This is a genomic window from Alkalihalobacillus alcalophilus ATCC 27647 = CGMCC 1.3604 (assembly GCF_000292245.2).
GTDB lineage: Bacteria > Bacillota > Bacilli > Bacillales > Bacillaceae_D > Alkalihalobacillus > Alkalihalobacillus alcalophilus.
In genome coordinates this window covers 1-46639 of the sequence record NZ_ALPT02000035.1, presented here as the reverse complement: position 1 = coordinate 46639, position 46639 = coordinate 1, and the positions used below count along the sequence as shown (strand labels likewise).

General features: G+C 36.3%; 48 protein-coding genes. 36 read left to right on the top strand and 12 right to left on the bottom strand.

Features of this window, described 5'->3' with window-relative positions; all coding sequences use genetic code 11:
- Window positions 1-238: 238 nt before the first annotated feature.
- A complete protein-coding gene (locus tag BALCAV_RS11105) occupies window positions 239-676 on the top strand; it encodes a MarR family winged helix-turn-helix transcriptional regulator (protein WP_081939263.1) in 438 nt (145 codons plus the stop codon).
- Between the two features lie 20 nt (window positions 677-696).
- Window positions 697-1944 (top strand): tyrosine--tRNA ligase, encoded by a 1248-nt coding sequence (gene tyrS / locus BALCAV_RS11100; protein ID WP_003324069.1) that lies wholly within the window; start codon window positions 697-699, stop codon window positions 1942-1944.
- Window positions 1945-2021: 77 nt separating this feature from the next.
- Here tyrS and BALCAV_RS11095 read toward each other — a convergent pair whose 3' ends face one another.
- Window positions 2022-2936: a D-alanyl-D-alanine carboxypeptidase family protein gene (locus tag BALCAV_RS11095; RefSeq protein ID WP_003324068.1), complete on the bottom strand. Its 915-nt coding sequence runs from the start codon at window positions 2934-2936 to the stop codon at window positions 2022-2024.
- Between the two features lie 288 nt (window positions 2937-3224).
- Between BALCAV_RS11095 and BALCAV_RS11090 the strand changes: the two genes are divergently transcribed.
- The 5 genes from BALCAV_RS11090 to BALCAV_RS11070 all read left to right on the top strand — a co-directional run bounded on the left by BALCAV_RS11090 (window position 3225) and on the right by BALCAV_RS11070 (window position 7263).
- Window positions 3225-3698, top strand: a complete 474-nt coding sequence (locus BALCAV_RS11090; RefSeq protein ID WP_003324067.1) for an ArsR/SmtB family transcription factor — start codon at window positions 3225-3227, stop codon at window positions 3696-3698.
- Entirely contained in the window at window positions 3695-4945 is a 1251-nt protein-coding gene (locus BALCAV_RS11085) for an MFS transporter (RefSeq protein ID WP_003324066.1), read from the top strand. Before BALCAV_RS11090 ends, BALCAV_RS11085 begins: the two co-directional genes overlap by 4 nt.
- 442 nt (window positions 4946-5387) lie before the next feature.
- On the top strand, window positions 5388-6089 hold the full coding sequence (locus tag BALCAV_RS11080) for a class I SAM-dependent methyltransferase (RefSeq protein ID WP_003324065.1): 702 nt from the start codon (window positions 5388-5390) through the stop codon (window positions 6087-6089).
- A 204-nt stretch (window positions 6090-6293) separates the two neighbouring features.
- Entirely contained in the window at window positions 6294-6542 is a 249-nt protein-coding gene (locus tag BALCAV_RS11075) for a hypothetical protein (protein WP_003324064.1), read from the top strand.
- A gap of 67 nt (window positions 6543-6609) precedes the next feature.
- Window positions 6610-7263 carry an HAD family hydrolase gene (locus BALCAV_RS11070; RefSeq protein ID WP_003324062.1) on the top strand — a complete coding sequence of 218 codons (654 nt, stop codon included), beginning with the start codon at window positions 6610-6612 and terminating at the stop codon, window positions 7261-7263.
- Window positions 7264-7597: 334 nt separating this feature from the next.
- On the opposite strand, the gene BALCAV_RS11065 is transcribed toward BALCAV_RS11070, so the two are convergent.
- Window positions 7598-7909, bottom strand: a complete 312-nt coding sequence (locus BALCAV_RS11065) for a hypothetical protein (protein ID WP_004428144.1) — start codon at window positions 7907-7909, stop codon at window positions 7598-7600.
- A gap of 21 nt (window positions 7910-7930) precedes the next feature.
- On the bottom strand, window positions 7931-8494 hold the full coding sequence (locus BALCAV_RS11060; protein ID WP_004428133.1) for a hypothetical protein: 564 nt from the start codon (window positions 8492-8494) through the stop codon (window positions 7931-7933).
- A 224-nt stretch (window positions 8495-8718) separates the two neighbouring features.
- Between BALCAV_RS11060 and BALCAV_RS11055 the strand changes: the two genes are divergently transcribed.
- The 11 genes from BALCAV_RS11055 to BALCAV_RS11005 all read left to right on the top strand — a co-directional run bounded on the left by BALCAV_RS11055 (window position 8719) and on the right by BALCAV_RS11005 (window position 15636).
- Window positions 8719-9864, top strand: a complete 1146-nt coding sequence (locus BALCAV_RS11055; RefSeq protein ID WP_040323908.1) for a hypothetical protein — start codon at window positions 8719-8721, stop codon at window positions 9862-9864.
- Window positions 9865-10016: 152 nt separating this feature from the next.
- Entirely contained in the window at window positions 10017-11048 is a 1032-nt protein-coding gene (locus tag BALCAV_RS11050) for a hypothetical protein (protein ID WP_152563044.1), read from the top strand.
- A gap of 21 nt (window positions 11049-11069) precedes the next feature.
- Window positions 11070-11969, top strand: a complete 900-nt coding sequence (locus tag BALCAV_RS11045; protein WP_004428128.1) for an ATP-binding cassette domain-containing protein — start codon at window positions 11070-11072, stop codon at window positions 11967-11969.
- The gene (locus BALCAV_RS11040) at window positions 11962-12666 is read left to right on the top strand and encodes a hypothetical protein (protein ID WP_136445988.1); all 705 of its coding nucleotides are present in this window, start codon (window positions 11962-11964) and stop codon (window positions 12664-12666) included. The genes BALCAV_RS11045 and BALCAV_RS11040 overlap by 8 nt, the downstream gene beginning before the upstream one ends.
- 1 nt (window position 12667) lies before the next feature.
- On the top strand, window positions 12668-12871 hold the full coding sequence (locus BALCAV_RS11035) for a hypothetical protein (RefSeq protein ID WP_004428123.1): 204 nt from the start codon (window positions 12668-12670) through the stop codon (window positions 12869-12871).
- A 60-nt stretch (window positions 12872-12931) separates the two neighbouring features.
- A complete protein-coding gene (locus BALCAV_RS11030; RefSeq protein ID WP_004428118.1) occupies window positions 12932-13249 on the top strand; it encodes a PadR family transcriptional regulator in 318 nt (105 codons plus the stop codon).
- Complete coding sequence (locus BALCAV_RS11025) at window positions 13249-13791, top strand: HAAS signaling domain-containing protein (RefSeq protein ID WP_004428116.1); 543 nt, start codon at window positions 13249-13251, stop codon at window positions 13789-13791. Before BALCAV_RS11030 ends, BALCAV_RS11025 begins: the two co-directional genes overlap by 1 nt.
- 2 nt (window positions 13792-13793) lie before the next feature.
- Window positions 13794-14162: a hypothetical protein gene (locus tag BALCAV_RS11020; RefSeq protein ID WP_040323906.1), complete on the top strand. Its 369-nt coding sequence runs from the start codon at window positions 13794-13796 to the stop codon at window positions 14160-14162.
- Window positions 14159-14566: a DUF4097 family beta strand repeat-containing protein gene (locus tag BALCAV_RS11015; RefSeq protein ID WP_040323905.1), complete on the top strand. Its 408-nt coding sequence runs from the start codon at window positions 14159-14161 to the stop codon at window positions 14564-14566. Before BALCAV_RS11020 ends, BALCAV_RS11015 begins: the two co-directional genes overlap by 4 nt.
- 364 nt (window positions 14567-14930) lie before the next feature.
- A complete protein-coding gene (locus tag BALCAV_RS11010) occupies window positions 14931-15383 on the top strand; it encodes an NUDIX domain-containing protein (RefSeq protein ID WP_003324646.1) in 453 nt (150 codons plus the stop codon).
- Window positions 15384-15405: 22 nt separating this feature from the next.
- A complete protein-coding gene (locus BALCAV_RS11005) occupies window positions 15406-15636 on the top strand; it encodes a hypothetical protein (RefSeq protein ID WP_003324645.1) in 231 nt (76 codons plus the stop codon).
- Between the two features lie 111 nt (window positions 15637-15747).
- Here BALCAV_RS11005 and pepT read toward each other — a convergent pair whose 3' ends face one another.
- Window positions 15748-16983 (bottom strand): peptidase T, encoded by a 1236-nt coding sequence (gene pepT, locus BALCAV_RS11000; protein WP_003324644.1) that lies wholly within the window; start codon window positions 16981-16983, stop codon window positions 15748-15750.
- Window positions 16984-17167: 184 nt separating this feature from the next.
- Between pepT and BALCAV_RS10995 the strand changes: the two genes are divergently transcribed.
- Together BALCAV_RS10995 and BALCAV_RS10990 are read left to right on the top strand one after the other, a co-directional pair.
- A complete protein-coding gene (locus BALCAV_RS10995) occupies window positions 17168-17572 on the top strand; it encodes a hypothetical protein (RefSeq protein ID WP_003324643.1) in 405 nt (134 codons plus the stop codon).
- Between the two features lie 514 nt (window positions 17573-18086).
- On the top strand, window positions 18087-18581 hold the full coding sequence (locus BALCAV_RS10990; RefSeq protein WP_003324642.1) for a FixH family protein: 495 nt from the start codon (window positions 18087-18089) through the stop codon (window positions 18579-18581).
- Between the two features lie 81 nt (window positions 18582-18662).
- Here the strand turns inward: BALCAV_RS10990 and mgrA are convergent, their stop codons facing one another.
- The gene (gene mgrA, locus BALCAV_RS10985) at window positions 18663-19658 is read right to left on the bottom strand and encodes an L-glyceraldehyde 3-phosphate reductase (RefSeq protein ID WP_040323904.1); all 996 of its coding nucleotides are present in this window, start codon (window positions 19656-19658) and stop codon (window positions 18663-18665) included.
- Between the two features lie 619 nt (window positions 19659-20277).
- Window positions 20278-20406 carry a hypothetical protein gene (locus BALCAV_RS23100; protein WP_268746805.1) on the bottom strand — a complete coding sequence of 43 codons (129 nt, stop codon included), beginning with the start codon at window positions 20404-20406 and terminating at the stop codon, window positions 20278-20280.
- Window positions 20407-20882: 476 nt separating this feature from the next.
- Here BALCAV_RS23100 and BALCAV_RS10975 point away from each other — a divergent pair, with 476 nt between their 5' ends.
- The 10 genes from BALCAV_RS10975 (at window position 20883) to srtB (ending at window position 31440) form a co-directional block, all read left to right on the top strand.
- Window positions 20883-21329 (top strand): MarR family winged helix-turn-helix transcriptional regulator, encoded by a 447-nt coding sequence (locus BALCAV_RS10975; RefSeq protein WP_003323626.1) that lies wholly within the window; start codon window positions 20883-20885, stop codon window positions 21327-21329.
- A 137-nt stretch (window positions 21330-21466) separates the two neighbouring features.
- The gene (locus BALCAV_RS10970; RefSeq protein ID WP_040323911.1) at window positions 21467-22402 is read left to right on the top strand and encodes a ring-cleaving dioxygenase; all 936 of its coding nucleotides are present in this window, start codon (window positions 21467-21469) and stop codon (window positions 22400-22402) included.
- Between the two features lie 18 nt (window positions 22403-22420).
- The gene (locus tag BALCAV_RS10965; RefSeq protein WP_003323623.1) at window positions 22421-23032 is read left to right on the top strand and encodes a flavin reductase family protein; all 612 of its coding nucleotides are present in this window, start codon (window positions 22421-22423) and stop codon (window positions 23030-23032) included.
- A 133-nt stretch (window positions 23033-23165) separates the two neighbouring features.
- A complete protein-coding gene (locus BALCAV_RS10960) occupies window positions 23166-24110 on the top strand; it encodes a ComEC/Rec2 family competence protein (protein WP_003323622.1) in 945 nt (314 codons plus the stop codon).
- 326 nt (window positions 24111-24436) lie between these two features.
- The gene (isdC, locus tag BALCAV_RS10955; RefSeq protein ID WP_003323621.1) at window positions 24437-25105 is read left to right on the top strand and encodes a heme uptake protein IsdC; all 669 of its coding nucleotides are present in this window, start codon (window positions 24437-24439) and stop codon (window positions 25103-25105) included.
- 17 nt (window positions 25106-25122) lie between these two features.
- Window positions 25123-27792 carry an NEAT domain-containing protein gene (locus BALCAV_RS10950; RefSeq protein WP_040323903.1) on the top strand — a complete coding sequence of 890 codons (2670 nt, stop codon included), beginning with the start codon at window positions 25123-25125 and terminating at the stop codon, window positions 27790-27792.
- A gap of 203 nt (window positions 27793-27995) precedes the next feature.
- Complete coding sequence (gene isdE, locus BALCAV_RS10945) at window positions 27996-28889, top strand: heme ABC transporter substrate-binding protein IsdE (protein WP_003323619.1); 894 nt, start codon at window positions 27996-27998, stop codon at window positions 28887-28889.
- A gap of 29 nt (window positions 28890-28918) precedes the next feature.
- Window positions 28919-29902 (top strand): FecCD family ABC transporter permease, encoded by a 984-nt coding sequence (locus BALCAV_RS10940; RefSeq protein ID WP_003323618.1) that lies wholly within the window; start codon window positions 28919-28921, stop codon window positions 29900-29902.
- Window positions 29892-30662 (top strand): ABC transporter ATP-binding protein, encoded by a 771-nt coding sequence (locus BALCAV_RS10935; RefSeq protein ID WP_040323902.1) that lies wholly within the window; start codon window positions 29892-29894, stop codon window positions 30660-30662. Before BALCAV_RS10940 ends, BALCAV_RS10935 begins: the two co-directional genes overlap by 11 nt.
- A complete protein-coding gene (gene srtB / locus BALCAV_RS10930) occupies window positions 30622-31440 on the top strand; it encodes a class B sortase (RefSeq protein WP_052044369.1) in 819 nt (272 codons plus the stop codon). Before BALCAV_RS10935 ends, srtB begins: the two co-directional genes overlap by 41 nt.
- 72 nt (window positions 31441-31512) lie before the next feature.
- On the opposite strand, the gene BALCAV_RS10925 is transcribed toward srtB, so the two are convergent.
- The 5 genes from BALCAV_RS10925 to BALCAV_RS10905 all read right to left on the bottom strand — a co-directional run bounded on the left by BALCAV_RS10925 (window position 31513) and on the right by BALCAV_RS10905 (window position 35191).
- Window positions 31513-31977: a hypothetical protein gene (locus BALCAV_RS10925; RefSeq protein WP_152563043.1), complete on the bottom strand. Its 465-nt coding sequence runs from the start codon at window positions 31975-31977 to the stop codon at window positions 31513-31515.
- A gap of 100 nt (window positions 31978-32077) precedes the next feature.
- Window positions 32078-32419, bottom strand: a complete 342-nt coding sequence (gene isdG, locus BALCAV_RS10920) for a heme oxygenase (RefSeq protein ID WP_003320722.1) — start codon at window positions 32417-32419, stop codon at window positions 32078-32080.
- Between the two features lie 47 nt (window positions 32420-32466).
- A complete protein-coding gene (locus tag BALCAV_RS10915; protein ID WP_003320723.1) occupies window positions 32467-33276 on the bottom strand; it encodes an ABC transporter ATP-binding protein in 810 nt (269 codons plus the stop codon).
- The gene (locus BALCAV_RS10910; protein ID WP_003320724.1) at window positions 33276-34265 is read right to left on the bottom strand and encodes a FecCD family ABC transporter permease; all 990 of its coding nucleotides are present in this window, start codon (window positions 34263-34265) and stop codon (window positions 33276-33278) included. Before BALCAV_RS10910 ends, BALCAV_RS10915 begins: the two co-directional genes overlap by 1 nt.
- Window positions 34262-35191, bottom strand: a complete 930-nt coding sequence (locus tag BALCAV_RS10905; protein WP_235213109.1) for an ABC transporter substrate-binding protein — start codon at window positions 35189-35191, stop codon at window positions 34262-34264. The genes BALCAV_RS10910 and BALCAV_RS10905 overlap by 4 nt, the downstream gene beginning before the upstream one ends.
- Before the next feature lie 302 nt (window positions 35192-35493).
- On the opposite strand from BALCAV_RS10905, the gene BALCAV_RS10900 reads away from it, so the two are divergent.
- From BALCAV_RS10900 to BALCAV_RS10875, 6 genes are all read left to right on the top strand, one after another.
- The gene (locus BALCAV_RS10900; RefSeq protein WP_040323899.1) at window positions 35494-36357 is read left to right on the top strand and encodes an AraC family transcriptional regulator; all 864 of its coding nucleotides are present in this window, start codon (window positions 35494-35496) and stop codon (window positions 36355-36357) included.
- 78 nt (window positions 36358-36435) lie between these two features.
- Window positions 36436-36768 (top strand): chaperone CsaA, encoded by a 333-nt coding sequence (gene csaA / locus BALCAV_RS10895; protein ID WP_003320728.1) that lies wholly within the window; start codon window positions 36436-36438, stop codon window positions 36766-36768.
- A 237-nt stretch (window positions 36769-37005) separates the two neighbouring features.
- A complete protein-coding gene (locus BALCAV_RS10890) occupies window positions 37006-38160 on the top strand; it encodes a CapA family protein (protein ID WP_003320729.1) in 1155 nt (384 codons plus the stop codon).
- A 306-nt stretch (window positions 38161-38466) separates the two neighbouring features.
- A complete protein-coding gene (locus tag BALCAV_RS10885) occupies window positions 38467-39846 on the top strand; it encodes a dipeptidase (protein ID WP_003320730.1) in 1380 nt (459 codons plus the stop codon).
- Between the two features lie 251 nt (window positions 39847-40097).
- A complete protein-coding gene (locus BALCAV_RS10880; protein WP_003320731.1) occupies window positions 40098-40766 on the top strand; it encodes a response regulator in 669 nt (222 codons plus the stop codon).
- Window positions 40767-40794: 28 nt separating this feature from the next.
- On the top strand, window positions 40795-45879 hold the full coding sequence (locus tag BALCAV_RS10875) for an AAA family ATPase (RefSeq protein WP_003320732.1): 5085 nt from the start codon (window positions 40795-40797) through the stop codon (window positions 45877-45879).
- A 132-nt stretch (window positions 45880-46011) separates the two neighbouring features.
- On the opposite strand, the gene BALCAV_RS21630 is transcribed toward BALCAV_RS10875, so the two are convergent.
- On the bottom strand, window positions 46012-46170 hold the full coding sequence (locus BALCAV_RS21630; RefSeq protein ID WP_003320733.1) for an anti-repressor SinI family protein: 159 nt from the start codon (window positions 46168-46170) through the stop codon (window positions 46012-46014).
- Window positions 46171-46639: the final 469 nt, after the last annotated feature.

Sequence of the window (46639 nt, the reverse complement as noted above, 5' to 3'; positions counted from 1 at the left end):
AACGAACAGGCTCCGCTTTTTATTAATCTAGCTGCGTCCGTTAGAAGCTTGAGAAAAATCGGTTCGTCTGAGTGAAGACAAAGAGCGTCTTCATCAGCCGCCCCTAATTTTTTCTCGCTTCTGGGCAAACGGACTCCGCTTTTTAAACAAAGGAGGTTCTATTATTTATACTTTTAATAAAGAAGGCTATTTACTCGAGGAAGAGGTAAATACATTAAATCGTCTTTCCAAATTATCTATGAACTCTTTAAATATGGAGGCTATCTCGGCAGTAACAATGATTTATCGAGCTGCTCAAGGACTACGAAACAAAATGGAGAAAGAGGTGCTGGCTCCGTATAAGTTATCATGGACTTCTTTTTCGATTTTATACGATTTATGGATACATGACTCGGTTGAAACAAAAAGCCTAGCGGAACTATCGGGAGTTACTAAAGCAACGGTTAGTAATGTGACCAATACATTAGAGCGAAAAGATCTTTGTTATCGAAAATCAGATCGGCATGACAGAAGGTTGACAAATGTGTTGATAACTGAAAAAGGGAAATTGGTTATGGAGGAGTTATATCCGCATTTTCATCAGCAAGAAGTGGAAATTGTTTCTGGTTTAGAGAAAGAAGAACAAAAACAACTTTCAAGCTTATTGAGAAAAGTGATTAAGGATCAAAATTTTTAAATAAAAGAGGAGGCATCTAGATGGGAACAACAGTGAACCAATTAACAATAGAACAACAACATGAAGTAAAAAGGCAGCTAGCCATTTATCAAGAAGGAACACATGATATCATTCCATCTGATGAGTTAGAGAAGAAGATAGTAAATTCTATTATGGAAAATCGACCTTTAAAGGTAAAGCTTGGACTTGATCCATCAGCACCAGATGTCCATTTAGGTCATACGGTTGTGTTAAAAAAGCTGAAACAATTTCAAGATAATGGACATACGATTCAATTATTAATCGGTGATTTTACTGGAAAAATCGGTGATCCAACTGGGAAGACTGTTGCTAGAAAACAATTAACAGATGAACAAGTAAAATTAAATGCCCAAACTTACTTTGAGCAGTTTGGAAAAGTCATTGATATGGATAAAGTGGAGCTTCATTATAACTCAGAGTGGTTATCTAATTTAAGTTTTGAAGAAGTTATTCAACTTGCTGGAAAAATAACGGTTGCTAGGTTAATGGAACGAGATGATTTTGAAGAACGGATTGCTTTAGGTAAACCAATTTCCTTACATGAATTTTTCTACCCACTTATGCAAGGCTATGATTCGGTTGTTTTAGAAAGTGACATTGAGCTAGGAGGTACTGATCAACATTTTAACGTCTTAATGGGACGTCATTTCCAGGAGAGATTTGGAAAGGAAAAGCAAATCGCGATTTTAATGCCTTTATTAGAAGGGTTAGACGGTTTGGAGAAAATGTCAAAGTCGAAAAACAATTACATCGGCATTGATGAAAAACCTGAGGATATGTATGGAAAGGCGATGTCGATACCTGATTCCTTAATGGTCAAATATTTTGAGTTAATTTCTGATTACACAATAGAGCAAAATGAAGCTATAAAAAGGGATTTAGCATTAGGTGAACTGCATCCAAGAGATGCAAAAATGAAATTAGCCCGTAGTATTGTCCGGATGTACCATAGTGAAGAACTTGCTGAAGTCGCTGAACAACATTTTATCACTGTTTTTCAAAAAGGGATTTTACCTGATGAGATTCCTTCTGTTGAATGGAAGGGAGCTAGTGATGTCGAGGTTCTGGACTTACTTGTAGATTTGAAACTAATGCCATCCAAAAGTGAAGCGAGAAAAATGATCACTAATGGAGGCGTCAAAGTCAATTCCGAAAAGGTCAGCGATTTTTATAAAACGGTCCAAATAGAAGATGGAATGGTTGTACAAATAGGCAAACGAAAGATCGTGCAACTGCAATATAAGTAATAGAAAGACCAGCATTTCTTCGGAATGCTGGTCTTTTGATTGGGGAAGGGGGATTTCTGTTTATATAGAAGGAATGTTTATTGGTTAGCTAACACATTTTCATAAATATAAAGGGCATCGATTGTATGGAAGGGGGCGGTTTGACTTGAGCCCTCGGCCCCTGCTGTGACTAAAATATATTCCACTCCATCAACAATTGCATAACTTGCTAAACAAAGGCCAGCTTGTCTCGTATACCCCGTTTTCCCCCCTAAAATCTTGACATTAGGCATCATCGGTTCTCCTGCCATCATTTGAAACATTGTACTGTGAAACGTTATGCCCTCTGAACGAAGATTTGTACCTCCTGTTGTGTAACGCTCACTCGTAAAAATCTCTTTAAATGTTGGGTTTTTTAAGGCTTCTTTTAATAAAAGAGCCATATCGTACACGGTAGAGTAATGGTTTTCTTGATCAACTCCTGTTACGTTAGCAAATGTCGTATCGTTCATATGGAGCTCATTAGCCTTTTGGTTCATTAGCTCCACAAAGTTCATTTCTGACCCCGCTATATGATTAGCTAAGGCAACGGATGCTTCAGCTCCTGAAGGCAGTAAGGTGCCATAAAGCAAATCAATCGCCTGGACTTCTTCATTAGGAAGGAATCCAGCTAAAACAAGGTTCTTTTCATTTAAAATCGGAAAGATATCCGCGTCAATTTTGATTGGCTCCTCTTTTCGCTCAAGTTGTTCTATCGCCACTAATGTTGTCATCATTTTGGTTAGTGAAGCAACTGAGATTTCTTGCTGATGTTGCTTTTGGTAAATCGCTTTTTCATCGTCTAACCGCAGCAAATAAAGCTGCTCGCTATATAAATTTTCTTCTAATTCTTTGGAGCTTTCAAAAAGGTGATTTATCTGTTTATCAGGCCAAAATGGCAAAGGCTGTTCTGAATTCATTAGTAAAAATAAGGCGACTAGACCCGTGCCACTTAAAACGACGACTTTATTCATTTCAACTAGATTCTCCTCTGCATTATGTTTATTAATAACTAACTAACTTTTAGGGACTATTCCTCATCTGTTTAATTGCTGTAAAGTACAAAACGTAATGTCTTTATTAACCTCACCTTATTTTAACAAAGTTAAACTAGGGCTAGATGATTTGTTTCTTAATCTAGATTTATTTACGATCTAATTTTTTAGATTATTTTAAAAATATAGTTGTGATCTATAAAGTTAGATCATATAATGATATTAGATTAAGAATAGTCAGAAAATAATAACTTGGAGGTTGAAGAGATGGAATTTAAACGAATGAATATAAATCTTAAACAACAAAAACTGATTTCAAATCCGTTAAGAGTAAAAATCATCTATTTATTAGCGGAGGAGCCAATGACTTCAAAACAGGTGGCAGAAGCGTTAGAGATGTCACCTGGTAACATTCATTATCACATTCAACAGCTTTATAAAAATGATATTTTGGAGCTTACAGAGGTAAGAGAGAATAAAGGTATCAATGAAAAGTATTACCAATCAAAAGCAACGCACTTTGACTTAGAAGAGGGAGTTGAAAAGGCGAAAGCAGAAAAAGTAGACAGTTCACAAACATTTATTGATTTTTCTGAAAGTGATTTAAAAGCATTTAATAATGAGTTTAGTCAGTTGTTACTTAAGTACTTAAAGAAATCGGTCACAAAATCAGAAGAAAAGCGTCAGAGTTACAAGTTGTATTTAGAAATCAAACAAACAAAAGAGGAGGAGGTGGAATGAAATTATTTAATCGAAATTTTAGTATTTTATTTTCGGGAGCATTTGTCAAAGGGCTTGGCAGTGGGATATACGCTGTAGCAGCGATGCTCCTCGTGCTTCACTTAACAGGGAATGTCTTTTATTCCGGTGTCACTTTTTTTGTGATTAGCATTCCGAGTATTATTGGTTTTCTGATTGCTCCACTAGCCAATTATGTTTCATTTAAAAAAGGCCTCATCAGTGCTGAATTTCTCAAATCAATCCTACTCATGTCGATACCACTTCTTTACTCCTTAGATCTTCTTCATGTCTTCTATGTTATTGCTATTATGTTCTTCACAGCTTTAATTTCACAATTTACGTATCCGATCGAAACAACCTTAATCCCAACCTTTGTTGGAGAAAAAAATATCGTCAAAGCGAATTCCTTAATGCAAACGCTTCGTGAAGGTTTAGACGTTGTTTTTTTAGCTGTAGCCGGTATCTTAATTGCGTTTGTTGGCAATGCTGAAGCTGTTTTTATTACCGCGATTTGTCACTTCATCACAGGTATTCTTTATTGCTTCTTCCGTTTTCAAGTCCAAGATTCATCTGGGTATAAAAAATCATCGACATCAGCATGGAAAACGTATAAAAAAGATTTAAATGAAGGAATTCAATTTATACGGGGTTCAGTTATTTTTAAAAAGATACTAGGGCCAGCGATCGTGATAAACTTCTTTTTCGGAGGCGCGAATGCTGTATTGCCAGCTTTTGCACTCTTTCATGGTGGCGGTGACGAATATTATGGTTATTTATTATCATCGATTACCGTAGGGAGCTTAATTGGCGCCATCATAACACCTAAATTTAAAAACATTTCATTCGGTAAGCTGTATATTGGCGGATTTTTAGTTGCTGGGTTAGCTATTATTGCTGTTGCCTATGTCCCGTTTTGGGTCAGCCTTATGTTAATGCCAATTGCTTTTGTATGTATAACAATTACGAATATTATTTTTTTCTCTATAATCCAACAAAAGGTCAAAAGAGCATTGCTTGGTCGAATAATTACTGTAGTTACAAGCTTTGCTGGCCTGGCTATGCCACTTGGCGGATTAATTGGGGGAGCATTTGGAAATATAAATGTCATTTATCCAATTGTTTTAGCTGGACTATCTATGTTATGTATTAGCTTCTACTTTTTAATTCAACCGTTATTAAGAAAATTACCTAAAGCCGATGAAGTCAGCTTTAATGCTGATTTTGAAAATGATGAAGTAGCATTATAACCAATCGATGCTGTGAACAACTAAAATATGGCTATTTTTAGTAAATGGATTTTGCTGTGAATAAACGAGTTTAAAAGGTCAATATATATTGTCCACAACTGTGGATAAAATAATTAGTATTTTCAAAATAGTTAAATTTGAAATGAGAAATGACTGTAAAAATATGTTTGAGAGAAGCATGAGAATAGGCTTTTCTCAGTTTTTTTTGTTTGAAAAGTCAGAATGGGTGGATAATAAATGGTCTGTGGAAAAGCTGTTAGTAAGTGCTTACATCTTAATGGAGCCCATATATTAAATGAATGTATTTTAATCATTAGACTTATAATTGGTGATGAAATTATTGTGATTAAAAGTGAACATTCAGAAAATAATTGTGCTTTTTGCTCATTTTTTCTTGTTTTGTGATATAGTAGGATCAATTTATTAATTGAGGTGAGTGTAGATGAGTCAAGTTGAGCAGAGTGTAGCATTAGATTTAGAGCGAATTGTCTTTATTGGTCGATCATATGAAGAGTATATGAGAATGTTTACCTTAACAGAAGAAGAGCTTATCGGTAAACAGATTCTTGATTGTCCTGCTGGAGCGTGCTCTTTTACGGCGGTTGCGGGTAAAAAGGGGTTAAATGTGACCGCCATTGACCAAGTATATCAATTTACACCAGAACAAATCAGAAAAAAAGGTGTATTAGATATTGAACATGTTATCGAAAATATGCATATGACGAAAACGAAGTATCAATGGGAGTTTTTTAAAAATATACCTCATTTAAAAGAACATCGTTTAGCAGCTTTACAGACATTTCTAGAAGACTATACACAATGTCATCATAACTATATTACGGCGACAATGCCTAATTTGCCGTTTGCAGATGGTGAATATGATCTGCTTTTATCGGCGCATTTTCTATTTATGTATGGAGACCGATTAGACGTATCTTTTCATTTAGAGGCGATTGATGAAATGATTCGAGTGACGAATAAGGAGATTCGTATTTTTCCGGTTGTCGACTTATATGGGAAACGTTATGAACACCTTGATATTGTAATTAGTCATATCCGTGGATTAGGCTGTGACGTAGAAATGGAAGAAGTGGAATACGAGTTCCAAAGAGGGGCCAATACGATGTTGAAAATTTTAAAATAAATCAAACATATCTTTAACAGTCATCGATGGCTATTTTCTTCTAAAACTCTTCCTCTCTTATTCGCATTTTCCCAAATAGCAGGTGGATAACTAAAAAAGGATGTGACCCTGATGAACGATATTCACAAACTATCCCCAGTCGAGGCTGCAAAAAAGATTATTGTTAGCGAAAATAATACGGATTAATGGAAAGAAGGATAAGAAATGAAATGGCTTAGTTGGACTGTTTTAATGACGATAGTAGGAGTTGGACTAGTATTGATCAATCCTCTTTTCTCTATCTCAGTAGCATTTGGACTTATTCTCGGAACACTCTTATGGATTGGAATGATGGTGAAAAGTCTACACGATGTTTTGTTGAGTGAAGAACTCAAGCAAACCCCTGCAGATAAAGCCTATCAAGAATATCTAGTGGAAAAAAAGCACAAAGATCAGCAACTGAACAACTCTTAAAATAAGATGCTGATTAGCTATTTTTCTTTTTATTTATATATTGTTTTTTAAATAGAGGGGGATGGAAATGAATGAGGTAAATGTTTTCCTATTTGATTTAGATGGTACATTGACGGATCCGAAAGTGGGGATAACAAAATCAGTTCAATATGCTTTACGAAAATTTGATATTGAAGTAACCGATTTAGATGAGCTTGAATGTTTTATTGGTCCTCCATTAAAGCAATCTTTTTCGGAAGTTTACTCTTTAAGTTCAGAACAAACCGAACAAGCTATCGGGTTTTATCGAGAGAGGTTTATAGAGAAAGGTCTTTTTGAAAACGAATTATATCCAGGTGTTATGGAGTTGTTACAGACATTAAAGGAAAGGAATTATCAAGTCGTATTAGCGACATCCAAACCAACTGTTTTTGCTGAAAAAGTCCTTATTTATTTTAAACTTGATCGTTATTTTGATTTAGTTGTGGGCAGTCATCTTGATGGAGGACGTTCAGCAAAAGCCGAAATTATTGATTTTATCTTACAAAAGTACCCTATGAAAAAGAAATCAGAATTTGTAATGGTTGGCGATCGGAAACACGATCTTATCGGAGCAAACGAAGTAGGTATACAATCGATCGCTGTTCTTTATGGCTACGGATCCTATCAAGAATTACAAGAACAAAATCCAGTTGCGATTTGTGAAAGTGTAGAGCAGCTAAGAAACAGATTGATAAAGTAACAACCGTTACGAAACAGAGCTGCTATCCTAATCTAATGGGTCACTGAAAAAGTCTCATGCTCAATTTTGGCGAGAAAGAACCCTAGGCGAGTAGGTTATTTATTAGAGTGTCAATCCTAGCATCAAACGGTTTCTCATTAACAAAAACGGAGCCAGCGCAATACCCGGAGACTCCTGCGGGAGAAGTGAAACACGGGAGACCCCGCAGCAAGGCGAGGAGGCTCCCGGTTTACCCGCGGAACGCGTAGGGTATGGAGCTGGCGGAGTATAGCTAACTCATGGAACTCTATTTTAATGAGTAGACCGCATTTCAGTAACCGCCGACTTTGTCAAATCAGGAGGCAGCTTTTGGTTTGCTGTTTATCATAGCCCTATTTGAATCGATAAAGAGAATTTTAATCACTTCTGAAAGACCGATTAAATAAAGACCAGACAAAGACAAGTCAGCTTTAGCGTTTATAAAAAAATAATTCAACCTAGGAATGAGAGTACTCAAAAAATCGCTAAAATCAACATAATAATAAACCTTAAGTGGTTGAATGATTTCTATATAAAATAGAGATAGAAAGGCAAGCAGGTTAACAATAACTAAGATGATTCCACCATAAAAAAGTAATTTTACGACCACATGCATAATTGGGTTCATCGCTACCTCCAATCTAATCCCTTATTCCTCTCTATTTTTATACCATTCCATTATCTCCGGGTAATCGTGAAATTTTAAAATCTTGGGCTGAAATTCACCAATTTCAATTAGTTGTGCATCGTCATTAATGAGGACAATGCAGTACCCTTCATAAGGAGGAACAATAATATCATCCACTTTTAAACCGAGTTGATCAAAGAAATGATGAACTTTAAACTGTTCCGCTGCTTTTAATTGATGAATCGGTTCTTCTTTTTCCGCTAATGCTTCGACACCCTCTGTTTTCTCCGCAGGGGGATGGTCCGTATATGTAAGAACTGGTGTATTATTTTGATTATGTAGAACTTGGATTAACTCAGCTGCAGCAATAAGAAAAAAACCAGTAAATCCGATAGAATTTAAAGAATATGTGAAACTAGAAAAAGCCATTCTCCACATTTCCCATTCATTATTATAATAATGATATTCATTGGCACTTTTGATTTCGAAGTAGAAATAAAGCCCTGACATTAGCACTCCAAGAAAAGCAATTAAAACACCAACAACAAATAAAAACTTCGCTACTCTATTACTATATCTTTTCACTAAAATCCTCCTAGTAGTTATTTATAGTAAAATATTACCACATTATTTCGTTGAATAGAAAGAATATTTTACTAATTTAGATTTTTGTAGTATAGTAAAAAATCATTCCAAAATTTATCAAATTAACTCAATTATTGAAACTTAATGACGGAAAAGGAGAAAATAATGAATGTTGCCTTTATGAAGCATGAGTTAAATCTGATGTTAAAAAGTAAAAAAATTTATTGTTTTTACTTTTTTTAGGGATTGCTCTGTTAATCTATTGTTTCATCCTGTTACCGAACAGCCAAACCGATAGTCATTTTGATCGTGAGCAAGTTGAATATACGATTGGGGAAAAGATGGCGATGCAAGAAGACAGGGAAAGAAGAGGATCGACCGGTTATATTCGTTATACAATGGCACCGGTTTATGCCGTCGATCAATTTTATATTGATATACATACAAAAATGTTAACAGCATTAGAGGAAGGAGACTATTATCGATTTCTTCATTTACAAACCTTATATATAAGTACGAATCAAGCTAACTTTTTATTAGAAGACCCTCGTTTCTTTGATTCTCCTTTTCCTATTAAGGATCGTAAGCATGCATATTACCAAACCTTATTAAAACATGAAAGTTTATTAGCAAGTGGTAAGGATGTAACACCTGCATTAATAGAGGAGAAAACAACTTTTCAAGCTCTCTCAAACTTATTGCTTGGATACTTACCTTTCATTCTCCTATTTACAGCTATTTTCTTTAGTAGTGATGTACTTATTCGTGATAAGCACAATAAAACGATTATACAAGGGGTACCAATTCCGTGGTATCGTCTCCTTAATTTAAAATCAGCTATCGCTTTTTTCTATACATTAATCGTTCTGTCTCTCTTATTTCTTTTCGGGGCTCTCTTTATTTCCATTCAGTACGGGTGGGGTTCTTTAACACTTGAACTACCGATTATGCCGCTGCAACAAACCTTTACTTTACAAGATTACGATACGATGACAATTGGGACATTTTTGCTTACAACAATGAGTTTCATTCCAATTTGTGTGTTCTTATTGATCCGGCTGAACGTTTGCTTGAATCTACTCGTGAAAAATCAGTGGGTTGTATTAGTGATTAGTAGTTTGCTTTTATTTTCTGAACATTTTTACTTCAATCGCACTACGAGGGAGTTATTTGGGTATGAGGTAAGTTTTTTTCCACAAACCTATTTTGATTTTGGGAAGGTGATTACGGGTGAAAAGAGTTTTTTAATCAATCTTGAAACGATTACGTACACAAGAGGAATCATGGTTTTGCTCATAACCATTCTTATTGTTGAGATTCTTCTATTTTTTACAGCAAAATATGTGAATAAACGCCGCTTCTATAAGTAAGGTCATAGCTAGAAAGGATAACCAAATATGTATTGGAAGTATTCAAGATTTGAATTGAACTTACAAAGGTACAATAAAAAAAATCTCTGTCTAGGTCTTTTGTTAATTTTGTTTTTTATCATCTTTTTTTCCTTTATAGTTCTTCAAGGCCAATGACAGTATATGAAGAAAAGCGTCAAGAACCCAATATGTATAACTCGATCTTTAATCAAATGCAACCTTTAGATGGGGTATCAGATATTGAATATGAAATTGGCTTGAATTTAAGGGAACAATCTAGTCTCGTAAACTTTCAAGTGTGGTATTTACGAGATAAGGACTGGGAAGGGTATTTAGAAAACGGCCTAGAATTATCACAATTACGTTTACGTGTTCATGAATTAGGCAATCTAGGATTACCACCCAATATGATTATTCCCGTAAATGAAATCCTTAAAGAGAAAGCTTTTTTAACGTATATTGATGAACATCATTTAGAATTTCAAATGGATGCTATTACTTCTAGTCAGTATTTAGTGGAGGCACTAGGCACGATTAGTGGATTTGTCTTTTTATTATTTATATTAATGTTTGCAAGTGAAATACTGATTTTTGAAGCAAGACATAAGAGCGTTTTAAAAGGAATTCCTCTTTCATTTATGAGCAAGGTACATTCCAAAGTAATGGTTTCTTTCATTTGTATCTCTCTCTTTCTATTAGTAGGGTTTGGGCTTGGAGGGTTATTTGCCGCTTGGCAATCGAGTCCTGGTGATTTTGCTGCTCCAGTTGTTATTTATCAGGGGGGCGAATTTATCGCGATATCAACCTTAAAATTTTACTTGTTAGTTATGATAGGTTTTTTCCTTGTCACGGTTTTTCTATTGTATTTAACGGTTTTACTCAATATAGTTTTTAAAAATGCGTATGCCACGATTATGTTTGGACTTGGAGTATTCTTTATCCCGGATATCTTTAGCTCAGTTGGCTTACATGTATCTTGGTTACATACGATCAAGTTAATTGACATTCATGCGATCTTACTTGGAAACTCAACGGTACAATATTCTTTTAGTCAAATCGATTATACGTATGCATTGATCGCGATATTCATTGCAACGCTAATCATTATCTCCGTTATTTACGGAATCAATAAAAAGAATTATTTAGAGAAATTTAAACAAAAAGAGCCAAGCTCACAATCTTAAGTTAGAAATGAGGCATTGATTATGCTTGAATTAAAAAATATAACCGTCGCTTTTGGAGAGCGAAAAGTAATTGATAATTTGTCTTTTACGGCCAAAAAGGGGGAGATTATTGGTCTCGTTGCCCCGAATGGTACTGGGAAAACGACATTGTTTAATGTAATGTCAAATTATTTACGACCGGTTCAAGGGGAAGTTATTTTTGATAATAAACATAAATATGAATCAGAGCAATCGGAAGTATATATTCATAAACATATGTCTACCTTCCCTGAACAAAAAGATTTATTTGAAGATTTAACTGGACTTGAGCATTTACGCTTATTTGCGGATATGTGGAAGGGTTCAAGAAAACATATCCCTGTGGTAATTGAATATTTAAACATGGGGCATTATGTAAAAAGGAAGGTTCGCACTTATTCTTTAGGGATGAGACAGCGACTTTGCTTTGCGATGATGGTCGCAGCTGATACATCTGTCATGATTATGGATGAAGTCATGAATGGTCTAGATATAACAAATGTCGCTTTAATCTCAAAAAAACTGAGCGAAATGAAACAAGAAAATAAATTGATCTTTGTTGCCTCCCATTTGTTAGAGAACTTAGATTTATATGCCGATCGTGTCTGGTATTTAAAAAATGGAACCTTTGTTCACGAACAAATATATAAAGAAGATCAGGATTCGTTTATTAAGGTCGAAATGGATAGGCAGCAATATCATTTTTTAAAACAAAAATATGAGCTACCTGAGGAACATTTATACATCGCTAATCATTTATTATGTTTTCCTTTAAAAGGATTGAACATGAAAGAACAAACAAAATGGCTGGAGCGTTTTCTTGAGCTCTCTGATCAGCAACTAGAAGTTGGCCCATTAGGAACAATGGAGTTTTATGAAAGGTACTACCTTGAAAATGAGTAATAAAAGGTATTCTTTACTCTTTCTAATCGTTGGAATTGTAGTCCTTCTCGTGATAACAGGATGTAGGCAAACTCAATTAGGTGAGACGGAGAAAATAAAGACATTTCAAAATAATTATGAGTTGGTTGGAGAGGAGAAGGCACAGATTGTTGCGGGAATTAGCTCCCATATTTTTGATGAAATCGACCGCAGTAATGAGGAAGCATTAGAAGAGTTCGTCATTAGACCTTCTCGGGAAGTGGGTCAGCTCCATTCATTACCTGAAGGCAGGTATCAACTGCATCCGGAGTATTCGGGGAATGTTTATATACGTGATCAAGATGGTACGTTGATTTATCACAGTATTCTTGGCAGTCGTTATGGAGTCGAAACGATAACGATCGATTTAAAGGAAACATTTACGATTGAAGCTGATGGGGGACTGACGTGGGTGTATATTTACCCTGTTGAAACCGACATTACAAATGAGTTAACGGCAGGTATTTGGAAAGTCGGGTTAGATGTTGCCCCAGGCACGTATCAAGTGACAGAATATAGTGGACTTGGATATTTTGAGGTATGGGAATTAAATGAAGAACCTCGTTTATACGAACTCATTGGCTCAGGTTTTAATCAAACGAACCCTGAGGTAACGCTAGAGGAAGGTCAAGTGATTCGATTAACCGGTGTATCTTCGCTCGTGTTGGATCCGATGTAATATGAATGAAAAAGAATTAAAGAGAAGAGGCTGGTTCAAAGACGAAAGAAACTTTGAGCAGTCTTTTTTTAGGAGGCACAGTCAAAAGGAAGAGCCGACTCTTCAGACTTTAGCCCAAAAAGTCAAAACTAAAAGACAAGTGTACCAACAACAAAATCCAGAGACTATTTTCCAAAAATTACTTGATATTCATAAAATATCATGATAAATTAAGATTTATAAGGTACCTTGCAATATATAGTACCTGTTAAAGAGGTGTTGTACGATGAATATTCAATTTAAAAAAGGTGTTTTGGAATTATGTGTCCTCGTCTTAACAGCTCAGAAGGATAGGTATGGGTATGAATTAGTGGAGGAAATCTCCAAACAGATTGAGATATCAGAGGGAACGATTTATCCCTTGTTAAGAAGATTAACAAAGGATGGTTATTTTTCTACTTATTTACGTGAATCAAAGGAAGGTCCACCACGAAAATATTATTGTCTAACAGAGAGTGGCAGGTTCTATAAAAATGAGCTCGTTAAGGAATGGAGTCATTTCTCAAAAGGAGTACAATCGATGATAGATGGGGAGGGAATGTAATGCTACAAGATCGTTTTATGGAGCAACTGGAACAGGAATTAATGAGTGTTCCAGAAAAAGAGAGAGAAGAAATTCTTGTTGATTATGAGGAGCATTTTTATATCGGTCGTGAAAAAGGTCGGAGTGAAGAAGATATTATTAAGGGACTCGGTTCACCGAAAAAAGTAGCTAAAGAAATCTTATATAATATGAAAGTTTCGAATGCTAATGAGAATCCATCCTTTAAAAATGTTTCGAGGGCTGTCCTCGCCACTTTAGGATTAGGTTTTTTTAATTTAGTTATTGTCCTTGCTCCATATGTGCTCGTTTTAACAGTACCGTTTGTCCTCCTTACAGTGGGAGCGGTTCTTGTATTTTCACCGGTTTTATTATTAATCGAAAGTGGATTTACATTAACCTTTCTAAAAGAAATCTTTTATATGCTTGGGTTGGTAGGAGTCGGGTTGTTGGCATTAGTTGGTGCCTATTATACTCTTCGTCTTATTTATAAGGGAACCCTTCGCTATTTATCATTTAATTTAAAAGTGATTAGGGGGTCATGAAGTTGAATTGGAATTTACCTATCAAAAAAATAGTCGGAATTGCTTTTTTTCTCATTGGGTTATCAATTATTGGCAATGTCGTTCTTTATCAATATGGTCACTCTCCTTTTAATCTTGCTACATTAGATGTAACAAAACAAGTTGAAGCGAACTCTGTAGAAGCGATTGAAGTGGTCACAAGTGTGGGTGATGTCCAATTAAAGAGCTATGATGGCGATGAGATCATCGTCTCATTAGAAGGAGAAACAGAGCAAAAACATTTAGATAATTACGAGCTAGTTGTTCAGCAATCGCAATCAAATCTTTTTATTGAATTAGTAAAAAACCGACTGTTAAACTTTTTTCGATTTTTCCTGACTACGGCAACTTGACCATTCAAATACCGGAAAAAGAGCTTTCAAAACTGAAAGTAAATAATAGTGTCGGGAGCATAAGAGTATCAGAGGTAACAGCAGAGCATTTTGAATTATATGCATCGGTTGGACTGATAGAAGTCGACGAAGTGAAAGGTGAAATTACAGCAAGAAGTGAGGTTGGGGTGATTGATATTAAGGTGACCGAATTAATGGCGAATATTAAAGCCCATTCTTCGGTTGGCGATGTTCAAGTCACTTTAATAGAGGCTCCAGTGGCGTTAAGACATGAACTGCGTAGTCAGCTAGGAGGACAGTCTGTTGATCTTCCCGCGTCTGTTAATTTAAATGATGAAACAGCCCCTTTAGTTGAATTAACGACAGAAATAGGAAATGTCTCATTGAAATCTAATGGAAGATAAAGTAAGGTTAAGGAGGCTGGGACAAAACGACTAAAAAAAGAGTTAGGTGAATAGAAATGACGGTCATCTAATTTTTTTAATGGAAATTATTTATTTTATATTACAAAAGGAATGAGAAGGTTTATCCTCTATCTTAGTGGACGAAAACATGCGGAGACTCCAGTGGGATCTAGTGGCAGGCCGAAATCCACCGGCCAAGCCGGTTAGTTCGGTGCCACCCCATAGGACGCGGAGCATGATTTTCGGGAACGGTGAGTAGAACGCTTTTCAAATCAGAACAGAGTTTTGTCCTATCCTCTTTTTTAACACGATAATAAAGGAATTATTGAGTATAAAGCGAATATAACTGAAGAGGTGGTTCCGGTTGGCTGTTCGAAATTCTATTAAGGCTTTAATCATTCAAAACAATCACATTTTATTAACTAAAAATGAGGATCGAGAAGGCTTCTTTTATATGTGTCCCGGTGGTGGACAGGAGCATGGGGAAACTTTTCATCAAGCATTACAAAGAGAATGTTTAGAAGAGATTGGACAAAAGGTTACGATTCAAGAAATTGCTCATATAAGAGAATATATTGGAAAAAACCATCAATATGCTGAATTTGATTATGACCTTCATCAAGTTGAGTATTATTTTTCTTGTCAGTTGACATCATCGCTAGAAGAGTGTCGTCCTCAAAATCCAGATGAACATCAAGTCGATGTCGTATGGGTGAATTTGAATGAGCTCCACCAGCTCAGGTTTTATCCTTATCAAATGATTAAATATTTGATACATAATGAAGGTAAGAAAATTTACTTAGGTGACACGAATTAGAAAAAGAAAAGGTGGTTACATAATGCCGTTTGAAATTGTGTTAATGATTGCGATTGTCGTCCTTCCTGCAATGGGTGTCGGAGCTTATGCAGTGAAAAAAGATTATGATTTAAAAGAGAGAAGGTTAGAGGTTAAAGAATTGGAGTTAGAATTAGAAATGAAAAAGTTGGAGCAAGAAGAAAGAAAGCAGCTCTCCTCTAGTTCTTATCATTTAGAGTCTGAAGAGAGACCAAGACATAGAGAGCATAGATAATGCTTATGTAGGGGCTGTGCCGATAAGGTCAAAAGTGACTTTATCGGCACAGTTTTTTTCATTTTAGAGTGACTATGTAAGAGATGACACTATAGCCGACTCATGTTGTTTTTATTCTTTTGATTCAAAAAGTTGAACAATTTCAATGATCACTTCTGTTGCTTTAACCATATTGTCGGCAGAAATAAATTCAAATTTACCATGGTAATTTTCCCCACCTGTAAAGAGATTAGGAGTAGGCAATCCCATATAAGAAATTTGTGAACCATCCGTTCCACCACGGATTGGTTCGATAATCGGATCGACGTTTACATTCTTCATGGCGGTAGAGGCAATATCAACGATTTCTTTTACCGGTTCAATTTTTTCCTTCATATTGTAATATTGATCATTCATCTCAATAAAGACACGATCTTCTTCATAGATGGCATTCATATCCCGTACGATTGAAAGGAGTTGAGCTTTTTTGTTCTCAAATTCTGTACGATCAAAATCGCGAATAATATAATACATTTTTGTTTCTTCAACATCTCCTTCTAAAGATAAGAGATGATAAAAACCTTCATATCCTTCCGTAAATTCAGGTGCTTGGGCAGCTGGAAGGCGGCGATGCAATTCCATCGCAATCTTACTTGAATTGACCATTTTCCCCTTTGCGGTACCAGGGTGAATGTTTGAACCTTTAATCGTTATTTTCGCACCGGCAGCATTGAAGCTTTCGTATTGTAACTCCCCTAAAGGTCCACCATCTAAAGTATAAGCATAATCAGCATCAAAAGCTCCTACATCAAATTTATGTGGCCCACGACCGATCTCTTCATCAGGTGTAAAAGCAATACGAATACGTCCATGTTTAATTTCAGGATGTTTAATTAAATAATCCATCGCTGTCATAATTTCAGCAATTCCCGCTTTATCATCGGCTCCAAGTAGTGTGGTACCATCGGTTGTGACTAATGTATGTCCTATGTAGTTACTCATTTGTGGGAAATCCTTCGGTGATAAAATTACTTTCTTCTCTTCATTTAAAACGATTGGATTTCCATCATACTTATCAATAACTTGTGGGTTAACGTTTTTGCCTGTAAAGTCTGTAGCCGTATCAACATGGGCTAAAAAACCAATCGTTGGAACTTCTTTGTCTGTGTTGGCAGGTAGGGTCGCCATCACATAGCCATTCTCATCGATGGTTACATCGGACATGCCGATTTCTTTTAATTCCTCTACTAACAGCTGGGCTAATTCTAACTGCCCAACTGTAGATGGACAGGCTTCATTTTCTTCATTTGATTGAGTATCAATTTTTGCATATTTAATTAAACGTTTGATTAATTCGGTTTTGTTCATAAAGTGGTCCCCTTTGCTAAGTAGATGATAATCAGTAATGTTATTATCAGAAAACTTTTTGATCTAATCATATCATGTCCAGTCGGTGCTGGCGAATCGAAAAAGTCGTGGAGATGTAATGGTCGTATAGTTTTTCCAGTATGACAAATAATAGGAAAAACTATTTGTTAATGAGGTGGCAATCATGTATCAATCAACTGAACGTATTCAGGAGCTCTTAAATGCTTGTGAACAAATTTTGAATCATATGGAAGTGAATGAATCTCAAAATATGTTATTGGAAAAAATCAAACAACAGTTAAAAAGAAGCAATCAACAATTTCAATACGAAGGAAATGATACGGGAGCCTATAAACAGCTACAGCATTCGGTTCATGAATTAAGTTATGGCTTAGAAAAACTACAGGAATCTGTCTTTCAAGATTATCAGAGCTATACGAATAACAGTATCGATGATTTTGAAGCATTATCTTACAAGGAACAAATGAATTATGCGAATATTTACCACGCCAAAATTGATTATTACAGCACTACAAAGCTTTTGCAAAATTTAGAGAAAGTAAATAGTGAGCTCATGCAACTTTTATAAAAGAGCGGGATTAAGACTTTCATTATGAAAATAAAGATTAATACGCACCGTAAAAGAGCGTAGTCAAGATTTTCATTACGAATAAAGGATAATACGCACCGTAAAAGAGAGAAGCCAGGATTTTCATTATGAATAAAGGATAATACGCACCGTAAAAGAGCGTAGTCAAGATTTTCATTACGAATAAAGGATAATACGCACCGTAAAAGAGAGAAGTCAAGATTTTCATTACGAATAAAGGATAATACGCACCGTAAAAGAGAGAAGCCAGGATTTTCATTACGAATCAATTTTTAAATCAAACACGTTCTATATAAGCTTTAAAAGCAACCAGTTGGGAGCTAATTCACTTCCTAACCTCTTTACATTACTTACGCTCAAATGTCATTTTTTGATTACTTATGCTAAATTAGTGAAGAGAATTAAATAGTCATACTTCACTTAGGTTTCACATTTATGAGCTATATTAAAAAAGCAATAAATAGAGTGGGTAAGGATGAAAGGAGAATTTGTAATGAGAATGAAGGTAAGACAAGTTGTACTATTTTTAACGTTGATTGTGATTTTAAGTGCGTGTAATCAGAATGGACAGGAACAGGTAAATGAACCAGATACATTAACGATGATTGATGTTGAGATATTTTTAGAAGAGGATATAGCCGTAAACGAAGCGACTGTCATCACCGCAGAAGTGACACAAGGAGAACAACCTATTGAGGATGCGGATGAAGTTGTCTTTGAAGTATGGACTTTAGGTAGCAAAGAAGCAAGTGAGATGATCGAAGGTACTCATAGTGAAAACGGAATGTATGAAATGGAATATAGTTTCTTAGAGGAAGACATTTATTATGTACAAGCTCATGTCACGGCTCGCAATATGCACGTCATGCCACAACAAGAAGTTATCGTCGGTGATTTTACGGATGAAGAATTGGCAGAGATATTTGAGGACGGACAAGAAGAAGCAACAGATGATGAGGAAGAAGAAATGGATCATTCAGGCCACTAAGGCTTGAATGATTTTTTCGTTCACTAAGCATATAAGAGAGGCACCTCGCTCAGAAGATGTGCCTTTCTTATAAGAAGGTGCTTATGAATCGTTTTTTACAATGTTCTCAATTTCTATAAGTTCTTTCTGGTTAAATGATAAGTTATCAAGTGCACGCACATTTGCCTCGATTTGAATCACTTTGCTTGCTCCAATTAACACACTTGTTACAATCCCATCTCGTAATATCCATGAAACCGCCATCTCTGCTAAGGATTGTCCGCGCTGTTTGGCTAGTTCATTTAATTTTTGTACTTTCTGAATGGTAGCATTGACATTCTCTTTTTGTAAAAATGGGCTTGTTGAACGATTTGCTCTAGAGTCATTAGGAATGCCATTTAAATAGCGATCCGTTAATAAACCTTGTGCTAACGGACTAAATGCAATCGCTCCTAAGCCTTGATCGACAAGTACATCCTTTAGTCCATCTTCAATCCAGCGATTAAATATACTATAAGAAGGCTGATGGATGATAAAAGGTGTCCTTAATTCTTTAAACAGCTTTGTCATCTCAAGGGTTTGTTCCGCAGAGTAATTGGAAATCCCTATATACAATGCTTTTCCTTGTCTAACCATCAGATCGAGTGCTTCTACTGTTTCCTCTATAGGTGTTTCTTCATCTGGACGATGAGAGTAAAAAATATCGACATAATCAAGGTTCATTCGCTTTAAACTTTGCTCAAGACTTGCGACTAGATACTTTTTGGAACCACCATCTCCATAAGGACCTGCCCACATATAGTAACCTGCTTTTGAAGAGATAATCATTTCATCACGATATGGTTGAAAATCTTGTTTTAAAATTTGTCCAAAATTCTCTTCTGCACTACCAGGTGGTGGACCATAATTATTGGCTAAATCAAAGTGAGTAATGCCTAAATCAAATGCTGCACGAACCATTTGTCGACTATTTTCATAGACATCAACTCCTCCAAAATTATGCCATAGTCCTAGTGAAATTGCAGGGAGTTTCAATCCACTTTTCCCAACACGATTATAAATCATCTTCTCATATCTGTCTGAATTGGCTACATACATATTAACCCTCCTTAATTATAAAGCGAAGTCCGTTTGTTCAGAAGCGAGAAAAAATACAGGGCGGCTGTTGAAGACGCTTTTTGTCTTCATAAAGACGACCGATTTTTCTCGAGCTTCTAACGGACGTAGCTAGATTGAATAAAAAGCGAAGTCCGTTTGTTCAGAAGCGAGAATATCAAGGATCAACGCTAAGTTCGCGCCATCCTGCCGCAACGCCTTGTACCCACGTCCTGTGGGCAGGGGCGGCTGTTGAAGACGCTTTTTGTCTTCATAAAGACGACCGATTTTTCTCGAGCTTCTAACGGACGTAACTAGATTGAATAAAAAGCGAAGTCCGTTTGTTCCTCTTATGAAATTATGCGTTAAGTGTCCTATCTTTCATTTTACCTCTTGGATACGAAAATGAAAGTAATGAATTATTTTATTAGCAATCCATTTAAATACAAATGTGCCTCGTATGTGTAATCTGTGAAAGTTCATTTAATGATTGGAAGATAGAGGTTATGAGCATTTTGATAACGTCAGGAGATGAAATGGGGAGGACTTTTCACTTTATAAAAAGAAAAAGGAGCTGCCCCATAAAGGTCAATTTCATCACCTTGGGACAGCCCTTCTATAATTATGCAGGAAAATATTCTAATCCGAGAACATGGTGAGCAAATAAAAAGACAACTATCATTAAAATTAACCCGAACAGTAAACCGAAAAGGGCATCACTAATATCGAGATTCTTTTTTGTTTTAGCCATGAGTCTTCTCCTTTCTTATGAAGTTATGAGCTTCATAAGAAAGAAAATTGTGTACTTTGGAGCTTTATCGTCATTAATAAGTCATTTAAGATTAACTGTGCTACATAGGAATCGATAAAGTGGCAATAAGTCGAAGAAACCTGACCGTATCTGCTAGTCATATCAGATGAAATGAGTTTCCAGTTCAGGTCAGAGCTGGCATCGTTTAAAGTTGTCGTGTCTTGTAACGGAAACCAGATAGTTTCACTGTAAGCAACATCGGCCTTTATAAAGGATGTTGCTGGAGAAGGCCCTATAAAACCTTGGATTATAATACTATATATAAGAGTAAGAAGTAGGAGCGATTTTTTCATAATTCCCACCTGTTTCTATAAAATAAAAGGCATTTGATAAATGGTTGACAGTGTATATAGTAGCAGTATATAATTATCTCGATTTTAAGATATTTTTTTTAAAGATAATGAAAGGTGACGCGAATGAGCAATCAAAAACAAGAACAAGACTTAGCATTGAAGCTTTTTATCGTTTTATTAAGAGCGAGCCGAGCGGTTGCCGATTGTAATGAAAAAGAAATCAAAACTTATGGAATTAATAAAACGGAATTTGCTGTTTTGGAATTATTATACCATAAGGGTGAGCAACCTATTCAACAAATTGGAAAAAAAGTCCTTCTTTCTAGTGGGTCGATCACATATGTAGTCGATAAGCTGGAGCAAAAAGACTATATTAAAAGAAGGTTCTCTGAAAAGGATCGTCGTGTCACTTATGCGGTTATCACCAAAAAAGGGAAAGAATTTATGAAAAAGGTTTTCCCGAAAAATCAGCAAGCGATTCAAGATTTATTTTCGATTATAGATGACGAACAAAAGGGAATGTTGATTGAGCAGCTGAAAAAAATCGGTCATCATGCAGAGGGATTATAAAAGAATAAGGAATGTAATATTCCTTTCTTTTTTGATTGATATCTCGAATTTAAGATAAGTTTAATGAAGACATTTAAGCATAAATGAGTTAGAGCATACTATTTATAAGGTGCATAAAAGTGAAAGGAGCTTTTAAATTGAAAAAAACTAAGGGGATTCATCATATTACAGCAATCGTAGGCGACCCACAGGAAAATGTCGATTTTTATGCGGGTGTATTAGGGCTTAGATTGGTGAAAAAGACAGTAAACTTTGATGACCCTGGAACATATCATCTTTATTTTGGGGACGAGGGTGGTCATCCAGGTACAATTATGACCTTTTTTAACTGGGTTGGTGCTTATCAGGGAGAGGTTGGGGGTGGCCAAGTCGGCGTCACACAATTTGTTGTACCAACAGATGCCCTCTTATTTTGGGAAAAAAGATTAGAAAAATTTGATATCCCTGTTAAGAAAAAAGTTCGTTTTGGTGAATCCTATCTACAATTTTCGGACCCTCATGGTTTAAAGCTAGAACTAGTTGAAAGAGAAGAAGGAAAGGCCAGTAAATGGACATTTGGAAAAATCGGGTCCGATGTTGCGATTAAAGGCTTTGGTGGGGCTACCTTATTATCTACTCGTCCACATGAAACGGAAAAAATGTTAACAGAAGTTATGGGATTAGAAAAAGTTGGGGAAGAGGGAGGGTGGATGAGATTTAAATCGATTGGTGAGATCGGGAATACAATTGATCTGAACATAACCGCTGTCGGTCGAGGACAAATGGGCGTTGGAACGGTTCATCATATTGCCTGGCGTGCTAGTGATGATGCGGACCAATTAGAATGGCAGAACTATGTTCGAAACAATGGATACGGCGTTACCCCTGTGCAAGACAGGAACTATTTTAATGCGATCTATTTTCGAGAGCATGGTGAAATTTTATTTGAAATTGCAACGGATCCCCCAGGTTTTGCTCATGATGAATCTCAAGAAACGATGGGAGCAAAATTGATGTTGCCAGCCCAATATGAGTCACATCGTGCTAAAATTGAACGTGAACTCCTTCCTTTTGATGTGAGGGAGCTAGATTAAACGAAAAGGAGCGAGCTTATGTTATCAATCGATCCAAACTCATTGTCTGAACGAGAAAAGTATAAGTTTTTAATTGGGAGTATTATTCCAAGGCCGATTGCATTTGTCACGACTGAAGCTGTCGATGGTACATTAAATGCCGCACCGTTCAGTTACTTTAATGTTGTCTCATCTGATCCACCAAGAATCTCGATTTCGGTCGGGAGAAAAGGGGGAGAACGAAAGGATACAGCTGAACATATTTTAATGAGAAAGCAATTTGTTGTTCATATTGTCGATAGTGATAATGTCGAAAAAGTAAATTTAACGGCAGAAGGATTACCACGTAATCAAAGTGAGGTCAAAAAGTTCGGATTAACCCCGATAAAAAGCGATAAAATTAATGTGCCTGGTATTGCAGAAGCGAAAGTTCGATTTGAATGTGAATTGGAAACATACTTACCGTTAAATAAAAGTAACGGAGAACCGGGCGTTGATTTTTTTATCGGAAAAATTGTTCAGTTTCATATCGATGAGAACATTTATAAAAAAGGAAGAGTGAGTCAGGAATTATTAAAGGCAGTAGGTAGATTAGCGGGGAACGACTACATGGAAGTTGATCATTCGTTTACCTTGAAAAGGCCAAATTAAATAAACGGAGTCTAAATCCAATCATTATATAATGACGATTTAGGCTTTTTTGTTTATAGGAAAAAGAGTCATATGTATAAATGGTTAAACGCTTCAAATAATAAAAGAAAGAATGACTGTTGGGAGGGATAAAATGGAGTCAATAACACGAACTCACCTGCTAAAACTCTGTGTTTTTGCTTCGATTTTGCTCGTAGGTTTTATTGTTTTGACACAAGGAGACGAAGGGACAATTGTTCCAGAGGCAAGTGCAGAAGATGATGTGGGAGCGTTTTTTCAAGTAGATGCCGACCATGAACTTTTAACAGTTCGTTATTTTAATTTAAAGGATAAGGAAAAATCGGGTGATTCCATCCTTATAAAAAGTCCGGAAGGGAAAACATTGTTGATAGACTCAGGTAATGTAAACATGGGTGATCAATTAAATGAGTTATTAGATAGGTTAGGGGTCGAGTCATTAGATTATGCAGTTGCTACTCATCCTCATCATGATCATATAGGAGGCTTCTTTTCACTGATTAGCAGTCGAGGAATTGACCATTTTTATATGCCAGAAATTCCCGTTGTTTCAAAAGTGAATCAAGCATTCCACCAACTTTTAGCGAAAAGACAAATTCATGTCGATTATTTAAAAAAGGGAGATACATTCAAACTTGGCTCTCAGGTCGAAATTGAAGTGTTGAACCCAGGAGAGATACTGAATAAGAAAAAATGGTCAACGAAACAGATAAATCAATTAGCTCTTGTTTTAAAAGTAACGTATCAAAATAATACCTTTCTTTTAGCAAGCGATATTTATAAACCGACAGAAGCTAAATTGATTGAGGAATATGGTATAAAGTTACAAGCGGATGTCCTTCATATTCCTCATCATGGGCACCGAACCTCCTCATCTAAAGATTTTATTGAAATGGCTAACCCAAAATATGCGATCATAAGCTCTAATACTTCTAATTGGAAAAAAGTATATAAAAGGCTAGTGGGACAAGGGATTGACGTCTATGTGACTGAAAAGGATGGACATATTTACATTCGTTCAGATGGTAGTTCAGTCGAAGTGAGTCCAGATGGAAACTAAAGAAAGAGGTGTCTCAAAAGTTAGTAATAGCTTTTGAGAGCCTTTTATGTTTAATTTATTTGTATTCCTATGTTATAGCAAATAGAAAAGGAACAAATATCCTATTTTTTAATTGACAATGATTATCATTCTAAGTAAGATAAAAAGGAAAGGCTTAATCATAGTGAGGGGAGGGGCTATGAGTAAGTAAGGTGCTTGAATGAAGCAATATTTTTTTTATCAATCAATTGAGAATGATAATCAAATTCAGGAGTAAGTGCTTATTTTTTTGTCTATTTTTAATTGAGAATAATAATCAATATTAATGAATTAGGGAGGGAAAGGTAGTGAAGGTTAAAAAATTTTTACCATTTTTATTACTAATCGCTTTAATAGCAACAACGCTTATGCCAATGAGCACAAATGCCTCAACTGATTTAGCTGATGGCGAATATTCAATTTCCTATACGGTGCTTCATTCGGACAATGATTCCGCATCGATTGCTAATGATTACTGGGAAAAGCCAGCAAAGATAATCGTTAAGGATGGAAAGATGGACGTTCAGATGACGATTAATCATAGTTCGTGGGTAACAGAGTTTAAAGTCCATAATCAGGATGTACGAGTTTTAAGTACGGATCAAAGTAATGATAAACGTACGGTTCAATTTCCAGTAAGTGACTTATCTAATCCGTTAGCTGCTAACATCCATGTAATCGTGAAAGACATCAATTATGACCATGGTTATACCGTTCGTTTTTCTTTTGATCAAAATAGTTTACAAGCGTTAAGTGTTCCTCAGAATAACAACACAAACGCAAGTTCTAGCAACAGTGAGTCAGAAACGGAAGAAGTGGTGAGTGGGTCGCAATCACCATCAGCTACAAACAATGTCGCTTCAGAAAACGTTTCTAACCCTCAAACAAGTGATACAACACAAATTGTAATTTTTATCATTTTAATTGCCTTAACAGGATTTGTATTAATGCGAAATTTTAACGCACAAAAAATATAAAAAGGGGGTAGCTTCATTTGAAACAGCAGTTACAGAAATTAATGATTGTTTTTTCAGTCTTTTTAATTGTGTTTTCTAGTACTCTATCAACCGCTTTTGCCGAGACGAGTACGAATGAAGAACTATTAAATGGGGAGTACGAGATTGACCTTGTCGTCTACAAAGATGGAACGACTGAGACATCGGTCATGGATGACTATGTAAATAATACAGCTTCTTTATTTGTAGAAGATGGAGAACTACTGGTTCATCTAACATTATTAAATAGTGATTGGATTAAAGTATTCCAAACTGACCGAGGTGGACAGTTTGTTGATGCGGGACTTGTCTCAGAAAATACTGAAGATGATACACGGGTTGTAAGTTTCCCAATTGAAGATTTAAATCAAAGTTTAGATGCCTTTACACATGTTGTTATAACAGGTATTCCTAATTTCCATTACGATAACGAATATACGGTTCAAGTTCAATTTGATGCAGCGAGTCTTAAAGAAATCAATGTTGAGCAACCAGAAGAAGTAGAAACTCCTGAAGAAGGAACAGAAGAACCAGGAGAAGAAGTGGAAACTCCTGAAGAAGGAACAGAAGAACCAGGAGAGGAAGTAGAGACTCCTGAAGAAGGAACAGAAGAACCAGGAGAGGAAGTAGAGACTCCTGAAGAAGGAACAGAAGAACCAGGAGAAGAAGTAGAAACTCCAGAATTAAAAGATGGTACGTATGCTGTGGCATTCTCTGCCTTACATGCGACAGATGACCGTCCTTCTTCAATGGATAGATATATCGCAAGCCCAGCTACCTTAATCGTCGAAAATGAGAAAGTATATGCTTTATTAGAAGTGTTAGATGAGCAAGGACAGATTACAGATTTACGTCTTGAATATGATGGCGAATTTAAAAGCGGCGAGTTAGTAGAAGGGGAGCCTAATCAAGTTCGAGTTGAAAAATTTGAGCTAGATCACTTAAATAACCCTGTTGCGGCAGAAGTTGATATGAGAGTGCTTATGGGTAACGGTACGATTTACGAAAACACCCAAAAGTTCCGTTTAGCATTTGATTTAGATAGTTTAGAAGAAATCGAGAATGAGAGTCCAGAAAGTCCTGAAGAAGTGTCATTAGAAAATGGTACATATTCAATCGAGTTTCGTGCACTTCATGCTACTGAGGATAACGATTCTTCTATGCAACGTTATTTAGCTAATCCTGCGACTATAAAAGTTGAGGATGACAAGATTGAATTATTATTAGGTGTCATCGAACAGCCGGGTAGTTTTATTACGGGCTTACGATTAGAAAACAATGGTGAAATGATAAGTGGAGAAGTCGTGAGTGAAGATGAAGAAGAGCTAACGAGAATTGTAAAGTTTGAGTTGGCCAATTCAATTGAAGTGATCCAAGCAGAAGTGGACATGTTTGTTCCAGCAGCTAATTATCGAAATACCCAAGCCTTTCGTTTAAGCCTTGATTTTGAAACAGCTCAATTGCTTGAAGAAGAAGAAATTGAAGAACCAGTTGTACCTACTCCTGAAGAGCCAGAATCATTAGTAGATGGAAAATATCAAATTGATTTTGCTGTGTTAAAGGACGGAACTGATGAGATTTCGGTTATGGATCAATATACCGTAAAACCAGCTACTCTAACGGTAGAAGATGGAAATCAATTCGTGGACTTAACTTTAACGAACAGTAATTGGATTACAGTTTTCCAAACGGAACAAGATGGAGCTTTAATAGACAGTGAGGTTGTAGAAGAAGATCTAGAGCAAGATACTAGAACGGTTCGCTTTAACCTAGCTGATTTAGATGAGAAGTTAAATGCCTTTACGACAGTTGTGATTCCAGAAATAAACTATAGTAGTAGTTATGAAGTACAATTCCAATTTGATAGAGAAAGTCTTGTAGATGAAGAGGGGAGTCCGGTCGTTACACCAGATCCAGAAACGGATCCACAACCAAATCCTACTCCGAATCCAAATCCAAATCCAAATCCAAACCCGAATCCTACTCCAAACCCAGGTAATGAAGATGGGGAGGAATTAGAGGACGGTACTTATTCCATCGATTTTTCTGTCTATAAAAAAGATACTACAGACATTTCGGTTATGGATGAATATACGTTAAAGCCAGCGTTATTAACGGTTGAAAATGAGCAAAACTTTATCACGATGACACTAAAAAATAGTGATTGGATTAAAGTCTTCCAAACTGAAGTAGATGGCTCATATGTGGATGCAGAGGTTGTTTCAGAGAATAAGGATGCCGATACAAGAGCTGTTCGATTTGAAGTAGCAGACTTAACCCAAGTTTTAAATGCCTATACGGAAGTTTATTTTGAAGAGCCAATTTTCTACGATGGAAAATACGAAGTCCAGTTTGCTTTTGATGTTGCGAGCATTAAAGCCGTTGGATCAGATTTTGTACCAGAGCAAGAAGATGTTGATTCAGATGATGATACGAATGGTGGAACAAATGAAGGTAATGGTAACGGTGGGAACCAAGGGTCCGAAGAGCAAAATGGCTTAAATTATGATCGTAATGATGAAGAAAAGAACCCTACTCAAACAAGTAATCAAACAGAAAACGCCAAAACAGCGGATACGACAAGCTATCTTATGATTGCTTTACTAGTAGTAACCCTTATTTCATCAGCCTTTTGGTTAGTAAGAAAGTATAGATTAGGAACTTTATAAGGTACGAATTAGTAATTAGGCTGGGACAAAACGAAAGGGTTTAAATGAGTTACGAACAAAAGACAACTTTAGCTGAGCAAGTGCACTAGGCTAAATGATTAATAAGTTCGGATTTCTCATTAGTCAAAACTCTTTTGTCTCAGCCTTCTTCTTATTTTAAATGGACAGATGAGATTTACATTTAGTCAGAAAGGGTGAAGTCGATGAGGTTTAAGCAGAGTTTGATGTTAATGGTTTGGGTGGCGTTGCTCTCCTTCGTTCTTTTTGCCTGTTCTAATGAAGTTTTGGAAACAGAGAATGAGCAAGTTGTTTTAGATATAGAGCAGGAGCATAAAATTGTTTCGACGACCGTAGCGGCTACGGAAATTTTTGCGGAATTGGAAATAGATTTAGTTGGTATTCCAACAAGCTATAAAACGTTGCCAAAACAATATGAAGATGTTCAACAGGTTGGAAATCCGATGAGTCCTGATATGGAGCTTGTTAAGTCACTTACACCAACAGAAGTGTATTCCGTTACGACTTTACAGACTGATTTAGAAGAAGTATTTAAAAGAGTCAATTTAGAGGCGACCTTTTTAGATTTTCAAAGCTTGGAAAGTATGCTTCTGGAAATAGAGCTGATTGGAGAGAAGTTTAATCGGCAAGAGCAAGCAGATGAGCTAGTTACGACCATTGTAGCTCAATTAGAAGCTGTTGAAAGCAAAGTGAAGGATAAAGAAGCCCCTTCTGTTTTAATTTTACTTGGAGTTCCAGGGAGTTATTTAGTAGCAACGGAGCATTCCTATATTGGTGATCTCGTAAAACGTGCTGGTGGTGAAAATATCGTTCAAGGGGAGTCTGTTGAGTATTTAGCTTCTAATACAGAATATTTACAGCAAGCAAATCCAGATATTATTTTAAGAGCGGCCCATGGTATGCCAGATGAGGTCATTCAGATGTTTGATGAAAAATTTGCTACTGATGATATTTGGAAACATTTTAGTGCAGTTCAAAATGGAAGAGTATTTGACTTGGAAGAGGAACTGTTCCCAACAACAGGTAATCTAGCTGTTGTCGAGGCAATGGAGCAATTAGTTGAAATGCTTTATGAATAAGAACTCAAACAGATAGAAGGGTCGAAAAAATGAAAAAGAAAGTGCTGAGTTTTTCAATTGTAAGTTTATTATTACTTGTTGTGACCGTCTATTCAGCCTTGACAGGAAGTATCCAAGTGAGTTTAGGGGAACTCATTTCGGGATTGCTATCTGGTACTAACGATGAGGTTGCGGTCATACGTGATTTACGTTTACCAAGAATTATCATTGCCATATTTGCTGGGGCAGCTTTAGCCGTCTCTGGAGCTCTATTGCAAGCGGTTATGAGAAACCCATTAGCTGATGCCGGAATTATTGGCATTTCTTCTGGTGCTGGCTTTGTGTCGATTTTAGCGGTTAGCTTTTTTCCAACTTTATATTTTGGGTCGCCATTATTTGCTTTTATCGGTGGAGCGATCGCTTGTTTTCTCGTCTATAGCTTATCTTGGAAATCGGGATTAAGTCCGATTCGTTTAATTTTAGTAGGGGTTGCTATTAACGCTGTCTTTAGTGGATTAAGTGATACGTTTAATTATCGTGGAAGCTATACGGTAACGAGTATTAGCCCAACAACTACTTCTACACTGGTGATGAAAACATGGCGTGATGTCGAGATTATGGTAACGTTTGGTTCAATCGGTTTAATTTTGGCTATGTCCTTGTTTGCTGTTTGTAATCTACTTGTCCTACAAGATAAAACAACGAGAAATTTAGGGGTATCGGTTTTAAGTTCACGGTTAATTGTTTCAAGTGTGGCGGTCTTATTAGCTGCGGTTTCAACAGCTGTTGCCGGCTTGATTGCTTTTATTGGCTTACTTATCCCACATATCGCAAGGCAATTAGTCGGGTCGGATCATAAAGTACTCTTACCATTTACCGCATTAGCGGGTGCATTGTTGCTACTTTTAGCGGATACTTTAGGGAGGACGGTTATTGCTCCGAATGAAATCCCAGCTTCGATTATCATGTCGATTATTGGGGGGCCGTTTCTGATCTTTTTACTTAGAAGGAGTGATAAACTCAATGGAAATTAATAATGTCACATTCGCTTATATAAAAGAAAAGTCACAAATTAATAATATAAGTGCAAAAGTAGAGAAGGGAAAGATTACGACAATTATTGGACCAAATGGCTCTGGGAAATCGACTTTTATTAATATTATGTCTCGGAACTTAAATCCGCTAGATGGGAATATTCTTTTGGATGGAAAGGAGATCCAGACGTATTCAGCTCGTGAATTTGCTCGTAAATTAGCGGTTGTTCATCAGCAGAATGAAGCACCTCAAGATATGACGGTTGAAAAGTTAATTGCGTTTGGGAGAGTTCCGCATAAACGAATGTTTCAGTCTCAGCGAGTAGAAGATGAGGAAGCGATTGATTGGGCAATTACATGTACCAACTTGCAATCGAAAAGAAAAATGACTTTAAATCAACTTTCAGGTGGTGAGAGGCAACGCGTTTGGATCGCCATGTCTCTTGCTCAAAAGACCCCAAGCTTATTTTTAGATGAACCGACGACTTATTTAGACATGTATCATCAAATGGAGATTTTAGAATTAATCAAACGTTTGAATAAAGAGCATGGCATGACTATCGTGATGGTGTTACATGACTTAAACCAAGCGATTCGTTATAGTGACCATTTAATTGTTTTAAAAGATGGACAGAAAATGATGGAAGGCGAACCAGCTGAAATCATTAATTCAAAGAGCGTAAGAGATATTTATGGTGTAAAAGCAGATGTGAAAAATGATGAGGAAAGTGGACTATATATTGTCCCGATCGGTATTTAAGAAGGTGAGTGGGTTGAAGAAGACTCAAAAGAAAAAGAGGCGTTTCCTCAATAGATTGGTAACGATCGTTTGTTTAGGTGTATTTCTTTTTTCATGCTATCAATTATTATCAATCGGTTTAGATTATTACCAAAATCAACGGGTGCTTGCCGATATTCAAGATGTGTATACGCCAAGTGTGGAGGTGTGGGAGGATTCTAGCAAAAGGCGTTCTTCTTTTGAACCATTATTGGAATTGAATGAAGACATTGTCGCTTGGATTACGGTTAATGATACGAAAATTGACTATCCTGTTTTACAAGCCGAGGATAATGATTATTATTTATTTAGGAATTATTTATTAGAAGAAACGAGAGCGGGCTCTATTTTTATGGATTACCGTAACCAAGTTGATGCTAATGTGGAGGATAAGCATACCATTTTGTATGGACATCGTATGAAAGATGGTACAATGTTTGCTGCTCTAAAAAACTACTTAGAGCAAGAGTTTTACGAGAGTAACCAAGTATTTGCCTATGATACTCTCTATGAAAGTTATGAGGTTGAAGTATTTGCCGCTTATGTGACCACAACTGACTTTTATTATATTGAGACAGACTTCCGAGATGAAGAACATTATCAAGAGTTTCTTAATGAAATCCAAGCCAGGTCTGTTATTGAACCCTCAATAGACATTGAAGCAGGCGATCAAATTATCACACTCTCAACCTGTGATTATCAATTAGATCGACATGAAGGGCGTTTAGTCGTGCACGGCAAGCTTATACCAAGAAGTTAATGTTGATGATAGAAGGAAGGCGGTTTTGAAGGGGAAAATAGACCCTTTAAAACCGTTTTTTCATTTTAGGGGTTAGGGAAGTAAAAGTCGTGATTCGAGCCAAAAACCCCGTGATTTCATTAATCTCATTACTAATAAAGCAAAATACGCCCCGAAATCCGGTGAGTCGGCTAATTTCATTACCAATAAAGAGTAATACGCACTGAAATCCGGTGAGTCGGCTAATTTCATTACCAATAAAGAGTAATACGCACTGAAATCAAGTGAGTCGACTAATCTCATTACTAATAAAGCAAAATACGCCCCGAAATCAAGTGAGTCGGCTAATTTCATTACCAATAAAGAGTAATACGCACTGAAATCAAGTGAGTCGATTAATTTCATTACCAATAAAGAGTAATACGCACTGAAATCAAGTGAGTCGATTAATTTCATTACTAATAAAGCAAAATACGCACTGAAATCAAGTGAGTCGGCTAATTTCATTACCAATAAAGAGTAATACGCACTGAAATCCTGCGAATCCCTTAATTTCATTACCAATAAAACTACTAAAATTCCTATCACGTAAAAAAAGACGGTCTCAAAAGGTCAAATGACTTTTTGAGACCGTCTTAGTAAGGATACGCTCTCTTTATTATTGAGCAGCTTCTAAATCGGTATCACCAGAAGTTAATGGGTTTCTTACCACTTTAACATCATAAAAGCTGATGTTATTTTCAATAATATAATCTGGAATTTCTCTTTTTGTATGTGAAGCTTTAAAAGCATCACTTTTCGTCCAGTTTTTAAAATCCTCTTTTGAATTCCAACGAGTGACAACGGATACTTCATCATAATCACGAGTATTTTGTGTAAATAAAACTTCTAAACCGAGAAAGCCTTCCATAAATTCAACTTGCCCAACTTTCTTAAAACGCTCAATTAACTTGTCACCATTACCTTTTGTAATTTTGGATTTGTTTGTTACAATAACCATTTTCACATTCCTCCTAAAGGATCTATTTATTTTTTTGAATCTAGTAGCTACAATGCTTGTTTTTGTTGAGAAAGATGATATTGCCCTTTTAAAGGCACAATGAGAGGGTAGTTATCCTCATAAATAATCTTGGCTTCAATTTGATAGATTTCTTTTAAAAATAAAGGTGTTAACATCTCTATCGGTGGACCAGTAGAGACGACCATTCCTTTTTGCATGGCTATTAAATGGTGGCAATAGGCTGCAGCCTGTTGTAATTCATGTAAAACCATTACAATCGTCATACCATGGTTGACATTAACTTCCTCAAGTAATTCCATTAATTCTAATTGATGAGTAATATCCAAAAATGTTGTCGGTTCATCAAGTAAAAGAATATTCGTTTTTTGGGCGAGAGCTAATGCGATCCGAACTTTTTGTTGTTCCCCTCCTGAAAGAGTGTGAAAGAATCGGTCTTTATGTTTGACTGTACCAGTTATTGCCATCGCCCATTCAACAATCTCTTGATCTTCTGGATTTGTATGATGTTCAAAAAAGCGTTTATAAGGGGAGCGCCCATATTGGATTAACTCTTTAACTGTTAAATTAGGTAAAGATTGTTTAGATTGAGGCATCATCGCTAATGTTTGGGCAAACTCTTTTGCTTTATAAGCATCTAGTTCCTTTTGCTCAATCATTACTTCACCAAATTCAGGTTTGACCAATCGGGAGATGACTTTAAGGAAAGTTGATTTACCTGACCCATTTGGACCAACAATAGCGGTCATTTTTCCTTTAGGAATCTCAACATTAATGTTATTTAAAGTAAAGGAGCCAATATGTACGTTCATTTGTTTTGCATAAATCGCTTTTTCCATTACATCAACCCCCTTTTCTTTAATAGATAAAGAAAGAATGGTGCCCCTAATGCTGCCAGCAATACACCGACAGGTAATTCAATTGGGTCAAACCAAGAGCGAGCAATCGTATCAGCTAACACAACTAAAATCGCTCCGTAAACAGCGGACAATGGTAGAAGATAACGATAATCTTCACCAATTAACAGCCTAATTGCATGAGGAACAACGAGTCCAACAAAGCCAATTAGTCCAGCGACACTTACGGCAGCCCCTGCTAAAAAAGCGGCTAATGTGATAAGTAAAAACCGTTGTAATTCTACTTTTTGGCCTAGTAGTTTAGCAGAATCATCTCCTAATAATAAGAGATTAGCTGGTTTAATGGCTAAAAGAGACAACAAGAGTCCAACAATTGCGTACGGTGCCATAAACTCAAGATGATACCAGCTCCGCCCATTTAATCCACCTGCAAGCCAAGGAATGACTGACTGAATTCGGTCACTAAAAATAACCATCAGTCCATTTTGAACAGCTCCTACAAGGGCGTTAATCGCAACCCCTGCTAAAATGATTTTTAGAGGAGAGGCCCCTTTATCCCAAGCGAGAAAGTAAATAATCATTGCTGTGACAAAAGCTCCAAGAAAGGCTGAAATAGGCAACATATAACTTAAGTGTGGAAAAACAAGCATGGTCATACTAGCCATTAACCCACCACCAGCCGTAACCCCGATAATCCCAGGGTCAGCAAGTGGGTTCCTCATCACACCTTGTAATATACAACCAGCAACGGCTAGACATGCCCCAACTAAAAGCCCAATCAGGATTCTAGGAAGTCGTAAATCAACTAAGATTGTTTGGTAAATCGATGGCTCATTGCCAGTAAGGACACGCCATATTTCGGTAAATGGTACTGAGACAGAACCATAGGTTAATCCAAATAAGGAGACGATTATTAGAAGCAGAGGGGCAAAGATAATTAAGCCCTTCCGTCTTCGTGAACGGTTTTTCATGGTGATTCATCGCTTTCTATCGAACGAAATATTTCAACAAGAATATCCAAGGCCTCGGTGACCTTAGTGCCAGGATTTGACCCGAACAGATCTGATGGTAAAACATCAATTCTTCCTTCTTTGACAGCGTCTAAATTATTCCATGCTGCATTTTGTTCCATTTCTTTTAAAAAGCCTGCTTTCACTTCATCAGAATTTCCGTGACTCATCAAAAGAATGTATTCGGGCTCAGCTTCAATAATTCTTTCCGTATTTAATTGAGCATATTGTGGATAAGCGTCTAATTGTTGAAAATCACTGGCTATATTTTCACCACCAGCTACTTCAAGTAAATTTCCGCTTAATGAATTCGGCAAAGCGGCCATATACGTACCCGGTGCCCCGTAAATAAGGAGAACACGTGTTTTTTGTTCGGGAAGTGTGTCAGATAAGTTTGAAATATGCTCTTCCATATTTGTAATTAATTGCTCAGCTTGCTCCTCTTTTTGTAACATCTCACCAAATAAATGTATTTGTTGCTTAATGTCTTCAATGGATTGAGCTTGCGTCAGCACCATTTTAGCTCCAAGACTTTCAATCGTTGGAACGTCTTTTAAATTCATTTGCGAATGGCCAAGGACAACATCCGGTTGAACATAGGTGATTCTTTCAAGGTCCACTTCATGTGTAGAACCTACCTGGGTCACTTCCGTTGCTTCTTCTATTGAAGGGGGACCACTTGAGTTTGGTCGTCCTACTAACTCTGCTCCAAGTGCATAAATAATATCCATCTCACCATTACTTAAAGCCGCGATTCGTTCGGGTACTTCATTAAATGAATGAGATTGATTAGCAAAATCGGTAATCGTAAATCCAGACTCTGAAGAGGCGGCTGGATCGGAATGAACATTATGATCAGGTGCAGAGGAGCAGCCTGTAAGGTACAAACAGGCAAGTAAAAAAAGAAAAATAGATTTCTTAACCAGAGAAACTCCTCCTTACGAATTTTAAATGATAATGAATATCAATATCAACTTTAAATTAAATGATAATGAATATCATTCTTAGTGTCAAGTACAATATATGAATTTTTTTTCTAATTAATGCGACAATTTATCGATAAATGGGATAGTATATGAGTTTTATTTAATTATGATTGATGAGAAAATGAAACTGATAGGAGAGAGCACATACAGTCAGGATATCAACAAGTGAATCGTTTAAGATGAAACGCGAAGGGGAGGATATTGTGGAAGCTTTGACCAATTTTTCAAGCAGTATTGAGTATATAGAAAGTCGACTTCAGGAGAAAATTGAAATAGAAGAATTGGCAAAAATCACTCATTTTACAAAGTTTCATTATCAACGAATGTTTTATATGCTCACTGGGGTAACGGTTGCCGAATATATTCGGAGGAGAAGATTAACATTAGCGGCACAAGAGCTACTCTCTTCTAAAGAAAAGGTGATTGATGTCGCAATGAAATATCGTTACGATTCGCCTGAAGCTTTTACAAGAGCCTTTCGAAAGTTACACGGGGTTTCCCCAAGTCAGGTGAGGAAAAATGGGATTAAGTTGTCTGCTTATCCGAAAATTTCCTTTCAACTTCAAATCAAAGGAGCGATTGATATGAATTATCAAATTTTAGAAAAAGGTAAGATGGAGGTTGTGGGGAAGAGCATTCGAATTAGCACCGAAAATGGAGAGAACCACCAAAAAATTCCGTTGTTTTGGAATGAATTTAATTCGGATGGATCTAGTGAAGAGTTAGAAAAAGTTTGTACTGAGTTGGGGTATTTAGGTGTTTGTTTAAACTTTGATGAAGAGCAAAAAGAATTTGATTATATGATTGCTGTTGAAATACGTGCCGGGGAAAAGGTGCCTAATGGTTATGTGAAAGAAATGATACCAGCAGCTACTTGGGCAGTCTTTGAGGCGGTCGGACCAGCAGCTAAAGCGGTTCCGGAAGTGACGGGAAGAATTTTCTCTGAGTGGCTACCTTCAACTGGTTATGAACTTGCGAACAAACCAGAGTTGGAAGTTTATCCAGCTGGCGATGTCACAGCTCATGATTATAGGACGGAAATTTGGATGCCGATTGTCAAAAAGTAGAGAATAACAATGGATGAATGACAAGTACTTGAACAAGTGCCCTCCCTTTCAGTACACTTGAAAAAAGGAGGGGCACAAATGGCAACGATTGAAGACTTTTTAGAGCTTGATATCCGAACGGGAACGATAGTAGAAGCCGATTTTTTTGCGGAGGCGAAGATCCCCGCAATAAAATTGAAAATTAACTTTGGCGATGAATTAGGGATTAAATCTTCAAGTGCTCAAATTACAAAACGATATAAGGCTGAACAAATAGTTGGTCAACAGGTTATTGCAATCGTAAATTTTCCACCACGACGAATCGCGGGTTTTAAATCGGAAGTGTTAGTCCTAGGCGCAGTTCCTAATGAAGGGGACGTCGTTTTATTAAAACCAGAACATCAGGTCGAAAATGGTACAAAAATTTTATAAATAAAATGGTATGATGTAAAGCTAAAAAGGGAAAAAAGCATAATAAAAACTCTATTTAATAATAGGGTTTTTTATTTTGGTTATTAAGCGTGGTCTTTATTTTATTGGAAGTAGAGGGACAACAATGCCTATGACGTGCTTTCTTTACAAAATAATACAAAATTACCTAAAGAACAGGAATCTTGAATCATAAAGTCGAATAATGGTGTATGAAAAGAATCGGAAGGTGTGTTCTAAATGCAGAAAAAAGTAGTCTTTTTTCTTTCTTTCATTGCTGTTCTTCTTTTAGGGTGTCAAGAAACGATTAGTTTGAGTGAAGATGAGCAAGTAACGGTTCCTTCTAATGAGCAAACAGAATCAAGCATCATTGAAATGGATGAGGAGGAAGAAATCGTCCAAAAGGAAGAAAAGACGATTGTGATAGGAGCCATTGGTGATATCTTATTACATGAACGGGCTTATGAGAGAGCCGAAGTGGAAGACGGATATGACTTTAATCCAATGTTAGAAAATGTAGCTTCAATGTTGGCAAAACCTGATTTTTTAATGGCGAACCAAGAATCGATTCCAGGTGGGATAGAAATTGGGTTGTCCACTTATCCAGCTTTTAATAGTCCACAGGAAATTGTACGTGAACTCCAATTTTATGGTGTCGATATGTTAATAGGGGCGAATAATCATACGTTAGATCGTGGTGTCAGAGCGATTGAGCTAGCGATCGATTATTATGACGAGATTGGTATCGACTATGTAGGAAAATATCGGGATACAGAAGATCGTGAAACTGACCGAATCGTGGATGTAGAAGGAATTGAAATCGGTGTGTTAGCTTACACGTATGGAACGAATGGAATCCCAGTTCCCGATGGTCATGAAGATGTCGTTGCCTTAATTGATGAAGAAAGAATTGAACAAGACGTTAACGCTCTTCGTAAAAAGGTCGATATTTTAATTGTACATATGCATTGGGGAGATGAGTATGCCTTAGAACCTAATGATGAACAACGCCGTTTAGCAAATGAATTATCAGAAATGGGAGTCGATCTTATATTTGGCCATCACCCCCACGTGCTGCAACCGATCGATAAAATTGAGCAAGAGGATGGCCATGAAACGATTGTCTTTTATTCACTAGGAAACTTTTATAGTGGTCAAGAATTCGATTATACTGATATCGGCGGACTCGCTTCAGTTGAAGTGAAAAAGACAACAATCGGAGAAGAGACAACGTTTGAACTTAACAATTATCATATCGAGCCAACCCTTGTGCTTCGTCAAGAATACGATTATCGGGTTGTTCCATTTGCAGAGGCCGAACATCCATCGATTTCTGGTAGTACGGTTGAAGAAATGATTGACCATACGAATCTCTATTTAGCAGAAAGTGAATAGGCCTTTTCGGTGATAAAAAGGTAAGGAAGATCATTTGTTTTAATAGTTGACGTTTTTTTAGTTTCATTAGCTATTTAAGAATCTAATAAGCACCATTTTTAAAAGGGGAACTGGCTTTTTATGCATTAGTGTTGAAGCCAGTTCCCTTTTTGTGTTGAGGAAAGAGTGGGCAGTTGTCGAACTACTACAGTTAATTAGCCATAAACATTACTTTTTTCCATAATAAGTTTTGTAAGCGTAATCACTAAAGACAATTCATTAATATGGTAAAATGAAAAAAAGACTATTCAAAAAGGAATGAGCCAGATGAGTGAAGCAGTGAAAACATATTTACAACAAAATAGGGACAAGCATTTAAGTGAACTAGGAGATTTCTTGAGTATCCCTTCTATTAGTGCCTTATCTGAACATAAAGAGGATGTTCGTCATGCGGCAGAATGGATGGAAAGTTCTTTAAAGGACGCAGGCGTGGAGAATGTACGTTTAATGGAAACCGGTGGTCATCCTGTTGTCTATGGGGATTGGTTACATGCCGCAGGAAAACCGACTGTTTTAATTTATGGTCATTATGATGTGCAGCCTGTCGACCCAGTGGAACTGTGGGAAACCCCGCCATTTGAAGCCCATATACGAGATGAAAAAATTTATGCTCGTGGCGCTAGTGATGACAAAGGACAAACGTTTATGCATGTCAAAGCGATTGAGGCATTATTGAAAGTGAATGGAGAACTACCAGTAAATGTTAAGTTTCTAATTGAAGGGGAAGAGGAGATCGGCAGTGTGCACCTTGATTCATTTGTGGAAGAGCACCGTGAGCTTCTAGCTGCAGATGTACTTGTTATTTCAGATACCCCAATGCTTGAGAAAGGTCGTCCCGCTATTTGTTCTGGTTTAAGAGGGTTAAGCTCTTTACAAATAGATGTTAAAGGGGCAAAAGGCGACTTACATTCTGGACTGTATGGAGGCGGCGTTCAGAATTCCATTCACGCTCTTGTCCAAATTCTCGATTCTATGAGAGATTCAGAAGGACGTGTGACCGTTGCAGGGTTTTATGACAAAGTAGAAGAGTTAAACAAGGATGAGCGTGCCGCAATGGCAGAGTTGAATTTTGATGAGGAGAATTTACAAAAAGAGCTCGAAGTTCCAGAGTTATTTGGTGAAAAAGGGTATTCCATGATTGAGCAAACTTGGATTCGTCCGACCCTCGAAATTAATGGAATATACGGAGGGTTTCAAGGGGAAGGAGTTAAGACCGTGATTCCATCAGAAGCCCATGCTAAAATTACATGTCGCTTAGTTCCAACCCAAGATCCAGATGAAATTGCGAGCTTAATTGAGAAGCATATTGCTGCTAATACCCCAAAAGGAGTGACGGTGACAACGAAGCGTTTTGATTCAGGTAAACCTTTTGCAGCACCTGTTGACCATCCTGCTTTTCAAATTGCCGCAAAAGCTTATGAAGAGGTTTATTCGGCACCTGTTGCCTTTACAAGGATGGGTGGTTCCATTCCTGTTGTTGAAACGTTTGACCGGATTCTCCAAGTGCCGATAGTGCTTATGGGATTCGGATTACCATCGGAAAACTTCCATGCTCCAAATGAACACTTTCATTTAGAAAACTTTGATAAAGGGTTGCAGACGATTTCAACTTATTTAGAGAAATTAGGCACACAATTAAATAATTAAATGGATAAACTCAGCGATAGATGAATATTTTCTATTAGCTGAGTTTTTTGATCCTTATAAGTAATTACTAAAAAATGCCTATATCAAATTGATTACTTCTTTAACATGTAGTACATTTAATTTACTAATATGATAATTCTTATAATAAGAAAATTCTTGAAAATCAGTTGGATAAACAGTTTAGACGGAATTAGTTTCTTAAGTTCTCTTAAGATTTTTTTTCTGAATTTTTTAGTGATTGGAGTAGTGGTATGAAGCGGATTAACATTATGATTGTTGACGATCAAACATTAATGAGAGAAGGGCTTAAAACGATTATTGAACTTGAAGAGGATATGGAGGTAGTTGCGACAGCTGAAAATGGTGAAGAAGCGATTAGAAAAGCTGAGCAAACCCAACCAGATTTAATTTTAATGGATATTCAAATGCCGATTATGAATGGAATCGATAGTTTAAAAGAGATTAAGTCTAAATTAAATGATGTGAAAATATTGATTTTGACAACGTTTGCAAATGATGACTATATTATTTCTGGATTACTTAATGGGTCAGAAGGTTTTTTGTTAAAAGACATGAATTATGATCAATTAATTAGTTCTATTAGAAGTGCTTATCAAGGACAAATTATTTTGCCAAATTTAATTGCTAAAAAATTAGCAAAGAGAATTGCCCAGCATGAGCCTGAAAGACCACGAGTCTTTAATCAAGATTTTATAAATGATAAAGGCATTCGATTTTCGAAAAGAGAAAAAGAAGTAATTGAATTGCTTGTTCAAGGTTTTAGCAATAAAAAAATCGCTGATTCTTTATTTATTAGTGAAGGGACCGTAAAGAATTATATTAGTGAAGTGTATAGCAAAATTGAGATTAATGACCGTGCTCAGGCGATTATTTACTTAAATCAATTTATGTCTTATTAATTTTAATAAAAGGAAAGGGCGTCTTGATATGATTGAGGGTTATCATTTTATTGAAACGCTTGTGAATGCAGAAGATTTTATAATTTATCGAGCGTTAGATGAACAGACAAATGATGAAGTTTTAATTAAAATGTCTACCTTATACCAAACTTCAAAAGCCCAGGAAGATATGTTAGAGCAGACGGTCAGCATTAGTGCACGATTACCTGATGATGCAACTTTAAATTTTAAACTCTATTATGAAAAATCGGCTAGAAGAAAACCTTACTTAATGGCACCAGATGTTGGAGCGATTCCTCTAGATTTGTACATAAAGAGATCTTTGTTAGCCCACCTTGATTATTTAACCATCACGAAAGAAATAGCAGTGATTCTCGCTCAGTTACACCAACATCGGTATGTTTATCAGTCAATTACACCTTCCTCCATCATGATATTCCCACAGACTAAAAAAATGATTTTTACGGATTTTTGCTTTTCTATAAAAGAATCGACTTTGGTGACAGAACCGTCAATCCAACCGATTATTAAACGAATGGCTCCATATTTATCACCTGAGCAGACGGGGAGAGTTGGTCGATTAGTCGATACAAGAAGTGATTTTTACTCACTAGGTATTTTATTATACCAATGGTTGACAGGTAGATTACCATTTATTACAGAGGACGAAACAGAATGGATTCATGCCCATATTAGCAAAATGCCATTGCCACCACATGAACTGAATAAAGAAGTTCCCAAAGTGTTCTCGTTGATTGTGATGAAGCTTTTAGAAAAAAATCCTGATAATCGATATCAAAGTGCATTTGGATTAATACGGGATTGTGAAAGATTAGAAAGTGAACCATCCATTTTAAAAAACAATCAGCCCTTTATTCTAGGGAGTGAAGATCAATCGACAAATCTAATTTTCTCGAATCATCTTTATGGGTATGGAGAGAAAGTGGTGAGATTACAAAATTGTTTTAAGAGAGTAAAAGATGGCGAAACAGAAGTCGTTTTAATTGAAGGGGAGTCTGGAACAGGGAAGACAGCTATACTTGAAAAGGCTTTTCAGCCGTTTGCAAAAGAAGCTTACTTTATCCAAGGTGTTTACGAAAAGAGAAATGCTCATCAGCCGTACCACGGTTTAATAAACGGGTTTGTCCGCTTTGTTGATGGAGTTTTAGCATCTGGTACAGAAGAGGTTAATAAATGGAATCGTATTTTTATAGAGGAATTAGGAGATTCCTTATATAGAATAGGTGAAATTTTCTCGGATATTTATTTGATTGTTGACGAGAGCGACCTCCGTGTAACGATTATGGAAGAAACAGAATCTAGAATAACGTTTAAACAAGCTGTTTATTCGCTTTTAACTTGTATAGCTGGGCAAGGAAAGCCAGTTATCTTTTCAATTGATGATATCCAGTGGATGGATCAAGCCTCCTATCAACTCCTTAAGGATGCCCAAACCTTTTATAGTCTCGCTAATATTTTATTTATTTTTGCTTATCAAACGGATCACGACGCAGAAACAGCCATAAAAGAGGATGTACGTCAAGGTCTCTTTATGAATCGGGCTGTTGATTTAATCGTGAATTTAAATCCCTTTACAAAAGAGCAAATCGAACCTTGGCTTAGCCAATCCTTTAGCTTAGGAAAAATGATGAGTGATGAGGTTGTAAATACTCTTTTTGAAGCAACAAAAGGCAATCAGCTCTTTCTTCAGCAAGCTGTAAAAACTTTATATAAACAGGAGCAGTTTGTCTTTAATCAGCTAAGGGGATATTGGACGTTTATTAATCCTCTTATTGAACCGCTTAAAAGGAAAGGAGACGATAAGTATATTTATACTAAACTGAGTGGACTGTCGACTCAAGTAGAGGATATTTTAAGTTATTGCTTATGTATAGGGTATCAATTTAAAAGCGATATATTATACGAAGGTCTTTCTATCCCAAAAGCGATTATTGATTATAGTATTCAACAATTACAAGCTGCCGGAATAATTAAAAAGGTAGAGGTGGAGTTTGATTTCTTTCAAGTGATGAGGTTCGTGGAAGAAGACATATGGCAAACGCTCTACAATCATTTGTCCGATAAGACAAAAGCAGAAAATCACTTTCGTATAGGGCAAACATTGCTTAATAAGCATACACAACGACAAGTACTCTCTACTAGTATCGATCATTTTAATCAATGTTTTAATTTACAGTTATCTGAAAAAACGAAAAATGAAATGGCTGAGTACAATCTCATTTTAGGGAGGCGATATTTGGAATTAGAAGCTCATCATTGCGCTAACACTTATTTTGCTAACGGATTAAAGTGGTTAGAAGGAGATACATCTTCACATTTATCCTTTCAATTACTCCTTGGTAAAGCGAGATGTTTATATGCAGTGGCTCAAAATAAAAAAGCCCAAGACCTAACAAGAGAGCTTTATGAAAAAGCGACTAGCATAAAAGAAAAGATTGATGTTCTTACGATAGAAATTAAAATGACCAATCATTTAGTTGATCCAGAAAAAGTGATTAACTTGGCACTAGAAGGATTATCTCTGTTAGGTTATTCCTTCCCTAAAAGAATGATCGGTTTTCATATTTTTAAAGAACTTGTTACGGTACGTTTAAAGATGAGGCGTATCGACAAGCAGGAGGAAGAATTGCCAATCGAATATGGTGAGCGTGAAAAAATGATTTTTTCCATGCTTGAAGCAATGGGGATTGCTGTATATGGATATAAACGTGAGTTGTATGCACTACATATATTAAAGCTGATGCAGGCCCAATATCCAAGCTTCAATCAGGCTAATTCCTCATTAATTCTCTCTCAGTATGCGATGGTTTTAAGTGAGGGATTAAGTGACTTTTCGGGGGCTTACAAAATATCAAAATGGGCTAACGAACGAGTTGGGCATAAAGCAGATTCATTTACAAAAGGAGTCACTCATTTTATTTTTTCAGGCTTTATTCAACATTGGGGCGAACCCCTTCAAAATAAGATTGAATATTTACAAAATAGCTTCGAGATGAATAAAAAGGCAGGGAATCTAGTCGTTGCAGGTGGATGTTTAATCATGTCATTTAATACTTTTTTAATGATGGGACTATCTGTGCCAACATTATTAAAACATGTCGAGGATTTTCGCCATAAAGCTCAGCTTTTAAGGCTAGAGGAGTTTATTGAATATTTTAATCTAGTAGAAAAAATTATTGAGAGATTAGCCGATGTGCAAGTGGCAAGAGAACGACGCAAAGAAATAGAGGCAGTTTATAAACGATTAAAAAAGCAGTTTAAATCTAGAGAAACCACTCTTTCCTATTTTTCTTTGTTAATGATCTTTTATTGGACGGTTACGAAAGAATATGAAAAGTCTTTAAAAGAGGTCAAAGAAAGTCAATTCTTATTTGCTGATCGAAATAGTGTGTTAGGCTCAGCTCAGTGTGAGTACTGGGTTTATCATAGTCTTTCTATCTGTTTATCTGAAGATTTGACTAAAGCGGAAAGGAAACAATATGTTAAAACTGTTCGTTCCTATTTAAAAAATATAAAAAAGTGGAAAAAGCAAAGTGCAGACAATTTTGCGAGCCGCTATTTTATCATTGAAGGCTGTTATTATTTATTGAAACAATCTTATGAGAAAGCGATTCAATCTTTTAAACAGTCTGCTAAACTAGCGAAGGAACAAAATTGTATCCATCAAGAAGCTTTGATTAAACAAGTGTTGAGTATGATTCATTTAGAAAAAGGAAAGCAAGCATTAGGACATAAATATTTGCAGCAAGCAAATGATGATTTTCAATTTTGGGGGGCTGAACTGGTTGTTGAATTAAATAGGCAGTCTGTTCATATTGAAAAGCCAAAAACGATCACAGATAACAGCTTTATGGTAGGCTCCATAGATACAATTAGTTTAATGAAGGCCTCCCAAGTTCTGTCACAAGAGATTGTTTTAGAAAAGGTCTTGCAGCATTTAATGAAAATTGTTTTAGAATATGCCGGAGCAGAAACGGGTGTTTTAATTCTTGCAAAAGAGGAACAATTATATATTGAAGTGAGAGGAGAAGTGAAGCAAGATATTACGACAATTGAAGTTGTAAAATCTATTCCGGTCTACTCTTATGGGAAAGTCCCGACAACTCTAATTGATTATGTCGTTAAGCTACGAAAGGCGATAGTCTTTGAGAATTTAACAAAAGATACACGGTTTAATAACGACAAATATATCGAAGAACAAACACCGCAGTCTGTGCTAATTAGTCCGATTACTCACCATAAGAAATTAATGGGTGTTCTCTATTTAGAAAATAACTTATCGACACATGCTTTTACAAAACAAGATATATCGCTCTTAAACCTTTTAATGAACCAAGCGGCTATTTCGATTGAGAATGCCCGTCTTTATAAAGAAATGCAAGTATTAAATGAATCATTAGAAGAAAAGGTAAAAAGTCGAACCTATTATTTGGAAAAAACACAAAAAGAAATGGCACAGACTTTGGCAACCAAATCGGTTCTAGAGGAACGAAACCGTATTGCTCGAGATATTCATGACGTTGTTGGCCATACGTTAACAACAGCTATCGTGCAAGCCGAAGCTAGTCGACGTCTTTATCACAAAAATGAAAAATTGTCGATCGAGAAACTAGAGCTATCACAACAATTAATTCGGAAAGGTTTAAATGAAATTAGACGTTCTGTTAAACTTCTAAATCAATTCGATACAGAAGAGGAAATCGATTTTGCAAAAGAGATAAATAAGGTTATTCAAGAAACAGAGCTAAGTACGGGGGTAATCATTGATACACAAATAGATATTCCCGAGTCTATTCCCTCAGTCGAAATTAAAAAGATGATAATCCTAGCTTTAAAAGAATCTTTTACTAATGGACTTAAACATGGCAATTGCACACGATTTTATGTTCGATTCCAACAAACAGGCAAACAACTTTACTTAAAAGTAGTTGATAATGGAAAAGGAGTGGAAGAAGTTGAATTTGGTTTTGGTTTGCATTCGATGAGGGAGAGGGTAAAAGCACTTGAGGGAGAGCTTTTTGTGGAATCAACAGCGGGTATTGGAACGTCAATTGAGATTAGGGTAATTAACACGGAAAAAATAAAAGTATAAAAAAGAAGAACATAGCTTTTCTGCTCAATTGAGCTACTCAAAAGGTCAGCCGGTCTTTTAAGTAGCTTTTTTGTGTGCGAAGTAGGTGTATTCCTGAATCATCATTGGCAAAAGGATGAGTTTGAGTTGTGATTAAATAATTTTCGATAGTTTAGTGTCTGGTGGTGGTTCTTTGCTCACATAAACTTCTGAATTTGATAAGAAAGTCTTGATTTCTTCGATTGATAACCCAAGCTGTTTGGCCTCTTTTATTAGTGAAACCCATTCAAGATCAATTGCTACCCTTTCCATGCTCGTAACTCCCCCTCAGAAATTAACTTCAATAAAAATTTTATAAATGCACAAAAATAAACGTAAACATTGAATCGCTAATAGAACAGAATGGTGAGTGTTATAGTTTAATTTTAACTATATTGAAAAAAATGGATAGTTACTACAGTCATAAGTTTAGTCACGGATTCACGAAAAGTAATTAGGTTAGAATATTAATAGTAGTAAGAAAATACTAAATTATTAAATGATAAAATACCCATCATATAAAAATAAGGGAGGAAAAAATAGGACGATTTTTATAATGGAAGACGATGGAAGTGAGTTCTTTTAGTATTTTGACTTATGTCTAAAGGACCTACAAAATAGGAAAATAAAATAATTGATTTTAAGTAGTGCGGAGGATTCGGAAGTAGGAGGGCGTTATTACATAATTATTTGAATGTTTCGGATAAAAAGGAACAGAATGCTCCTAAACAAGAGTCGGTCA

Excerpts from the sequence above, each read along its gene's own strand:
- BALCAV_RS11105 (WP_081939263.1), top strand. The coding sequence starts at position 239 with ATGAACTCTTTAAATATGGAGGCTATCTCGGCAGTAACAATGATTTAT.
- tyrS (WP_003324069.1), top strand. The coding sequence starts at position 697 with ATGGGAACAACAGTGAACCAATTAACAATAGAACAACAACATGAAGTA.
- BALCAV_RS11095 (WP_003324068.1), bottom strand. The coding sequence starts at position 2,936 with ATGAATAAAGTCGTCGTTTTAAGTGGCACGGGTCTAGTCGCCTTATTT.
- BALCAV_RS11090 (WP_003324067.1), top strand. The coding sequence starts at position 3,225 with ATGGAATTTAAACGAATGAATATAAATCTTAAACAACAAAAACTGATT.
- BALCAV_RS11085 (WP_003324066.1), top strand. The coding sequence starts at position 3,695 with ATGAAATTATTTAATCGAAATTTTAGTATTTTATTTTCGGGAGCATTT.
- BALCAV_RS11080 (WP_003324065.1), top strand. The coding sequence starts at position 5,388 with ATGAGTCAAGTTGAGCAGAGTGTAGCATTAGATTTAGAGCGAATTGTC.
- BALCAV_RS11075 (WP_003324064.1), top strand. The coding sequence starts at position 6,294 with ATGAAATGGCTTAGTTGGACTGTTTTAATGACGATAGTAGGAGTTGGA.
- BALCAV_RS11070 (WP_003324062.1), top strand. The coding sequence starts at position 6,610 with ATGAATGAGGTAAATGTTTTCCTATTTGATTTAGATGGTACATTGACG.
- BALCAV_RS11065 (WP_004428144.1), bottom strand. The coding sequence starts at position 7,909 with ATGAACCCAATTATGCATGTGGTCGTAAAATTACTTTTTTATGGTGGA.
- BALCAV_RS11050 (WP_152563044.1), top strand. The coding sequence starts at position 10,017 with ATGACAGTATATGAAGAAAAGCGTCAAGAACCCAATATGTATAACTCG.
- BALCAV_RS11045 (WP_004428128.1), top strand. The coding sequence starts at position 11,070 with ATGCTTGAATTAAAAAATATAACCGTCGCTTTTGGAGAGCGAAAAGTA.
- BALCAV_RS11040 (WP_136445988.1), top strand. The coding sequence starts at position 11,962 with ATGAGTAATAAAAGGTATTCTTTACTCTTTCTAATCGTTGGAATTGTA.
- BALCAV_RS11035 (WP_004428123.1), top strand. The coding sequence starts at position 12,668 with ATGAATGAAAAAGAATTAAAGAGAAGAGGCTGGTTCAAAGACGAAAGA.
- BALCAV_RS11030 (WP_004428118.1), top strand. The coding sequence starts at position 12,932 with ATGAATATTCAATTTAAAAAAGGTGTTTTGGAATTATGTGTCCTCGTC.
- BALCAV_RS11025 (WP_004428116.1), top strand. The coding sequence starts at position 13,249 with ATGCTACAAGATCGTTTTATGGAGCAACTGGAACAGGAATTAATGAGT.
- BALCAV_RS11005 (WP_003324645.1), top strand. The coding sequence starts at position 15,406 with ATGCCGTTTGAAATTGTGTTAATGATTGCGATTGTCGTCCTTCCTGCA.
- pepT (WP_003324644.1), bottom strand. The coding sequence starts at position 16,983 with ATGAACAAAACCGAATTAATCAAACGTTTAATTAAATATGCAAAAATT.
- BALCAV_RS10995 (WP_003324643.1), top strand. The coding sequence starts at position 17,168 with ATGTATCAATCAACTGAACGTATTCAGGAGCTCTTAAATGCTTGTGAA.
- BALCAV_RS10990 (WP_003324642.1), top strand. The coding sequence starts at position 18,087 with ATGAGAATGAAGGTAAGACAAGTTGTACTATTTTTAACGTTGATTGTG.
- mgrA (WP_040323904.1), bottom strand. The coding sequence starts at position 19,658 with ATGTATGTAGCCAATTCAGACAGATATGAGAAGATGATTTATAATCGT.
- BALCAV_RS23100 (WP_268746805.1), bottom strand. The coding sequence starts at position 20,406 with ATGGCTAAAACAAAAAAGAATCTCGATATTAGTGATGCCCTTTTCGGT.
- BALCAV_RS10975 (WP_003323626.1), top strand. The coding sequence starts at position 20,883 with ATGAGCAATCAAAAACAAGAACAAGACTTAGCATTGAAGCTTTTTATC.
- BALCAV_RS10965 (WP_003323623.1), top strand. The coding sequence starts at position 22,421 with ATGTTATCAATCGATCCAAACTCATTGTCTGAACGAGAAAAGTATAAG.
- BALCAV_RS10960 (WP_003323622.1), top strand. The coding sequence starts at position 23,166 with ATGGAGTCAATAACACGAACTCACCTGCTAAAACTCTGTGTTTTTGCT.
- isdE (WP_003323619.1), top strand. The coding sequence starts at position 27,996 with ATGAGGTTTAAGCAGAGTTTGATGTTAATGGTTTGGGTGGCGTTGCTC.
- BALCAV_RS10940 (WP_003323618.1), top strand. The coding sequence starts at position 28,919 with ATGAAAAAGAAAGTGCTGAGTTTTTCAATTGTAAGTTTATTATTACTT.
- BALCAV_RS10935 (WP_040323902.1), top strand. The coding sequence starts at position 29,892 with ATGGAAATTAATAATGTCACATTCGCTTATATAAAAGAAAAGTCACAA.
- srtB (WP_052044369.1), top strand. The coding sequence starts at position 30,622 with ATGAGGAAAGTGGACTATATATTGTCCCGATCGGTATTTAAGAAGGTG.
- BALCAV_RS10925 (WP_152563043.1), bottom strand. The coding sequence starts at position 31,977 with ATGAAATTAAGGGATTCGCAGGATTTCAGTGCGTATTACTCTTTATTG.
- isdG (WP_003320722.1), bottom strand. The coding sequence starts at position 32,419 with ATGGTTATTGTAACAAACAAATCCAAAATTACAAAAGGTAATGGTGAC.
- BALCAV_RS10915 (WP_003320723.1), bottom strand. The coding sequence starts at position 33,276 with ATGGAAAAAGCGATTTATGCAAAACAAATGAACGTACATATTGGCTCC.
- BALCAV_RS10910 (WP_003320724.1), bottom strand. The coding sequence starts at position 34,265 with ATGAAAAACCGTTCACGAAGACGGAAGGGCTTAATTATCTTTGCCCCT.
- csaA (WP_003320728.1), top strand. The coding sequence starts at position 36,436 with ATGGCAACGATTGAAGACTTTTTAGAGCTTGATATCCGAACGGGAACG.
- BALCAV_RS10890 (WP_003320729.1), top strand. The coding sequence starts at position 37,006 with ATGCAGAAAAAAGTAGTCTTTTTTCTTTCTTTCATTGCTGTTCTTCTT.
- BALCAV_RS10885 (WP_003320730.1), top strand. The coding sequence starts at position 38,467 with ATGAGTGAAGCAGTGAAAACATATTTACAACAAAATAGGGACAAGCAT.
- BALCAV_RS10880 (WP_003320731.1), top strand. The coding sequence starts at position 40,098 with ATGAAGCGGATTAACATTATGATTGTTGACGATCAAACATTAATGAGA.
- BALCAV_RS10875 (WP_003320732.1), top strand. The coding sequence starts at position 40,795 with ATGATTGAGGGTTATCATTTTATTGAAACGCTTGTGAATGCAGAAGAT.
- BALCAV_RS21630 (WP_003320733.1), bottom strand. The coding sequence starts at position 46,170 with ATGGAAAGGGTAGCAATTGATCTTGAATGGGTTTCACTAATAAAAGAG.